Genomic DNA, 57,671 nt, shown 5'->3' with positions numbered 1-57,671 from the left:
GCTCCATAACGCTTCAAAACCGAAAATCCATAAGTTGTTCATTGGATACACCCCCTTCATAATAAAGAAAACGGATACTCTCCTCAGCTTGCATAAAAGGAGATTGATCATGATCAATCTCCTTTTATAGTTACCACCAAATAAGCACTGTAAATGTTAAAATTGTCAATAAGCCGACAGTAATACCACCGTACAGGAACAAAGAAGGCGCCTCATGTCCTTTGTGGCTCATATGCATAAAGTAGTACAGCTGAAAAATCACTTGCACAACAGCAAGTAAAATAATGAATGGTACAGTGAAAATCGGATCAAACGTTTTCGGATACATGACTGCTAAAAATGCAATGAGGGTCAAGAAAATCATCAATGCAAATGAAACGACATGATGCTTCATTTCCTCCGCATTTTTCTTTCTTCTGTATTCAATATTCACTTTTGAATTTGCAATTTCAGGTTGTTTTAACGCCATTGTTTATCCCACCATTCCCATTAAATAAACTACAGTGAAAATAAACACCCAAACGACATCAATAAAGTGCCAGTATAGAGACGCTACATAATACTTCGGTGCGTTATACAAATTTAAACCGCGTCTGGCATTGCGGAGGATAAGAGTCAAAATCCACAGTAAGCCAAAGGTAACGTGCGCACCATGTGTACCAACAAGTGTGTAAAAAGCGGAGCCAAACGCGCTGCTTCTTATCGTATGCTTAAAATGTGTAACATAATGGTGAAACTCATAAATTTCAAGACCTAAGAAGCCTGCACCTAACAAAACTGTAACGATAAGCCACAGCTGCATTTGTTTGAAATTTAGGTTTTTCATATGATAAATGGCATATACACTTGTTAAGCTGCTTGTTAACAAAAGCATGGTCGCCATAAAAACAATCGGGAGCTCGAACAGTTCTTGTGTTGTCGGTCCGCCGTTTGTTGAGTTTCTCAAAGCAAGATACGTTCCGAAGAGAGAGGCAAACAACACCGTCTCTCCTCCAAGGAACAACCAAAAGCCTAAGAATTTATTTTTTCCTTCTAGAGTCGCTTTCTCCGGATCAGCAGGAAGCGTCTCAAGGGTTAATCTTTCATCTGCTCGCATTATGCCGTAACCCCCTTATCATCACCATCTAAATCTTCCTTATGAATGTGATAGCCGTGGTCATCGATAACAGAACGCAGGAGCATCGATCCGAATGTAATGGCTAAGCCAATGAACGCGACAATCAGCCACTGGGTTTCTTTTCCACCCTCCATGTACATCGCCCCAAAAGCAGCAATGAACAATCCTAAAGAGGTTGTAAATGGCAGGAAAGAAGAGTTAGGCATATGAATATCGCCAACTGGCTCTGCAGGTGTTAGTCCCTTGCGCCCTTCCATTTTTTCAATCCACAGTGCATCTAAGCCGCGAACGAACGGCAATTGTTTGAAGTTGTACTCCGGAGTCGGTGCCTCTACCGACCACTCAAGCGTACGTGCATCCCATGGATCGCGTCCAGCAGCTTTTCCAGATACAGCTGTTTTCACAACATTCACCAATAGAACAATCGTCGCTACAGCCATAAAAGCTGCACCAACAGAGCTGATTAAATTGCCTGTTTCCAGCCCCTGCCCTGGTAAATACGTGAAATAACGACGCGGCATCCCCATCAGACCGAGGAAATGCTGGATAAAAAATGTTAAATGGAAACCGATAAAGAACAGCCAGAATGTGATCTTTCCTAGCGTCTCATTTAACATCCGGTTAAACATAAGCGGCCAGTAGTAATGCACCCCTGCAAATAAACCGAAGACAACCCCGCCGACAATTACGTAATGGAAATGCGCCACAACGAAGTAGCTGTCATGGAACTGATAGTCCGCCGGCGCCGAAGCAAGCTGAATCCCTGTTACCCCGCCCATTACGAAGGATGGGATAAAAGCAACTGCATACATCATAGGTGTCGTGAAACGGATGCTTCCTCCCCACATTGTAAATAGCCAGTTGAAAATTTTAATCCCTGTTGGAACAGCAATCGCCATTGTCGCTACAGCGAAAATCGCATTAGCAATAGGCCCCAGACCAACTGTGAACATGTGATGTGCCCATACCATGAAGCCTAAAAAACCAATTAACACTGTCGCAAAGACCATAGAAGAATATCCGAATAAGCGCTTCTTCGAGAAGGTTGCAAACACTTCAGAAAAAATACCGAATGCTGGAAGAATAAGAATATACACTTCAGGATGCCCAAAAATCCAAAATAAGTGTTCCCAAATAATTGTATTCCCGCCAAGAGCCGGATCAAAGAATGCTGTACCAAATAAACGATCGAGCAGTAATAACGCCAGGCCGACCGTTAACGGCGGGAATGCAAACAAAATAAGTGCAGAAACAACAAACGCTGTCCATGTAAACATTGGCATACGCATATACGTCATACCCGGTGCACGCATATTGATGATGGTAACAAGAAAGTTAATTCCCCCAATTAACGTACCTATACCAGCTATCTGTAAACCGAGAATGTAGAAATCGACGCCATGCGTTTGTGCAGCAAGCGTTAAAGATGCATAAGATGTCCACCCAGCATCTGGGGCGCCACCTAAAAACCAGCTGCAGTTTAAGAATACCCCTCCGAAGAAAAACAACCAAAAGCCCAAGGCGTTAACATATGGAAATGCTACGTCACGTGCCCCGATTTGCAGCGGTACTGCCGCATTTAAGAAAGCAAAGATGAGTGGCATGGCTGCCAAGAAAATCATCGTTGTACCATGCATCGTTAATACTTGGTTATATGCATCTCCCACTAGAAAGTCATTGTTCGGCACAGCGAGCTGAAAGCGGATAAACAAAGCTTCGATTCCGCCGGCAACAAAGAATAATCCACCCGCAACTAAATACAAAATGGCGATTTTCTTATGGTCCACCGTCGTTAAGTAATCCCAAAGAACGCTTTTTTTCTTCGCTACAGAACTCACGTTTTTACCTCCCCTTCGTGATTTTTCCCCTTATTTACTGCGTAACCTTGAGGCTCTGTAAATACGCTGTCAAGGCATCAACTTCTTGATCTGTCAAGTTGCCGTATTTTCCGGTCATTTTGTTGCCCGGCTTCATGCTTTCTGGATCCTTTAACCAGTTTTTGATATTTTCATCAGTGTGATCTGCGATACCTGCTACCATATCACGGTCACCAAAGTTAGCCAGGTTCGGTGCAATACGCGCAGCAGCCGGACGAGAGTCATTGCCTGCTACAGCATGACAGCCCACACAACTCTTTTGGAAAATTTCCTCTCCTTGCTGTGCCTGCGCCGTAGCTGCAGTCTCTTTGCCATCCTGCTTTTTCATAGCAGCTATCCAAGCTTTGTACTCGTCTTCTTCAAGCGCTTTCACTTTAAATTGCATCAGTGCATGTGAAGGGCCGCAAAACTCTGTACAAAATCCGTTGTACGTTCCTGCCTTATCAGCTTGAATCCACATCTTATTTGTGTTTTCCGGATTTGTATCCATTTTCCCTGCCAATGATGGAACCCAGAAAGCGTGCTTAATATCCGCTCCCTTTAAGTTTAAGTATACCTTTTTCCCCGTAGGGATGACCAATTCCTGAGACGTGACTACCTTATCCGTCTTATAAGCAAATTCCCACCAATAAAGACGCGCTGTAACATCAACTACAACCGTATCCTTATCAAGCTTTTTCTTTTCTGCCGCGCTTACATCCGCAAGCTTAAATGTGTATGTAACAGTAGGAACAGCTAAAATTAACAGCAAGAGAATTGGAATAACAGTCCAAATAATCTCCAGCTTATGACTCCCCTCCACTTGCTTCGGAATAACGTGCTCTTGCCCCTTTTTCTGACGAAATTTCACAATTACGTAGAAAAAAATAACCGAGACAACCGCCACTACGAAAACCATAATCACGCTGGATAATATCAATAAATCATACTGCATCTTGGCTGCTTCGCCTTGCGGAATCAAAGTAGATTGAAATTCTTTACCGCATCCCCCTAACAGTAAAGACAGCAAGGAAACAAGCGAAACCAATCGCCACTGTTTCTTCATGCACACAAACCCCGCTTTCTTTATTGATTAGATTTTACTTTATAGGAAATTAAAGTAAATCTCAACGTAAAAAATCCCCTTGTCACTTCGCTAAAAAAACGCAATTTTCGGAAAAATCTATGTTTTTTATAAGGCAACCGGAATAACCGATTGCCTTATCTGAAAAACCTAATTTAGAACATCACAACTACAATCATTAAACCAAATAAAATCAATAAGTAATTCAATGAATATACAAACATTTGAACGGACCATTTGATGTCGTCTTTTGTGCGGAAGCCATACAGTCCAAGTGCAAACCAACCAACATTTAAAAGCGTCGCAACTACCATAAATGTAATACCGAGCGAGTGCATATAAAATGGCAGCGGCAGCAAGCACGCGACCCAAATAATGATTTGGCGTTTTGTCATCTCAAAACCATGTACAACAGGCAGCATTGGAATGCCAGCTTTTCGGTATTCCTCTACACGTTTCATCGCCAATGCGAGGAAATGCGGAATTTGCCAAATAAACATAATTAAGAACATCATCCAAGCGATGAAGTCTAAATTCGGATCAAGCGCAGCCCATCCAATAAGCGGTGGCACCGCTCCTGAAACACTTCCAATTACTGTATTAAGCGTGTATGTTCGTTTTGTCCATAATGAATAGAGCACCACATAAGTAAACGTGCCGATGAATCCAATAAATGCAGCCATTGGAGTTGTCAGCAATAAACAGGCAAAGCCAAGTAACAATAATATAATACCGAGAGTTAAAACAAAATTCCCTTTAAACTTCCCAGTAACTGTCGGTCGATGCTTCGTGCGCTCCATTAAATGATCGATATCGCGATCAATATAATTATTTAAACTGCAGGAACCTGCAATAATAAGCGACGAGCCAAGTAATGTAAACACCATTTTGTCGAGCTCATGCAAAAAGCTGAGTCCATTATAATGGAGAGCGAGCCAAAAGCCCGTGAATGTTGTCAAGGCGTTTGAATTGACAATCCCCATTTTCAAAAGCGCAACCATGTCCTGCTTCCACGTTGTTTGCGGTATATCATTCACAGTTGACTGCTCGTGTACCTGTGTTGCTTGACTCACTTTCTTCAACCCCTTTCCGTCCATTTACAAACTGTTTTTCTATCTATACGGCAATATTATTACAGTAGAGATATTGTTTTTATCAGTCTATCTTAAAATGCACAAAACTTGCTCGATTATATTAAAACATATTTCGCGGGAAATTTGTGAAGAAAACATGAACATTATGTGTCTTTTTCAAACAGGCTTTTTTTATCTGTTATAATCATAACATGAATTTGTTTCCATGATAAATATTTTTGTCCAAAATTGCACTGAATTGTTTATAACTGGATATCATTGTTATTTTTTTACAAAACAGGGCACTTTTATACCTCTATGTATATACACCGCGAAACATCATTTCCAACCCTTTACATCTCTTTGCTATTTTCTAGGGTTTTATATATCATAGGACTGGGACAAAGTTGTTATTTATAATGGAAGAATCATTTCATCAAGATATTGTAGCATAATTTCATTTCAGAAAGTAGGTGAACGGGTTGCGACGTTTCCTGAAACTACTAGGAGTTGTAACCAGCTTAAATCTTTTATTTGTTTTGCTCGGAGGAGCTTTAGTGACAAAAACAGGTTCCGGGCTTGGCTGCGGAAGACAATGGCCGCTTTGTCACGGACAAATTATCCCAAACCCGCTCACGCTTGAAACTGTAATTGAACTAAGCCATCGTCTCGTATCTGGCGCAGCAGGGATTTTAGTGACTTTATTATGCATTCTATCGTGGCTGTATTTAGGTCATATACGCGAAACAAAGCCGCTTGCAATTGTCTCCTTTTCATTCTTACTCGCTCAGGCGCTAATCGGCGCAGCTGCAGTTGTGTGGGGACAATCGGGCGCTGTACTGGCGATCCATTTTGGAATTTCTCTTATCTCATTCGCAGCTGTTATTTTGCAGACACTTCTTATTTTTGAAGTAGACAAAAAATTTGATGCACAGTCAGTTGCACTTGATAGCAAAATGAAATTTCATATTTATGGCATAACCATTTACAGCTATATTGTCGTGTACACGGGAGCGCTCGTTCGCCATGAGCATGCAAGCTTAGCTTGTCCCACTTTCCCTTTTTGCAGTAAAAATAGTCCATTCCCTACACAATTTCATGAGTGGGTACAGATGGGACATCGCTTTGCCGCAGTCTTGATTTTCATTTGGATTGGCTATGCATTTCTGCTCGCTGCAAGGGAATATCGGGGACAGCGCGTCATCTATTACGGCTGGCGGACTGCATTCATTCTTGTCTGCCTGCAAGCTATATCGGGCGCACTCATTGTATATACAGAGTTAAACCTATACGTTGCCCTACTGCATGCGCTTTGTATTTCTTGCTTGTTCGCTGTGCTTTGCTACCTTGTCTTGCTCGCGACGCGAAGCAAGACAAACAAACAAGCGAAAAGCGCTGTACCAAACAATGAGCAATCCTTCGGTACAGAACCTCTATCTAAATAAGGTAGAGGTTTTTCTGTAGGCACAGCTGACTAAACTATAACTAGCGCCGACAAGCTAATAATCAGTGCACAAAATACGAGGCTTTAGCAAAGTTAATTCATGGAAAGTCTGTTTCCCTTCTTACAGTATAAGAAAAGCGGACAAAGCCCGCCTTTTGCGGAGGTTCAGCCCGGAATCTGCCATTTTGGCCTTGGGAGTTAGACATCACCCCGAAAAGTTATATTTTCTTATCTCGCAAAAAAGGACGCTCCTGACATATGTAGGAGACGTCCTTTTTTATCATTTATCCAACTCGATGAGCAGGTCGCCCGTTTGAATGGCATCGCCATCCTTCACGTACACTTCCTTAACAGATGCTGAAAACGGAGCTTGTACTGTTGTTTCCATTTTCATCGCTTCTGTAATGGCGATCGTATCGCCTTTTTTCACATGATCGCCCGCCTTTACAAGCACCTTGATTACCGTTCCCGGCATCGTTGCACTAATATGGCTTAGATTATCACGATTTCCTTTTACACGCTGCGCTACTGTAGATTGGATACTTTCATCCTTCACGATTACTTCACGTGGTTGTCCATTTAATTCAAAGTATACAACACGTGTTCCATCCGGCTGCGGTTCAGCAATTGACACAAGTTTTACAATCAGCGTTTTTCCGCGCTCAATTTCTACTTCTACCTCTTCTCCTAAGCGCATGCCGTAGAAGAATGTTGGGGTATCCAAAACAGAAAGCGTTCCGTATCTCTCATGAATGTTTTGATAATCCATAAACACCTTCGGATATAAAGCATACGAAAGCGCATCAAATATCGTTACTTGACGATTCAGCTTATGGAACAGCTCTTCCTTCAGCTTGCTAAAGTCTACGGGCTTAAGCAGCTCACCAGGACGAACGGCAAGAGGCTGTTTCCCCTTTAGAATAATGCGCTGCAGCTCTAATGGGAATCCTCCGTGCGGCTGTCCAAGATAGCCTTCAAACATTTCTACAACAGAATCCGGGAAGTCAAGCGTCGCACCGCGCTCGAAAATATCCTCCTCTGTCAGATTGTTTTGCACCATAAACAATGCCATGTCTCCTACTACCTTCGAGGACGGCGTTACCTTGACGATATCGCCAAACAAATCGTTTACACGGCGGTACATTACTGTTACCTCATCAAAATGCTCACCAAGACCAACAGCTTTTGCTTGCTGCTGCAAGTTGCTATATTGTCCGCCTGGCATTTCATGCATATATACATCCGTATGCGGCGCGTTCATCCCGCTTTCAAAACGGCCATAGTATTTGCGTGTATCCTCCCAATAACGAGAAAGTTGTTCCAGCGCCCCGATGCTTACATCCGGCTGACGCTTATGTCCTTCTAACGCATAGTATAGTCCGTTCACACTCGGCTGAGATGTTAAGCCAGCCATAGAGCTTACGGCTACGTCTACAATATCAACACCCGCTTCAATTGCTTTTGCGTACGTGTAAATACCATTTCCGCTCGTATCATGCGTATGAAGATGGATTGGAAGCGATACAGTATCCTTTAATGCAGATACCAAATCATAAGCAGCCTGCGGCTTTAACAGACCAGCCATGTCTTTGATTCCTAAAATATGAGCACCTGCTGCCTCAAGCTCCTTGGCCATATTTGTATAGTATTTCAGATCATATTTGCTGCGGGATGGGTCATGAATATCTCCTGTGTAGCAAATGGCTGCTTCAGCCAGCTTACCGCTTTGACGAACCGCATCAATCGCAACGCGCATTCCCTCAACCCAGTTTAAGCTGTCAAATACGCGGAATACATCAATCCCCGCTTGCGCAGAACTTTCAACAAACTTTTGGATTACATTGTCTGGGTAGTTCGTATACCCAACTGCATTAGATGCACGCAGCAGCATTTGGAACAAAACGTTCGGAACGCGCTTGCGAAGCTGCAATAATCTTTCCCATGGATCTTCTTTTAAGAAACGGTACGCCACATCAAACGTTGCGCCGCCCCACATTTCCATTGAGAACAAATTCGGCAGCAAATGAGCAGTAGGCTCGGCAATGTTTTTCAAATCCTGCGTACGAACTCTCGTCGCCAATAACGATTGATGCGCATCACGGAATGTTGTATCAGTAAGCAATACTTTCTCTTGCTCCTGCACCCATTTTACTAAACCGTCAGCACCGCGCTCATCCAGGATGTTTTTCGTTCCTGTCAATGATTCTGCATAATCAAATTTCGGCACGCGCGGCTCAACGAAAATTGGCTTTTCGTTTTTACCGATACCCGGGAAGCCGTTAACGGTAATCGATCCGATATATGTTAGCATTTTCGTCCCGCGGTCTTTTCTTTTCGGGAATACGAACAATTCCGGTGTTGTATCAATAAAAGAGGTATTATATTCTCCAGATAAGAAATTTGGATGCTTGACTACATTTTCCAGGAACGGAATATTCGTTTTAATACCACGAATACGGAATTCCTTCAGGTTTCGTCCCATTTTTGCAGCCGCTTGCTCAAATGTAAGTGCCCATGTTGTTACCTTTACAAGTAAAGAATCATAGTACGGCGTAATGAGCGCACCTTGAAAGCTGTTTCCTGTATCTAAACGTACCCCAAAGCCGCCGCCAGAACGATATGCCATAATTCTTCCTGTATCTGGCATAAAATTATTAAGCGGATCCTCGGTAGTTACGCGTGATTGAATTGCGTAGCCGTGCGTTTGAATTTTATCCTGATGCGGAATAGCAATTCTGTCACTATGTAATGCATAGCCATCTGCAATTAAAATTTGCGTCTGAACAATGTCGACTCCCGTAATCATCTCTGTAATTGTATGCTCTACTTGAATACGCGGATTTACTTCGATGAAATAAAATTTATCATCTTTTACAAGAAACTCTACTGTTCCTGCATTGATATAACTCACATTTGCTGATAATTTGACAGCCGCTTCACAGATTTCATTGCGCAAGCCTTCTGAAAGAGAAACGCTCGGTGCTACTTCAACAACCTTCTGATGACGACGCTGTACGGAGCAATCCCTCTCAAACAGATGCACAACATTGCCGCTCTTATCAGCAAGAATTTGTACCTCAATATGCTTTGGATTTTCTACAAACTTCTCTACATATACTTCATCGCTTCCAAAAGCAGCCTTTGCTTCGGATTTTGCACGATCATATGCTTCCTGTAATTCAGAAGGCTCGCGAACAATACGCATTCCGCGGCCACCGCCGCCAAGAGCTGCCTTAATGATAATCGGATAATCATATGTTTTGGCAAAGCTTTCTACTTCTTCTAAGCTTTCTATAGGACCATCACTTCCCGGAATAACAGGTATACCGGCAGCTAGTGCTTGTCCCCTTGCTTTCACCTTATCCCCGAACATATCTAGATGTTCGCTCTTTGGTCCGATAAAAACAATTCCCTCTTCCTCACAGCGTCTTGCAAATTGAATATTTTCAGATAAAAAGCCGTAACCTGGATGAATTGCATCCACACTGTTACGTTTGGCAATTGCAATAATTCCTTCGATATCAAGATATGCATCAATCGGTTTTTTGCCTTCCCCTACTAAATACGCCTCATCCGCTTTATAACGGTGATAGGAACCGGCATCTTCTTTCGAGTAGATCGCAACAGTCCGCAATCCGAGTTCTGTACACGCGCGGAACACACGAATCGCGATTTCACCGCGGTTTGCAACTAATACTTTTTGAATGTTCTGCAGCTTTCTCATACATTCTCCCCTTTTCTTGCTGTTTGTTGGAACACATTTCAATTATCATACACCATTTTTCAGAATTTGATAAGTTTTCTGTATCATTCATTTCACACATGAAGTATAACACACATATCGAAAGGTAACCACAAAAAAGCATATAATTTTCAGAAAATTATGACATACCATTCTTCTAAAAACAACATAAAAAGACAATTAATAACAAGTTTCACAGTATATTTATCATGATAATGCATTGTTTCTTTACATAGGGTTATGTTTTTTAGACAAAGGCATTCATAAAAATAACAATAATTTTTTACATTTTTTTCTTGTTTACGCTATTATCTGTTATAGCATTTTTTATAACCAAAGATGGAACAAGCACAATGACACAGATGAAGTAAGGTTTTCATATATTTTGGTCAAAGAAGGCGATTTAACTGCAAAGAGCTGGTAACAGAAGTAAATCGATATCCGACCAAGCTCGCCAATTGGCGAAGACAGAGGCGTAATTGCATTTACACTGTATTTCTACAATTGCCGGCTCCGTCGAATTGGCTTCTAGCTGGGAATGCACAGTAAAAAAGGCTTTGTATCTTTGTACAAAGCCTTGAGCTATCAAATATGCCTTACTTCACTACCACCAGATGCGGTTTTTGCGGTGCCGGTTGTTTCGTACGCTTTTCCTGTGCCTTCACCTGACTAGCAACATTCGCTAAAATTCCCATCGCCATTAAATTTGCTACCAAGGAACTGCCGCCGCTGCTGACAAATGGAACAGGCACACCCGTGAGTGGCAGCAGCCCTGTCACGCCGCCGACGTTAACAATCGTTTGAATGCCGATCATACTCCCTACACCAATCGCAAGCATACTGCCAAATGGATCTTTACATCGCTGGGCAATCTTGAAAGCTTTAAGTACGATGAGCGCCAAAGACGCAAGGATAACGGTTACACCTAAAAATCCCAGCTCTTCCGATACAATAGCCATAATAAAATCTGTATGCGGCTCTGGCAAATAACCGTATTTTTGTACGCTGTTACCCAGTCCCAAACCTTTGATGCCTCCTGATGCAATTGCAATAAAAGAGTTGATTATATGAAAGCCTTCTCCTTGTGGATCTTGGAATGGATTGAAGAAGGTTTGAATCCGGCTATATTGCTCCTTAGTCAAACCAAACATGACAATGAGACAGATAAGAGGCACCCAAACAATAGATGTAAGAAGCAGCCTCTTTATCCATACATCCACGCGAATACCCGAACAAAAAATCATCATTCCCACGATTGCAGCAATAAGCATGTCTGTTCCTAAATCAGGCTGCATTTTAATAAGAACAAGCACAGTAAACAAAAACCCCCATGTTCCAATCTTGCTTCGTCCTGCTATTCTACCTTGTTCATGCCATTTTGCAAAAAAACGGGCCAACACAATAATGATGCACAGCTTAATCAACTCAGACGGCTGTGTGCCCCATAGCCATGACTTCGCATTGTTCACAACTCTACCAAACACCAACACAAGAAGCAGGACAAATGTCCCTCCTGCATATATTGCAACAGCCACAATTTTCTTTTTCCAAACATGATACGGAACAGACGCAAGCACGACAAACAAAAGAAACCCCATAATTAGCGATCTCAACTGCGAGAGGAAAAACTGGTCGCTCGCATAGCCATACTTCGCAATAGCGACAATGGAACTGGCACTATATACCATAATAATCCCAAGCGTGCAAACTATCAGCAGCGGAAGCAATAAAGTATAATCGAATGACTTCCATGCTCGTTTCATCGAATTCCCCCTTTCTCCAGTCATTTTATATGTTGTATTCCATAAAAAAATCGTGTATTCCTTCCCCCTCCAGAGGACATCCATTCTTCAGCTATGTATAATTTTTTTTAAAAAAACTCGTCGATTGGCGAGCCCTGCCCCCGGGCGAAGACAGAGACGTAGCCCTACTTACACTGTATTCCTACAATCTCCGACTACGTCGAGTTGGCTCTTAGCTGGAAATGTATTCCTACAATCTCCGACTACGTCGAGTTGGCTCCTAGCTGGAAATGTATTCCTTCCTACAGTGACACAAAAGAGCTCGAGCCTTGTTCGGCCGAGCTCCTCATATACATTATGGTTGATTTTTCGTAAATGCCTCATGCAGGGCAGATAACTCACGCTCAAGCTCCCCTAAAATCTCCTTACCTTGTGCTTCTTCAATTAAGCCAAGTCTAACGGCAAAGTCGACTTCGCGGGACAACCCGAACATTTGCGTATCCAGCACCTCCTCGTACAATGGACATTGAGGCATTGTCAGATGATCCATTTGCACATGAATGAGCTTTAAAATTTTTTCTGCATCAGCTTTTAGAAGGGCAAGAGCCTTATCCTGATGATTCGTTACCGTCTCAGACGCCAAATTGGTTCCCTCCGTTTCCGTCCAACTCTCCTATCTCTTAATATTATAGATAGTTTTGGCAAATTGCAATAGAAATCTTTCCTGCGACCTTAGCAGATGACAACTGTTTCTATCCCTATTATACTGAAACATGGGAGTAAAAAACAAATGGGGGCGTTATTATGACGAATGAAATTTTATTAATAAACGGAAACGTTAAGTTTTCGATTACATTGGACCCTAGTGTTTGGATTTTTGATGATCGGAAAGTAGATTTGTGCACATACTTTAACGAGCCAAGATTGGAACAAAACCAACTTGAGCAATATACAAAAAGCGCTGCAGAGCATTGGGATCGTGAAATTCGTGAAGGAGCTGCGTTCCCTCCGATTCAACGCAGCGTCACAAAGTTTGAAAAGGAAAAAATGATTACCGGGACATTTGCAATGCCGCTGCATCCATTTTTACAAAACGCAGAGATCAACGAGGGAGCACACGCAGTCGAGATTCATACAGAAACAAAGGTTTATACCCTCACCTTACAAGATGCAATGCAAGCTATTCTCGGCTTTTCGAAGGACGGTAAACCGCTCCGCGAAGATGGTCCAGTTCACCTATATTTCGGAGACGGCTCTAACGTGAATAACCCCATCGTTCAAGTCCGCCGATTTACTGTGTTGTAAAGAAAAGCGGACAAGGCCCGCCTTTTATGGCAGCGTAGGGGTGAGCCGGAGTAAAAGGCGCTTTTTGCCTTTTGCGAAGGTTCAGCTTGGAGTCTGCCATTTTGGACCTTGGGAGCTGGACATCATCCCGAAAAGTTAGACTTTCTTATCTTAATAAAGAAAACTCGCCGATTGGCGAGCCCTGCCCCCCGGGCGAAGACGATTCAAAGAAGCTTTCCTTGTGTTCTTCCCCACAAAAGTCGCTTTTTGTGGGGAAGGTGATTGGACTGCGAAGGGCTGGGGCTTGATAACACCCAAAAAGTGCGGCTTCTTACAGTAAATCAGCGGCTAACTGCGCAAGGCTAGAGCGTTCACCTTTGACGAACTTCACATGTCCGCTTATTTTTTGCTCCTTAAACTTCTCCACCACGTAGGTAAGACCGTTATTGTATTCATCAAGATACGGATGGTCAATTTGCTGCGGGTCGCCCATCAGCACAATTTTACTTCTTTCTCCAACGCGTGTTAAAATCGTTTTCACTTCATGCTTCGTTAAATTTTGCGCCTCATCAATAATGATAAATTGCTCAGGTATGCTGCGACCGCGAATATACGTTAACGCCTCTACTTCAATGGACCCCATGCCTGCTAGGATAGCATCCAGCTCTCCTGGCTTTTTCGTGTTAAACAAATATTCGAGATTATCGTAAATGGGCTGCATCCACGGACGCAGTTTTTCTTCCTTCTCTCCTGGCAAATAGCCAATGTCTTTTCCTACCGGTACAATCGGGCGGGCTACAAGAAGCTTTTTATATAGGCCTAAATCCTCCGTTTGCATCAAGCCTGCCGCCAATGCAAGCAATGTTTTTCCAGTTCCCGCTTTTCCAATCAGCGTAACAAGCGGGATATCCTCTCGCAGGAGAAGTTCCATCCCCATAATTTGTTGGACGTTGCGCGGGCGAATCCCCCAAATTTGTTCATTAGGAAACACTAGCTTTTTTACCTTTTTGCCCGTATGATCAACAATTCCAATCGCAGATCCTGATCCGCCAAGCGAATCCTTCATAAGCACAAATTGATTTGAATAAAATGGATGATTTGCAATTTCAGAAACAGGAAGCTCCCCTTTTTCATAAAAACGATTGAGCAGCTCTTTTTGTATGTAAAATTCTAAGAAGCCCGTGTATATATTATCGACTTCAATCACGCGGTCGCTTAAATAATCTTCCGCCTGTAATCCGAGGGCATCAGCTTTTACGCGTACGAGCACGTCCTTGCTCACAAGAATGACCGGTCTTCCGTTTTCCTTCGCTTGCTCTTCAAGCGATAAATTCTTTGCCACTGCTAAAATACGGTTGTCGTTCGTTTTTTCCACAAAAATATCTTGCAGCTGAACGAACGAGCGGTGGTTCAACTCGATGCGGAATGTTCCTCCATTTTCGAGTGGGATACTGTCATGCAGCTTACCGATCTCTCGGAATTTGTCAATCAACTTTGAGACGTAGCGTGCATTTCGACCGACCTCATCCATGTAACGTTTCTTAGAATCTACTTCTTCTAGTACGACTGCCGGTATAACAACCTCGTTATTATCGAACGAAAATAGTGACAACGGATCTTGCAAAAGCACATTCGTATCGAGAACATAGATTTTACTCAATCTGTTACCCCCTGACTCCACCATAGTTTGTAGAACAAGGGTTTCATCCATACAGGCTATGGACGAACCGTTGTTATTAATATATGAACCGTACCTACAAGATAGAATGACAAAAACGGAAACTTTCCTCATTTCAGTGACAAAAAAGGACGAACACATCTGCTGTCCGCCCTTATATACACTACAGTGCTTGTATGGCTGATAACACTTGGCTGTCGAGTTTCGCCGCCGCACGCGCATCATATGTTTTTTCATACTTCGGTTCTACAGAAATTTTGGAACCATAAAACATTACGTCCCTTACTTCCTCAATCGCAATCTCAACTAGCGCCAGCTTTAGCGGTACACCTTCCATGCGATCCGCTTGAATGCTTGCTTTGCCGCTGATAGAATAGACGGATTCATTCGCAATCACATTTAACGTAACAGCACCATTGCTGCGCACGTTTTCGACGATACGGGAACGTTGATCAACCGCAAAACGAACAGAAGCTTCATTCATCGCATACACCCAAGAAATCGCGCTCACGTTCGGAGTCCCTTTTTCAAAATCAATGGTCGCAATCGTTACAATGCGTTCTTCCTGAAGAGCTTGAATTAACTCTGCTGTTAGTACAGGTTCTACTATGTTTGCCATGTTTCCACCCCCCATGTTTATTAAGTTCGCTTTCCCCCGCTCATTCCCTCCTGCCTGAGAAGGAATGAATCGGCTGAAATGAGATTATCTATGCCGTTATTGAGAAGTTAACGCTTGCTGTATATTTATCATACCCTGCTTTGTGAATATTGAAAATATTTATTTTATACATCTCGGTATAAACCGCTATCGCTTTCGTGATATACTGAATACAACATCATTTGGTTTTCGAGGTGACAATAATGAGAGTAAAGTGTATTTTATGCGATACAATTGAAGCGCTTCGTGACGAAGACCCGCAGGCAAAACGGCTGCGCAATCGTCCGATTCATACATATATGTGCAAAGGCTGCCATGACCGAATTTCTGAGCGTACAGCCCAACGTATAGAGACAGGAGCTTTCCGTTTATATAGCGGCAAGAAAATGGAAGAGGATTGGTAGAGTAAAGGTGGGGATGTGGACCGGACTTTGGAGCGGAACCATTCCCCACGAACCAAAACAAAGGAACTTCTACAGCACTCGAAGTTCCTCAAATATATGTTAGTAATTTTGAAACTTCTCCGGTTCCCGCTCCATTTGCTCTAAAAAACAATCAATCAGTTCTGTTGGAAAGCGCGTTGACTTGGTCTGCCCTTCCTTCGTATACGTAACAAGGTACATCTCCTCGTCCTTCTCAATTGTAACCTGTTCCACACCATGGTCCTTCTTGAGCACACCATCAAACAGTTCATAGGTTTCCTGTGCAGCCCCGTCGTTTGGTCTTGCCTCTGCAATCATTTTAATCGTAAGCCAGTTATATAATGCATCTTGTAATGATTTCATTCCCTACGCTCCCTTCGCCTGCTCTTTTTTCGCCTGATGTAAGCGGATTTTATAAATACCGAGAATGATCGCAGCAATGACCAACCCTTCTGCAATCGGTAAAAAAACTGCAAAAAAGGTTAATACAGAGCAACCGAGAACGAGTGATATGTAAACAACAACATTTTTAAGCAACGGCAGCTTACGGGCAAAACCGAGATTAAATACGATAATACTTAACACAATTACAGTGGCATATAAAAGCCACATGCCTGTCTCTGGGTTATCCCCCACGTCATACAGCCTTGCGAAAAAAGTCATTCTCTCCAGCATGCTTCGCTTCCTCCCCTTATGTATTCATTCTATTCTTAGAGTACATGGAGGAACCGTCCCTGTCTAGCGAAAACGCATTCTCTTCCAGCCTGACCATGAAAAAAAAAGGATTGGAAAACTCACCATAAATCTTTTCTTGTTAGATAAGAAAAAAAGGAATACACTGTATCTATAGTTGAAACCTACACTGCATATACATCCAAACGTGTTGGTCATAAAGGAGGAGAAGCAAAGATGATTTTTCGCTTTATGCTAACTGGATTTTTTTCACTGACTGCTGTATCGTTAATGGGATATCAACTGATTCAAATTGGGCATGCTTTGGCAGACCTTTTTCATAAAGGATCATAATATAACATAAACAAAGCCTCCAGAAAAATCTGGAGGCTTTGTTTATGTTTTTTCTGCAGTTTCCTGCAAAATCTCCCTTTAGAAATGCTCATAGGGAGGAGCAGGGGCTTCAACGAATACGCTCCGCTGAGCCCCGTCCACTTTTCAGATTAAGCTTGTTCTGCGTATTTCTTCTTCTTCGCTGCTCTTTCACGTTCATTTTTATCAAGAAGTTTTTTGCGCAGACGGATGGATTGCGGTGTAATTTCGCAATATTCATCATCATTCAAATATTCAAGCGATTCTTCCAGCGTCATGATGCGAGGCTTTTTCATTGTTGTTGTTTGATCTTTGTTCGCTGAACGAATGTTTGTCGCTTGTTTTACTTTTACAACGTTTACTGTTAAATCATTCTCACGAGTATGTTCACCAACAATCATACCTTCATACACTTCCGTACCCGGCTCCACAAAAATAGTACCGCGGTCTTCTACTCCCATAATGCCATAAGAGGATGCTTTTCCAGCTTCCATTGACACAAGCACACCTTGACGGCGGCCGCCCACTTGACCTGGCTGCATTGGCTGATAGCTATCGAACGTATGATTTAAAATACCATAGCCGCGCGTTAGTGTCATAAAGTCTGTAGAATAACCAATTAAACCGCGTGCAGGCACCATGAAGACTAGACGCACTTGGCCGCTGCCATTATTGATCATATCGAGCATCTCACCTTTACGCTCTCCCATAGACTCAATAATAGATCCAACATTTTCTTCTGGCACATCGATTTGTACACGCTCTATCGGCTCACAGCGTACGCCATCAATCTCACGGATAATAACTTCAGGTTTAGACACCTGTAGCTCGTATCCTTCACGGCGCATATTTTCAATAAGGATGGATAAATGCAGCTCTCCACGCCCAGAAACAACCCAAGCATCTGGAGAATCCGTATTTTCTACGCGCAAGCTCACATCTGTTTGCAGCTGAGCACGAAGACGCTCTTCAATTTTTCGCGCTGTTACAAACTTTCCTTCCTTACCTGCAAACGGACTGTTGTTGACAAGGAATGTCATTTGCAATGTTGGCTCATCAATGCGCAGTACTGGAAGAGCTTCTTGGTGTTCGAATGGACATACTGTTTCTCCAACGTTAATATCCTCCATACCAGAAACTGCTATTAAATCTCCAGCTTTTGCTTCCTGTACCTCTTCACGCTTTAAGCCGAAGAAACCGAAGATTTTCGTTACGCGGAATTGCTTCACGCTGCCGTCAAGCTTCATTAACGCTACCTGCTGTCCAACCTGCATTGTACCGCGGAATACGCGGCCAATTCCAATACGACCAACATAGTCATTGTAGTCAAGAAGCGCAACTTGGAATTGCAACGGTTCTTCGCTATTGTCGACAGGTGCTGGGATATTCTCAACAATTGTATCAAATAACGACTTCATATTTTCTTCTTGGTCAGCCGGGTCTGAACTTAGGCTCGCTGTACCGTTAATACCAGAAGCAAAGACAACCGGGAACTCCAATTGCTCCTCATTCGCGCCAAGCTCGATAAATAAGTCTAACACTTCATCAACCACTTCTTCTGGTCGTGCAAAGTCACGGTCAATTTTGTTTACAACAACGATTGGTGTTAAATTTTGCTCAAGCGCCTTTTTTAGAACAAAGCGCGTTTGCGGCATGCAGCCTTCATACGCGTCCACAACTAGCAATACGCCGTCAACCATGCGCATAATACGCTCTACCTCGCCGCCGAAGTCCGCATGTCCTGGTGTATCCAAAATATTAATGCGTGTACCATTATAATTAATCGCGGTATTTTTTGCTAAGATTGTAATCCCGCGTTCTCTCTCTAAATCATTGGAGTCCATTGCGCGCTCATCCACATGTTCGTTTGAACGAAACGTCCCCGCTTGGCGTAGCAATTGGTCGACAAGCGTCGTTTTTCCGTGGTCAACGTGGGCGATGATCGCGATATTTCGTAAATCTTCTCGTTTTTTCAATCTGTCCAGCTCCTACTATTCATCTTTTTAACCCTTTCTATTATAAGAGCGAACCCGACTAACTTGCAACCAAGATCATATAAAGAAAACAGATCGAACATGAATCCCTAGCTTTTTTCAAACAAAAAAGATCGTTACTCACTTGCAGCCGGTCCCTCTCATGGCATCTTTAGCCAAAATATACAAGGAAATTTTATATTCGCAGCCTAAAATCCATTGTTTTCTCATAATTGTGTACAGTACAATATACAAGGAGGGTGAAAATATGGAACAACTTCAATATCGCTTTTTAATTCTGGCTGTGATTGCTGTTATCTTTATGACTGGCATCGGCATTATGATTGCCGAACAAAGCACCATTGGTACAATTGCTTGTGTAATCGGCCTACTCGTAACAATGGGATATGGTTTTGCAACAAAACGAAAGCTTCGCAAGGGATAATTTCTGTGAACTCACAGAAATTATCCCTTATGTGAATTGTTTCCGTTTCAATGGGATTGTATAAATAGAATGTGTACCTTTTCAATAAGGTTCTCATACTGTTTAGCTTGTATGAATAAGAATTTCCTTCCAACACCTACCTAAACAGGAAAAGGGAGCATACGATACATTCGCATGCTCCCTTTCCTATCTCACACTTTTAAGAAAATATCAGGACAACTACGCCTCTGGCTTCACCCAAGAGCGGGGCTCACCAATCGGCGAGTTTTCTTTACACTGTAGGAAAATATAAATTTCCAGCTGAAAGTCGATTCGACGTAGGCGGAAATTTTAGGAATACAGTATAAGGGCAACTACGCCTCTGACTTCGCCCAAGAGCAGGGCTCGCCAATCAGCGAGTTTTCTTTATCCTTTTACGTATTCAATTACTTGCTCGTAAACTCCTGGCTTCGCCACTAATACGCTGCTTTGACCCACTAGGCCTAGTGGGTCTCCAGCAAACGTGGTAATGATTCCACCTGCCTCTTGTACAATGACCGCACCGCCGCCAAAATCCCAAGGCGACAAACGAGGGGTTATATAAGCGTCTAGTCTGCCTGTTGCCACATACACAATCTCAAGCGCTGCGCAGCCATAGGAGCGCGTGCCTCTTGCACGGCGCACAAGCTCTGCCATTTTCCTATGATCCAGCCTTCGATTTTCGGTAAGCCACGTCGCGTTCACAGCAACAACACCTTCTGATACCGAGCCTGGCTCAAGCTTTGGAATTTCTATTCCATTGCAATATGCACCTTCTCCTTCTAATGCATGATACAGCTCATCATGAACGGGATCATACACAAGACCGATTTTCCCAACACCGTCATGGTATACACCGATTGAAATGGCGAAATTCCGCTTTTGGTGCACAAAATTCATCGTCCCATCAATTGGATCAATGAGCCATACCGTTCCATCTGAAGAGGTGATATCATCTCCATAGCCTTCCTCTCCCAACACACGATGGTTCGGATACGTGCTTTGGATTTTCTCAATAAAAAACTGTTCAATTTGCCGATCCATATTTGTCACAAGGTCAGAGGCATTCGATTTTGTTTCAATCAAAAGGGAGTCTTTTAAGGAAGAAACGAGCAGGCCTCCTGCTTCCTTCGTCCATTGCTTCGCATGAGCGTCTATCTTTTTCCATATCTCTTGCATGAGTCCACACTCCAGTCTATACTGTTCACAGAAAAAACGAACCTTGTTAAGAGGTTCGCACCAAATGCTGGTTTATACATACGATATTATTATGCTTCTAGGCGGATCATTTCAAGTCGTAATACTTCTAACTTTTTTTTGCATTCTTCCTTTTTTGTTTCGTCATTTTCCATCATTGCATCGTATAACGTTGCTAGCTCGTAATCCAGCTCCAAACGCAATACTGGAATTCTTTTTTCTGCATCAGTTCGTTTTAGTGCATTAATCACCTGTCTCATTTCTATTTGCCTCCTCCCAGTTTTTAGTTTGCCCATGACCTAGAATCTGCTCAATTTTCTGATATTTTGTTTTATATCATATTATGTGGGATAAATCCTCTATGCAACAAATTTGTATTTTTACCTATATTTTTTTTGAGCGTTCCTTTTTATGAATGGTACAAGCTATGCTAGAATAAAAAAGCAACTTTTATTTTGTGGGGGAAAACATATGAAACAAACAAACTTGCAACTACAAGATTTTGCCGCGTTCTCGGTGGATGGACTCGAGGAGCGTATGACAGAAATCATCACACATATACGTCCGAAGCTTGAGGCAATTGGCGAGCATTTTGTCCCGTTCCTTACAAAAGAAACAGGCGAGACGTTCTTCTATCATGTCGCAAAACATGCGCGCCGTACTGTCAATCCTCCGAAGGATACTTGGGTCGCATTTGCTGCAAACAAACGCGGCTATAAGATGATGCCTCATTTTCAAGTAGGCCTTTGGGGAACACATGTTTTTATTTATTTCGGTTTAATCTATGAATGTCCAGAAAAGGCTGATTATGCCGCAGCCTATTTAGAACACCTAGAAGATATTTACACATCTGTACCGGGACAATTTGTCTGGTCTATCGATCATACAAAGCCTGACGTGTCTTTGCACAGTGCTTTAACAAAGGAAGCTTTGCAAATTATGTTAGAACGCCTTGCCAAGGTGAAAAAGGCCGAATTGCTTGTTGGCGTTCATCTTTCAAAAGAAGAAGCTTTGCAGTTAGATAATGAATCCTTTTTACAGCGTATACAAGATACGTTTGCAACACTCCTCCCCCTTTACAAAGTAAGCCGAAGATAGCATAAAACGGACAATGAGTGCATTGTCCGTTTCTTCGATGTTGTATCATTATAGCACTTACTTTATTATATTTCAAAATATTTTTTAAATTCTAACAATTTACGTATCTATTGTTACATTTTCACTACATCGGCATCTTCTATATCCTTCGCCCGTTGCATCACACGATAACAGGAATATGTACTGATCTCTTCAAACTCTCCGCACAGTTTTTTCTCCTCAGCCTTACTTGGTACAATCTCCTTGAAACGACGATATGCATCCATTAATGCTGCACGCTTAATTCCTTTTTCATACGCCTGTTCTACCGCTTCATAAAAGCGGATTGCATCAACGATTTCATCAGTCGACCAATCGTAGGCGAGGGGGTATTGATACTCCATCTTATCACCTCATTTGTTGTTCCATCTTCCTGCTGTTTGTGGCGCCTAAATTTCTCTGCATTCATTTTGTGCAACTTTAGCTTCCATTATTATTCCCATCATATGAATGCCCACACAAATTCCTCATTTGAACCGCCTCTACAAACGCCTCGGATAATCTGCTTGTACCCTCTATCTTACTTGCATTATGCATATAGAGTCAAACAAACAGCTGCGACATACAGCCTTCTACATAGCGCCTATTGCTTTAAAGAAAACTCGCTGATTGGCGAGATCTGCCTTTGGGCGAAGACAGAGGCGTAGCCCTACTAATACTTTATCCCTAAAACTTCCCACTACGTCGAATTGGCTTCTAGCTAGAAATTTATACTTTCTTAAAGTGTAAGAAAAACGGGCCTTGGGAGCTAGACATCACCCCGAAAATTTATGCCTTCTTAAAGTGCGAAAAACGTACAGCTGCCGGGAAGATTTTTTAAAATTTGTTTCACCGTTTTCTTCCTAATATAAAAAAACAAATCGGTTACAGCAATTTGTATATACATCCACTGATATAGGTGATATAATTCATTTGTTTTGTATCGAATGACAAGTATTTGTTCAGATAAAAAGTTGTATAAACCGACTCCCGTTCTCTAATGGACATGAAACAGATCGGGAATAAAACTTTGAAAAAGGGGTGTATAAGTTGTCCCAATATGAAACACCGTTGTTCACTTCTCTAGTTGAACATAGCAAAAAAAATCCTGTTCAATTTCACATTCCAGGGCATAAAAAAGGGCAAGGAATGGATCCGGAATTCCGGGAATTTATTGGGCAAAACGCATTATCGATCGACTTGATCAATATCGCGCCACTTGACGATCTTCATCATCCGAAAGGAATGATTAAGAAAGCGCAGCAGCTTGCTGCCGAAGCATTTGGCGCAGACCATACATTTTTCTCAGTACAAGGAACAAGCGGCGCCATTATGACGATGGTTATGAGCGTTTGCGGACCGGGGGATAAAATCCTCGTACCTCGCAACGTGCATAAATCCGTTATGGCGGCCATTATTTTTTCTGGAGCACGGCCTATTTTCATTCATCCTGAGATTGATCCAACTTTAGGCATTTCTCACGGCATGACGATTGCGTCTGTAAAAAGAGCATTAGAAGAGCACCCGGACGCAAAAGGATTACTTGTTATCAATCCCACATATTTTGGATTCGCAGCGGATTTAAAGCATCTTGTTGAAATTGCTCATTCTCACGGTGTTCCTGTTCTCGTCGATGAAGCGCACGGTGTTCATATTCACTTTCACGAGGATTTGCCGATGTCAGCGATGCAAGCAGGGGCTGACATGGCAGCGACAAGCGTTCATAAGCTTGGGGGCTCATTAACACAAAGCTCGATCCTGAATGTAAAAGAAGGACTCGTAAACGTGAAGCATGTACAAGCTATCATTAGTATGCTTACGACAACATCTACATCATATATTTTACTTGCTTCTTTAGATGCGGCGAGAAAACAGCTTGCAACAGAGGGAAAAAGACTCCTTGCTGAAACAATTCATCTGGCGCAACGCGTGCGAAAACAAGTGAACGAGATCCCTTATTTATATTGTCCGGGCAAAGAGCGCCTTGGGACAGACGCAGCTTTCGATATGGATCCGACAAAGCTCATCGTTTCAGTGAAGGACTTAGGGATTACCGGACATGACGCAGAGCTTTGGCTGCGTGAGAAATATAATATTGAAGTGGAAATGTCAGACTTATATAACATCCTCTGTTTGATTACCATAGGAGACACAGACGAAGAAGCAAATCTTCTTGTACACGCACTCCAAGATTTATCAGATACATGTAAGCATCAAGCAGAAGAAGGAACCGAAATCAATGTAGAAATACCTGACATTCCCGTCTTAGCACTTTCTCCTCGCGATGCATTTTATTCAGAAGCGGAAACTGTTCCATTTGAGGAGGCAGCAGGACGTATTATTGCTGAATTCGTTATGGTCTATCCGCCTGGTATTCCAATTCTTACACCTGGAGAAATTATTACAGCCGAAAACCTGGAATATATTCAAAAGAACCTCAAAGCCGGTCTTCCTGTACAAGGACCGGAAGATATGGAATTAAAAACGCTCCGAGTAATTAAGGAATATAAACCGATTGTATAAAGAAAATTCGCCGAAATGATATTTGAGAGCGCTAGAAACCTCCATATCGGCCGTTTGCAAACTTTTACTATACATTCCCGTTAAAGCGGGGAAAAGCCCTCTGTCAAAGCAGAGGGCTTTCTATTTTGTATTGTAGGAAAGTATAAATTTCCAGCTGGAAGCAGATTCGACGTAATCAGAAATTTTAGGAATACAGTATAAGTAGGACTACATCTCTGTCTTCGCCCAAAGGCGGGGCTCGCGAATCGGCGAGTTTTCTTTACAATATCTAGATCTTGGCTGGCAAGCTATTGCGCGTACTCGAACATATTCCTCACCGTTCTTTCTCCTTTGTCATATTCTATTAAGAAATTTAACAATATGGGGTGGGATTATGTCATGATTGTAATTGGTCGTTCTATTGTACACCCTTATATAGCAGACGATACGGAGCCTTTTTTTAAAACTAAGCAGGAAGTATTAACATTGCTGACGAGCAATCAAGAAGTGTATACGTATCAATCGTTACAAGAGCTTTCATTTGACTTGAATTTCCGCGTTAACCTTATTCTTTCGTGCATCGAGCTATTTAACAGCGGTATACAATTTCGCATCTTTGAAGAATCCTACTGCAATGAGGCATTTTGGCAGCGTACCAGACTGGGAGGCTTTCAGCTTCGATCGGGAGCACTTCCGTCCCTCGCTATTCGTGATATCTTTACAAACGGCAAGAAATATGGAACAGAATGTGCAACCGCCATGATCATCCTTATCTATAAAGCTCTCTTGAGCGTATACAACGAAGAAACATTTAATACGCTGTTTGCAAATCTTCTATTATACACATGGGACTATGACCGCGATTTGCGTCTTATTACGAAAACAAGTGGCAACGTCCTTCCAGGAGACTTAGTTTACTTTAAAAACCCTCAAGTAAATCCAGCTGAAATGCATTGGCAAGGAGAGAATACGATTTACTTAGGCGATACATTGTATTACGGTCACGGCGTAGGAATTCGTACAAAAAAACAAGTGATAGACCACCTAAATGCACACCGCATTCCAAACGCTTTTCTCTCCGCCTATTTAACGGATTTAGTGACAAGACTCGACCATCGGGTTATGAGCCAATATGCTTCGCCAGAGAAGCTTCAGACGAACATTGCGCTTACCCCAATCCGCGACGATGCGGTAATTGCTACAATCGGACACACTACCGCAGTGTATTAAAAGGCTAGCTAAGCTACAACCACAGCCCATGAGACGCGATTTGGGCCTGATTTACTTACAGTTAGATTTTCTATGCTCTTCAGTACGAAAGCTCAGAACTTCTTTGAAAATCACTAACAAAACTATTCAAAAATAAAAAGAAGCTAAGTGGTCATCGCCATCAACTTTAGCACAGTGCACCCGATGCCACAGGCATCGGGTGCACTTTTTTAAAAAAACTTGAGTAAAACTCTATATTTTGGACATACTCAAATACAGCTTCCTTCTGTCACATGTTTTATGCGGCAACAGGGAGTTGAGCCGTTGATTTTTCTATTAAGCCTAGGATTTCAAATGGCGTTGCTTTTTGATACCGCCGTGCTTTCTTCCCATTCTTACTTACATCTTGAAAGAGCCTGCTAAGCACTGAAACAGGATGTTGAAAGGTACAGAATAGTGCGGCGTGTATTCTTACTAGATACACTTGTACCATATAGGCACATTTAAACTCACTCGTTTCCTTCTGGTGCTTCTCCCACAAAAGTCTTCGCATTTGGTATGTGATGCTCGCCACTAGACATAAGCGTAAGAGCTGTCCATACAAATGACATTGAAACCTCTCTAACTTCATAGGTTTTACGGCGTGAATCCGAAAAATAGATTTCCACGTTTTGAAGAGAACTTCAACTTGCCATCGTAAAGAGTAGAAGGGATATACCTCTGTAGCTGGCAACTTTTCCGGAGAAGTGTTTGTAACTAAAAGATTCACCCTGCTTGCAGCCTTTGGCATCTTCTTTTTCATCTTCTTATGGTGTACCAGACGCTTGTCCCACTCGTCCTGTGTGAGACGATACAGAATCAACCTTGTTCGGTGCTTATACTCCAATCCAATATACACCTCTGGTAGTTCCACTGTTTCTCCCTCTTGTAAGTCTTTTGTTAATGCTTCTATGTTCAATAGGATCCAACTTCCGTCTTCGTCTTTTTGATATACTTGCGTGTTCCAACGAATTCTTGATATATAGTAGGCCTCACTTTCAGTGATGTGCTCCAAATCACCAATATAGTGATAACCAAGGTCGCGAAGTGCGAGGTCTCCAGCTTCTAATGTCTTTGTTCGCTTTTGTCCATATTTTGCATCACTGCTGACTCCATGGTCCACCTCAATCTCCATAAATTCTCCAGACAGAAGCTCATATTCTAATTGAATTTTTACTCCTGATTCAGAGCTCCCTCCACCATTCCCTCTATAGTTTGAAGCATAGGAAGCTGGAAGCTGAAAGGACGTTGAATCTAAAATACGGATGCGTGTAAAACGGCTAGATAACGGTGCACTGGGACACACCTTTTGCCGGAAGGCATGAAGAAACAGCTCTTTTAGGAATTGAACAGTCCGCTCATTCCAACGTTTATTGAGTGCTTCGGCTGATATACAGATACCTGTAGCCTCATTTAGTCTTGTACAAAGGTGGACCAAAGATTCGGAGCTAATTGTCTGACCGAGAAACACACAGAGCGATACTAGGTCCTGTGCCCGAAATTTTCGTTTTCGTTGAATCATACCTGTTTGATAGGCAAGTTCCTGTAGATGATTAACAGAGAATTTACTTCGGAATTCTTCACCAAGCATGCGTAATTCTTCAGCTAATGTGTACTTGTCTGTAGACATAAATTGGGACACCCTTCCATGCAGTACTGCATGGAAGGGTGTCCCAATTTCATTATTTTATGCATTTCCTTAAGTTGATGGCAATGAGCTAAGTGGTTAGCTTCTTTTTATTTTTCCGTATCCTCACAATATTTTTGATTACCTTTTACTCACATTAGGAATTTTTTAATCTTTTTATGATGACTTGGTAGATAATTGCTTTATCATCAAAATATGCGGAATTCCATCTTCCATAAATATACTTGAGGAAGTTTCATAACCAAGTTTTTTATAGAAACCTTCTGCCTGTGTTTGCCCGTGTAATTTAACTTTAGCTGTTCCTTTTTCTTCTGCAATTTCTTCTAACGTGTTAATAATTACTTTTCCAAGACCAAATTTACGGTAAGGCTCTAAGATACAAATTCTCTCTAACTTCCCGAAACCATCAACCCATCTGACCCGCCCAGTTCCAACAGGCCGTTCGTTATAATACACCAAAATATGTTCAGAATGTTCATTCAGTATATCAAATCCATCAAACTCATCCTCTAATGGTACGCCTTGTTCTTCAACAAATACTGCTTGTCGGATTTGACAAGCTTTTTTTAAATCTTCATTCAACGTTATTCTTTTTGCATACAACACTCTTCAGCTCTTTTCTAGATTTATTTAATGAGACCAGTCATAATTCCTGTACAGTCTTTTGATAGTATAAGCCATATCGTTTTTGTTGTAAATGCAACAAAATAACTTTGTTAAGGAGTGTTGTAAATGCAAGAAAGTCTTCGTGAAATTGGGATGATCGCCAGGACCTTAGATTCTATAAGCAATATTGAATTCAAGGAACTGGATCTTGGAAAAGAGGATACATAGCTTCTTGCTTTAAAGATGAATGGAATTTTTTTCATTAGTATAACCTAATTCTCTGTTTGCTTTTTCGAATGGTTAGGAAAGAGTGAACAATCTAAAAATCCTCCAGTAGCCTTTTTCTTTTTTTACGAACGATTGCATTCGTTCAAGAAGGAACAAAAACATACTGCGGAAAAATTTTCTGCGCAGCATGAAAAAAAGCCTGCGCTCGCAGGCTTTTAGGCTTCTTTCCGCTCTTCTCTTCCACGGCAATGACCGCAAGAACAACAATTTCCGTACAACACCGTTACCTTTTCATCTTCAAAATGTGCAATTGTTTTATCGCAAACTTGACATACAATTGTTCCCATCCTATATTCCTCCTGTACCATTCAGTTTCAATTTTTTGTAATCGCTTTATTTTATATCTACAGTATATTATGCAACATTCCCCCCGTCAATGACTATTTAGTATAACATAATTATTTTTTTAATCGAAATTATGATGAACATTAATTCCTTTCTTGCATTATATCTCAATCTATCTACATCCCTATTTGGTTCTTTTGAAAAGGGCATTTATTACTTGTGATAAGCGGACATGACGAAGCAGCTGCTTTGCCTTTGTATACCTCATTAGGATCGGAGGGGAAATGAATCATCAATGAGTAAACAAGGCAAATTTATTCATACTCAGTTTCCAAAGATGGATTTGGCAGGTAAAAGTGTAAAATATCCGCTACGTCCTTCGCTTCTTCCTCTGAAGGCAGACGGAACACCTCTCTTAGATGCTGCACATTCTCTAAATCATAAGGTCCAAGCAGACTGGATCGACCCGTTTGCATACAAATGACAAGCGGCTTACCGAAGAACATACTTGTATATACAATGCCGAAGTCATAGCGGATATCATTCGTTGTAAAACCGAGGAATCTTACCCTTCCTTGCTCTGATTCTTCATATAGCCTGTCGAACATTGTAATCCTCTCCTTCCTAAATTCGAGCGTTCTTCCTGTATATATGAACAAAGATAAGAAAATATGAACCCAGAATTGTCAAAAAATTTCAAGCAATGGTACAATAAAGAAAACTCGCCGACTGGCGAACCGTTAGGCGAAGACAGAGGCGTAGCCCTACTTATACTGTATTCCTAAAATTTCCGACTATGTCGAGTGAACTTTCAGCTGGAAATTTATACTTTCCTACAGTGTAGAGAAAAATCTCTTATATTTTCATATTTTTAAAAACAGGGGGAAATGCCATGCAGCATGCATTTATTAAGCTTGTACCAAAATCAGCAAAACAAGCAATCACATTAGAAGATGTGCAACAATTATTTATATATTATAAAAACATTACAGCTCAAACAGGAAAGCAGCTGAACTGGAACTATGAGGAGTCAGCATTCCCTTATGAAATCATCCAAACATCTGAGACAACACTGCATCTGAAATCGATTCATGATCGATACCGTTCTATCTATGTTGGTATCGGTGAAGAAAATGAACATCCTTTCGTGCAAATTACGCTTCCTGAAAGCGCTACATTTGGCGATAAGGGGAAAGCCAATGAATTCTGCCGTTACGTCGCAAAAAAGCTCGAAGCTGAGCTGCAGTTATTTAATGGACGAACCATGTATTTTTATAAACGATAAAACAAAGAAATCACCTGCTGAACGAGAAGAAACAGTGCGCTGTTTCGAAGTGTGAAAATGATTGCCATCTTTCTTCTTTGCAATATATAATGAGCCACCACATAGCAAAAATAAAGAAACATCAAAAATAATGCAATCTTTGCATAGAGCCTGTCCCGCTGTGACAGAGAGAGTACAATAACAAAGCTCATCCAAATGACGGTATGGAAAGCGGTAACGAGTACACCTTTCATTGTTTTAACCCCTTTACATGACTGGTTCTTTTTATGTATATGAGACTGTACTCATTTTAGAAGGAAAAAAGGAACAGACAGATTTGGAGTGCGTGTAAGCTCCAATGCCCTGCTGATCTCTGATCGGCAAACAACCCGCTAACAAAATGCACAGTCCTGGCAGAAGTCTATTCACAATGTTTCCCCTGCATAGGAGGCACCTTTTGCAAAATAATGAGAGCGGCTATTTTGCGGAGAGAGTGCACCGTAAAGGTAAACAAGCCTCCCCAAAGGTTCTACTTTCTTACTTCCAAAATCAAAACCACCCATGAGTGCGAATGGGTGGTTTTGATTTTGAAAAACTAACTCATCAACAAAAATCATCAAAAAGCTTTAGTGAATTCAATATAATTTAGTCCAGATAGTCTGGTTTTTTACAGCAGAAGAGGAAATAAAGCACAATATATTAAGAAAAAAACAAATATATTATACTATTTTTCCAATTGACTAATATAGTATAACACATTAAAATGTAGCTATATCAAGAAAGCGATTACTTGATAAAGATGATTTATAAAACTGGGAGGGGAATAGAAATGGGTACAATCATATGCCAAGTTTGTGAGGGAACAATCGAAAAATTCGAGGATGAAAAGGTGACAGTATTGTACGGAAACTGCTGTTCTCACTGCAATCCCAAAAATAGAAAGAATGCTGAAAAATAAGAGTTTGCATAGCAGACTCACATTTTCGAAAAAATCATTTATCGACCGTGAAGCGATTTTCTGCATAAATTTCATTAGCTGATTCAGATTTCCTAGTACATGGAATCATAGTTGTTGAGAATTCGATCATATAAACTGAAACCATGTGAAAACTTTTTAAAATGCTGGTTTTTTCCATAAAAAAAGAACAGGCAGCGCCTGTTCTTTTTTATTATTTTACAATGTGAATTGGCATGCCAAGAGCTACTTCTGCCGCTTCCATTGTGATTTCACCTAATGTTGGGTGAGCATGGATTGTTTGTGCGATGTCCTCTGCAGTCATACCTGCTTCGATCGCTAAACCAAGCTCGGAGATGATGTCAGATGCACCTGCACCAACAACTTGAGCTCCAATTAACAAACCATCTTCGCTATCAAGCGTTACAAGCTGTACGAAGCCTTCTGTACTGTTCAGAGACAACGCACGACCGTTTGCGCCGAATGGGAATTTGGAAACTGTTACTTTTAATCCTTCGTCTTCTGCTTGCTTTTTCGTGTAGCCAACAGAAGCTAATTCTGGATCTGTGAAGCATACAGCTGGGATTGCAATATAATCAATTTCAGCTGCATGTCCGCTAATCGCTTCAGCCGCAACCTTACCTTCGTAAGATGCTTTATGCGCAAGCGGCGGTCCTGCTACGATATCACCGATTGCATAGATGTTATCTACAGTTGTGCGGCATTGTCTATTGATTTCAACCAAACCGCGCTCTGTCAGCTGCACACCAATTTGCTCTAAGCCGATTTCTTGTGTGTTCGGACGACGTCCTACTGTTACAAGAACATAGTCAGCGTCAACGGATTTCATTTCACCGTTCACTTCAAAGTTTACTGTTACACCGTCTTCACGTTCTTCTACAGATTTACCGAACGCTTTTGTATGAATTTCTACATTGCCTTTTTTCTTCAAGCCGCGTTTTACAACCGCGCTCATAGACTTTTCAAAGCCAGCTAGAATTTCTTCGCCTGCTTCTAAAATTGTAACTTCTGTACCGAAGTTCGCATACGCCGTACCAAGCTCCATTCCAATGTAGCCGCCGCCGATTACAACAAGCTTTTTCGGGATTTCAGTTAATGCCAACGCACCTGTTGAGTTGATTACGCGCTTTGAGAATTTGAAGCCAGGAACTTCGATTGGTGTAGATCCTGTTGCAAGAATTGCGTTTTTAAATGTATATGTTTGTGCTGAATCTTCTGTCATAACACGTAATGTGTTAGCATCTACAAAATACGCTTCACCACGAATGATTTCAACTTTGTTTCCTTTTAATAAGCCTTCTACGCCGCCAGTCAATTTCTTTACAACGCCTGCTTTCCAAGCTTGTACCTTAGAAAAATCAACTGTTACGTTTTCAGCAATGATTCCCATATCATCAGAATGCTTCGCATGCTCATAACGATGACCAGCAGAAATCAATGCTTTTGAAGGAATACATCCAACGTTTAAGCATACACCGCCAAGAGTTGCTTTCTCAATAATTGCTACCTTTTGTCCAAGCTGAGCAGCACGAATTGCCGCAACATAACCTCCTGGACCTGCACCAACTACGACCGTATCTAATTCAATTGCAAAATCCCCTACTACCATTTCGATTACGCCTCCATTACAAGTAATTGTGGATCGTTCAACAAACGTTTAATATGGTTCAATGCGTTTTGAGCTGTAGCGCCGTCAATCAAACGGTGGTCGAAGCTTAAAGATAGCGCCAATACTGGTGCAGCTACGATTTCGCCATTTTTTACAACTGGTTTTTCCGCAATGCGGCCGATTCCAAGGATTGCTACCTCTGGGTGGTTAATAACCGGTGTGAACCATTGTCCGCCCGCAGATCCGATATTTGTAATTGTGCAAGAAGCGCCCTTCATTTCGTTTGGAGACAATTTGCCGTCGCGTGCTTTTCCTGCAAGATCGCTAATATCTCTTGAAAGTGCAAAGATAGATTTGCGGTCTGTATCTTTAATAACCGGTACAAGAAGACCTTTGTCTGTGTCAGCTGCGATACCGATATTGTAGTAATGCTTATGAACCACTTCTTGAGATGCATCATCTAAAGATGTGTTTAACATCGGGTACTCACGTAAAGCAGATGTTAATGCTTTTACAACGTAAGGCAAGAATGTTAGCTTGATTCCTTTTGCTGCTGCAACATCTTTGAATTTTTTGCGGTTTGCAACAAGTTCTGTTACATCCACTTCATCCATTAATGTTACATGTGGAGCTGTATGCTTGGAGTTTACCATCGCTTTTGCGATTGCTTTACGGATACCGCTCATTTTTTCGCGTGTTTCTGGGTATTCACCAACTGGAATTGGCTGTGGCGCAGGCGCTGCTGCTTTTTCCTCTGCTGCTGGTGCCGCTGCTGGAGCCGCTGGTGCTGCAGTAGCTGCCGCTGCTGGAACTGCACCGCCAGCTAAGAATGCTTCGATATCAGATTTTAACACACGGCCATTTTTGCCTGTGCCTTGAACAAGACGAATATTTACGCCTTTTTCACGTGCATATTTGCGTACAGATGGCATTGCGATAACGCGCGCACTCTCTTCTGCTAACGGTGCAGCTGGAGTAACTGCTGCCTCTGCCGCTGGTGCTGCTTCTTCTGCAGGAGCTGGAGCCGCTTCGTCGTCATGACCTTTAAATTTCAAATGCTCGTAGCCAGGCGCATCAAATTTAACAAGAACATCGCCAACAACAGCTACTGTTCCTTCTCCTACAAGGATTTCTACTACTTTTCCTTTTACTGGAGATGGGATTTCTACAACAGCTTTATCGTTTTGTACTTCAAGAAGCACATCATCTTCTTTTACTTCATCGCCAGGCTTTACGAACCATTTTACGATTTCGCCTTCGTGAATACCTTCACCGATATCCGGTAATCTGAATTCAAATGACACAGAGCTCAACCCCTTATGTTTATGTGTAAGTTTATATGGATAGAAGAAAACAGAGCGGACTGTTTTCTTCCTTATTTATTTTTATGTTTAGAAATTGATTACTTGTTGGATTGCTTCTACAACGTCCTTATGGTTTGGAAGCCATACGCCCTCAGCTTGAGAGAACGGGAAGATTGTGTCAGCTGCTGTAACACGAACAATTGGAGCTTCTAAGCTTAACAATGCACGATCGTTAATCTCTGCTACAACAGTTGCTGCTACACCGGCCATTTTTTGTGCCTCTTGTACCACAACAACACGGCCTGTTTTCTCAACAGATGCGATGATTGCTTCAATATCAAGCGGGCTTACAGAAATAAGGTCGATTACTTCTACAGATACGTTTTCTTTTTCTAACTCTTCAGCTGCTTTTAGTGCAGCATGTACCATAGCGCCGTATGCGATGACTGTTACGTCCTTGCCTTCGCGTTTTACGTCTGCTTTATCTAATGGAATTGTGTAGTCGCCTTCTGGTACTTCTTGACGGAAAGAGCGGTATAATTTCATATGCTCTAAGTATACAACTGGGTCGTTGTTGCGGATTGCAGAAATTAACAATCCTTTCGCATCGTATGGAGTAGATGGAATTACTACACGTAATCCTGGATGCTGTGCAACCATACCTTCTAAGCTGTCAGCATGAAGCTCAGGTGTATGTACACCGCCGCCGAACGGAGAGCGAATTGTCACAGGCGCGCTGAAGCGGCCGCCAGAGCGGTAACGCATACGAGCTAGCTGCGCACAGATAGAGTCCATAACTTCAAACACGAAGCCGAAGAATTGGATTTCTGGAACAGGGCGGAAGCCTTCAAGAGAAAGACCAACCGCAAGACCGCCGATACCGGACTCAGCAAGAGGTGTGTCGAATACGCGTTGTTCGCCAAACTCTGCTTGAAGACCTTCAGTTGCACGGAATACACCGCCGTTTACACCTACGTCTTCCCCAAATACGAGAACGTTCGGGTCGTTTTTCATTTCGACGCGTAACGCATCAGTGATAGCTTGAATCAGTGTCATTTGCGCCATGGCTTACTTCGACTCCTTCTCTTTGTAAATTTCCAGCTGCTCCTTCAAGTTGTAAGGAAGCTCTTCGAACATGTTCACAATTAAGTCTGTTACTTTTTGCTTCGGAGCTTGGTCAGCTTTTGCAATTGCTTCTTTAATATCTTCTTTTGCTTGCTCGATTACTTGTTCTTCGATTTCTTGAGACCATAGGCCTTTTGCTTCTAAGAACGTACGGAAGCGAACGATTGGATCTTTCTTTTCCCATTCGTTTTCAACGTCTTTTGTACGGTAACGAGTTGGGTCATCGCCAGCCATTGTATGCGGGCCGTAACGGAATGTTAAAGTTTCGATTAATGTAGGACCTTCGCCGTTCACTGCGCGCTCACGAGCAAAACGAGTAGCCGCGTATACCGCTAACGGATCCATACCGTCTACTTGAATGCCTAAAATACCAGCTGCAGCAGCTTTTTGTGCAATCGTACGTGCAGCAGATTGCTTTTCTACTGGAGTAGAAATTGCGAAACGGTTGTTTTGTACGAAGAAAATCGCTGGTGCTTTGAAAGCTCCTGCAAAGTTTAAGCCTTCATAGAAGTCACCTTGGGATGCACCGCCGTCACCTGTGTACGTTACTGCAACGGATTGTTTACCGCGCAATTTCATACCAAGTGCTACACCAGCAGCTTGAATAATTTGTGCACCGATGATGATTTGCGGTGAAAGTGTGTTCACATCTTCAGGCGATTGGTTGCCTTGGAAATGGCCGCGAGAGAATAAAAATGCTTGGTAAAGCGGTAAGCCATGCCAAATCATTTGTGGAACATCACGGTAACCTGGAAGTAAGAAATCTTCTTTCTCAAGTGCAAAATGGCTTGCTAATTGAGATGCTTCTTGTCCAGCAGTTGGCGCGTAGAAGCCCAAGCGTCCTTGACGGTTTAAAGAAATTGAGCGTTGATCTAAAACGCGTGTATACACCATGCGGCGCATTAACTCTTTTAGTTGCTCATCAGTTAGGTCTGGCATTGCATCTTCGTTAACAACTTGACCTTCTTCATTTAAAATTTGGAATGTTTGAAATTGCTCTTCAATTGCTTGAAATTGTGCTTCAGCATCAAACAGGGCTTTTTTTGCTTTTGCTTGCGTACCCATTCCGTTCACCTCTTCTTCTTTTATGAACTTTCTTTCGAAACGCTTTCAGCAGCACAACAAATATGCTTGCTGTTTGTAAGTATAAGAACCGATCAAACAATCGGTTTTTTCAGTTTTTGTGGGTTTTGTACAATCTGTACTAATTTTTTTTTACAAATCATTAATACAACGTTAACCACATTTTTTAGTTTACAACTATTCTAATCTTTATGTCAATCACTTTCATTTCAAATTTTTTTCAAAAAATAATGGAGCTGTACTAGGATAATTGCTTTGTTTCCCTCTGCTGTATCATTAATTGTAGCACTCCTGTTATATTATCTCCTTTTTTCTCTATTCTCTCTCTTAGAATAATATGTAAGCACTGTCATATTTCCGTTTCTTTATCGAAGCCATTCACCTCCTCTTCTCCTGCTGAATCATCTCCTGATAATATAACAGAGAGTATGGTCTAGAGCCGTTCACGCTTGATATGCAGTCCGGCGCTTTTGTAAAACTTCTCTTTTTTCACGTTATATTGCTCTGTATAGTTGTTGAATAATCGATTCAACTGTAAAACCTGTTCGTATTCTCGATTAATCTCCTCGATTTGCTTTTGAATCTGCCGAAACGAAATCGCATCACTTTGCAGCAAATCGTATAGCTCCCGGTCTTTTTGCAGTGCGCGTTCATATTGTGCGTATAACTGTTCATATACCCCATACCGGGCTTGCATCGTCCTTGTTAATGGGACAGCGCAACCTTTTAAGCTATTCTCCTCTATCTCCTCAAACAAAGGAAGCACCTTCGCAAACGTCTTCTTTGCCTCATACAAGCCGCTGCGCTCACGCATTAAATGCTGCTCACGTTCCTCAAGCGACTCCTCAGCCTTTATAGCGAGCTCCTGACGCTTAGCTGTATCGTGCAGACCGAGGGATAGGATGGTTTCATACAATGCTTTTTCTTTCTTTTCCAGCAAAACAAGCGGCTCTTGCTCTGTCTCAAATGCCCGCTCAGCAGACGCAACCCGCTCTAATCCCTCGTATATACTCGTAACAGCTTCCCTTTGCGAGCAGCAGGCAAGCAATAAACAAGCGACTACTAACGTAAGCCCTTTTTGTATTGACAAGCAACGCACCTCCCTCATCCACCGACCAAAGCAAGCTGTAGGCAAACATATCCCCTATGTTAGCTTTTCTCTTGTGCTGCGGAAAATATACAGCTCTTTCCATCTCTATAGGCAGATAACCACACACTTTTTCTCAAAATTCATACAGTATAGTAACCGCACTACTTGCGGAAACAATACAAGGAGGGCAACTCTAATGTACGGATATACAAATTGCTACTACCCAACCTATACGGCACCAGCTTACGGCTATGGCTATGGCTACGGCGGATATGGCGGCGGATATGGCTGCGGTGGAGGATATGGACGCGGCTTCGCGTTAATTGTAGTATTATTTATTCTTTTAATTATTGTAGGGGCTGCTTGCATCCACTAATGTAAACAGAATAACTATGAAAAAGGAAGGTGCGCCTTCCTTTTTCTTTGTGTCTAGAACATTTCACCTCAGCAACAAACTGGATCATGTCTGCTTTTCTTTACACTGCAAGAACGGATAAATTTCTAGCTGGAAGACCATTCGACGTAGTCGGAAATTTTAAGAATACAGTATAAGGGCAACTACGCCTCTGTCTTCGCCCAAGAGCAGGGCGAGTTTTCTTTACAAGATAAGAAAGGATAACTTTTCGGGGTGATGTCTAGCTCCCAAGTCCCAAAATGGCAGACTCCGGGCTGAACCTCCACAAAAGGCAAAAAGCGCCTTTTACTCCGGCCCACCCCTACGCTGCCATAAAAGGCGGGCCTTGTCCGCTTTTCTTTATCATGACATTTCGGGCAGACTTTGATAGACTGAAAAGAAAAAAGGAGAGACGTTTATGCTTACAATGGAACACATCGTCCGGGAAGGGCATCCCGTCCTACGGCAAGTTGCACAGGAGGTTGCATTGCCGCCAAATGAGGAAGATATTCAAACATTGCACGCCATGTTGCAATTTGTAATTAATAGCCAAAATCCAGAAATAGCAGCGCAATATAATCTTCGGCCAGGAATCGGGCTTGCGGCTCCACAAATTGGCGTCTCAAAGCGAATGATTGCTGTTCATGTTACAGATCGAGACGGAACGCTACATAGCTACGCGTTATTCAATCCAAAAATTATAAGCCATTCAGTTGAGCGCACCTATCTAACAACTGGTGAGGGCTGCTTATCAGTCGACCGGGACGTACCAGGCTATGTGCCTCGTTATTCGCGTATTACAGTCAAAGCATGGAGCGTGGATGGCCAAGAGCTGAAGCTTCGCCTCAAAGGACTTCCAGCTATCGTGTTCCAACACGAAATCGACCATTTAAATGGTGTTATGTTTTATGATCGTATTAGTGAAAGCAATCCATTTGCCCCGCCAGAAAATGCACTGCCGCTAGAAAGATAACAGGGCAATGGAATGATGCTGTTGCCTCTCATAAAGAAAACTCGCTGATTGGCGAGCCCTACTTACTACTGTATTCCTAAAATTTCTCGCTACGTCGAATTGGCTTCCAGCTAGAAATTTATATTTTCTTACAGTGTGAGAAATCCCCTCAACTGAAAGGTTGGGGGGATTTCTTGTGTCGTTCTCAATAACCTCACGGCTATTTACAGGCTGAACAAGGCGATGGTTATCTGGAAAAATACTTTGAAACATCTGAATTTGCTCCTTGGATGCTATTTTTCAATCTTAACTGGTTATAGTTTCTGCCATTACAAGCCATACTACTTCATGACAATCCGACCAATTTTTCTGATATAATTTCCGGTGAAATAAAAAACAGCAAGCATTACACCTGCTGTTTTTCCTCTATCACACTGCAACTGCTCGCACACGATTTATTGATCGCACAAGCAGCACATTTACCTTGTTTACTTTTTTTCACAAATTTTGTAATACTGTATGCCGCATAGCCAAAAATAAGTGCACCAAGGACGACATTAACCATAGTTTAAGCCCTTCTTCCTTATTGAAATCCAAGCAGTTTTCCGCCTGTATATACAAGGAAACTTAGTCCATACGCCAACACAAGAGCGTAACCAATCGAAAATAACGTCCACTTGTGAGAAGCTGTTTCCTTTTGAATCACAGCTACTGTCGCTAAGCATGGAATGTATAATAACACAAACACTAAGAAGCTATAGGCTCCAAGCGGCGTAAAGAATTGCCCCATCGAAGCTTGCAGTGCATCAATATTCGGTGTTTTGTAAATAATCGTCATTGTCGAGACAACAACCTCTTTTGCCAAAAACCCTGTAATTAAAGCCGCTCCCGCCTGCCACGTTGCAAAACCAATGGGCGCAAACAACGGAGCGATCAGCCCTCCTATTAGAGCAAGAAAGCTGTTGTCCATATCTACATTTAAGCCGCTTGGTCCTGCATATGCCAAAAACCAAATCACAACAGAGCCTCCGAAAATAAAGGTACCAGCCTTTCGAATAAACCCTTTTCCTTTATCCCACGTACTGCGCATCAGTGTCTTCCACTGCGGAAAACGATACGGCGGCAGCTCAATAAGAAAATACGACACTTCATTACGGAAAAGCGTAGAAGAAAACAATTTTGCCAGCAACAATGCGGAGACAATGCCAAGTATATATAATGATAACACAATCAAAGCTTGGTGCTTTGGAAAAAAGGCTGCTACAAATAAGCTGTATACGCTAAGGCGTGCTGAGCAGGACATTAGTGGCGTAAGCAAAATCGTTAACAAACGCTCCTTCGGCTGCTCAATAGTCCGTGCCGCCATAATCCCCGGAACGTTACAGCCCAATCCAATAATCATGGGGATAAACGCTTTTCCGTTTAGTCCCACCTTCTCCAATAAGCGATCCATTACTGTCGCGACACGCGCCATATAACCTGAGTCTTCAAGCAACGAAATAAAAAAGAATAAAATAAAAATTTGCGGGACAAATACAAGAACGCCTCCGACACCTGCAATAATTCCATCAAGTACAACAGCTCGTATAAAATCACTTGCCCCCACTCGTCCAAGCAGTGCCCCGGCCATATCGGAAAGCGGCCCGGCCATAAAGCCGTCAAGCTGATCCGAAACAGGGGTGCCAATCCAATCGAAGGTTACCTTAAACAACAGAAACATTGTAAGCAAAAAGATCGGAATCCCAAATATGCGATGCGTAACGATGCTATCAATCCGTACTGTCAATGACGAACGATGCGAATGCTCTTGCGTGACACACTGCGAGAGAATACCGCGAATATATCCAAGCCTTGTTTGGTGTATATACTGCTTCAATGTCTTCGCCTGTCTATTACTCTGAATTGCTGCCTCTGCTTCTTGAATAACACGAGCGAGCACCTGTCCTCCAAGAAGTCTCTCTACCTCTTCCAAGACAACTTCATTTCCCTCTAGACACTGCAAGGCATACCAACGTTTGGCTCCCGGCAAGGAATCTGGTAATTGTACAGTAAGCTGGTGAACAGCTTTCTCTATCGCTTCTCCGTATTCTAGAAGGAGAGGATCTTGCTTATGAATATGTGTTACTTTCTCGAGCAAAGCATCACAGCCTGTACCCTTCCGAGCGACAATTGGGTATACCGGAATACCAAGCGCGCTGCTAAGCAGTGAATGATTGATATTCATTCCTCGCATCAAAGCAACGTCAACCATATTCAATCCAATGATAACTGGTTTCCCAAATTCGAGCAGCTGCACAGTCAAATGAAGATTGCGCTCAAGCTGTGACGCATCAAGAATATTTAAAATCCCAGAAAAGGACTCTTGTAATAAAAAGTTTGTCGCAACGCGCTCATCTTTAGAAATAGGATGAAGGGAATAAATTCCCGGCAAATCTATTAACAACCCTTTATTATGACGCAATGTTCCTACTTTTTTTTCAACCGTTACACCGCTCCAGTTTCCAACGTATTCATACGAACCGGTTAAGGCGTTAAAAAGCGATGTTTTTCCTGTATTCGGATTCCCAAACAAGCCGATGTGTTTCATGACACTTCCTCCAAGGAAACCTGAATACAATCAGCTTCCTTGCGCCGAAGGCTGATGTGCTGTCCAGACACCTCAATTATGCAAGGACCACGAAATGGGAGCAATCCCTTTAAAGAAACAACTGTCCCTTCATCTACCCCTAAATCAAGAAGTCGGCGTTGAATAGCAAAACTAACATGAGATAGATCGCTAATTCTTGCTTGCTTTCCCCGCTCTAACTGTGTTAGTATCATCGATCTTCCTCATTTCCCTCTAAAAATGATTATTATTATCAGTTTATATTATATGTCGTAATTAATAGAGTTAAAAGAACTAAGTTTGTCAATTTTAAAAATTTTCAGTGCAAATGGAGCTTACTGCTTTGCATATGCAAATACATCCAAAAAAAGTAAAGAGTAAACTCAGGCGTAACAGACATTCTTTCTCGTGACATCGAATTGGCATCCAGCTAGAAATTTATGCTTTCTTAAAAAGTGCGAAAAAAACTCCTCTGTACCAGATATATGCTGGTGCAAAAATACATAAATCCCTTTCTCATACATGAATTTCGCTGTTTCATCTCATACTACTAAAAAACGGGCGCATGTTTGAAATACGGAAAGGAAGGCTAAGATAATGTTTAAAAAATTAAAAGAAAAATTAAAAGTTTACTTAAATGACCTGCTTCATAAAAAGAAAATCGCGTAGGATGAGCTTTTTTCCCACCCCTGCTGAAAAAAACATGAAAAACAAATGTGTTTCCTTTATAATAGTTAGAAGGCAGACTCACAATCGAAACAAGGAGAGGTTTTATTATGATTTTTAAAGTGTTTTATCAAGAGAAAATTACGGAGGTACCTGTGCGAGAGAAAACGCAGGTTCTATACGTAGAAGCGGACTCACAACGGGACGTACGCAAAAAGCTAGCGCCGTTCCATTATAATATTGAATTTGTTCAACAGCTTGCCGGCGCGCATCTCGCGTATGAACAACAAAGCGAAAACTTCAAGCTTGCGGAGAACGTATAATGAAATTTTTAAAACATGACCAAACCGCAGTCTTCGCTCTCGGAGGACTTGGAGAAATCGGAAAAAATACATATGCGGTGCAATATCAAGACGAGATTATCGTTATTGACGCAGGCATTAAATTCCCGGAAGACGAGTTGCTCGGCATCGACTACGTAATTCCGGATTACACGTATTTAGTACGAAACGAAGAAAAAATCAAAGGTTTATTTATTACGCACGGTCACGAAGATCACATCGGTGGTATCCCATATTTATTACGCCAAGTAAATATCCCTATTTACGGTGGAAAGCTAGCGCTCGGTTTAATTAAAAATAAATTGGAAGAGCACGGATTGCTTCGAAAAGCGCGTTTGTATGAAATCAAGGAAGACGACGTGATTCAATTCAAAAATACATCGGTTTCCTTTTACCGCACAACGCACAGCATTCCAGACGCTTACGGAATTGTTGTTAAAACACCGCAAGGACAAATTGTTCATACAGGCGATTTTAAATTTGACTTTACGCCGGTTGGCGAGCCTGCGAACCTAACAAAGATGGCAGAAATCGGAAAAGAAGGCGTGCTTTGCTTATTGTCTGACAGCACAAATGCAGAGGTGCCTAACTTCACATTGTCTGAGCGCAGAGTTGGCGACAGCATCCATGAAATTTTCCGCAAAGTAGAAGGGCGCATTATTTTTGCAACCTTTGCATCTAACATTCACCGCTTGCAGCAGGTTGTAGAAGCAGCAGTCGCGAACGGCAGAAAAGTGGCGGTATTTGGCCGGAGCATGGAAGCAGCAATTGAAATTGGACAAGACCTCGGCTATATCCATTGTCCAAAGGATACATTTATTGAGCCTTCTCAAGTCAATCGGATGCCTGCTGACCGTACTGTTATTCTTTGTACAGGAAGCCAAGGCGAGCCTATGGCCGCATTATCACGCATTGCGAATGGGACGCACCGTCAAATTCAAATTATCCCTGGCGATACAGTTATTTTCTCCTCTTCACCAATTCCAGGCAACACAGTGAGTGTAAGCCGTACAATTAACATGCTGTACCGCGCTGGGGCAGAGGTTATATACGGACCTTTAACTGATATTCATACGAGCGGGCATGGTGGACAGCAGGAGCAGAAGCTTATGCTTCGTCTTATGAAACCAAAGTTCTTCATGCCGATTCACGGCGAATATCGGATGCAGCGCATGCACGCGAAGCTTGCGATTGATTGCGGCGTTGCAGAGGAAAACTGCTTTATCCTCGACAATGGTGATGTATTAGCCTTAACAGAGGATGAAGGAACAGTAGGGGGAAAAGTGCCATCCGGGTCAGTCTATATTGACGGAAATGGCATTGGTGATATCGGGAACATTGTCTTGCGCGACCGCCGTATTTTATCGGAGGAAGGTCTGGTTATCGTAGTCGTTAGCATTGACATGAAGGAATTCAAAATTGCAGCTGGACCAGATATCATCTCCCGCGGCTTTGTCTATATGCGTGAAAGCAGTGATCTAATCAGCGATGCGCAAGCCTTAATTGCTACTCATCTGAGTAAAGTAATGGAACGTAAAACAACACAATGGTCTGAAATCAAAAATGAAATTACCGACACACTAGCGCCGTTCCTATATGAAAAAACAAAACGAAAACCAATGATACTTCCAATTATTATGGAAGTATAAGCAAGAAGGACAACGATCACGTTGTCCTTTTTCTATTGCACGCTTTCACTCACCAATCGATACCCTACCTAACAAATGAATATTATTTTTCTAAATATGCTTCAAAACGATCAATCTCATCGTCAGCACCAATCATAATTAAAATATCACCTTCATAAATTGCCTCCGTCGCACGCGGCGAAACAAATATCTCCTTTCCTCGCTTAATAGCTACAATATTTAAGCCGAACCGCGCTCGAATATTTAAATCCTGCAGCGTTTGTCCATGAATGCGCTTATTCGCCATGAGCTCGACAACACTATGCTCATCTGACAGCTCCAAATAATCAAGCACGCTTGTTGATGCAATCGTATTTGCAATTCGCTTGCCCATATCACGCTCTGGATGAACAACCTGATCTGCACCGATTTTACGCAGTACCTTTTCATGATAATCATTCGTAGCTTTTACTGTAATATTCTCTACACCTAATTCTTTTAGCATTAGCGTTGTTAAAATACTCGCTTGAATGTTATCGCCAATGGCTACAACAACATGATCAAAGTTACGAATACCTAAGCTTTTTAATACCATTTCATCTGTTGAATCTGCAATTACCGCATGGGAGGCAATATTAGAAAACTCATTTACACGATCTTCATCCACATCAATCGCCATTACCTCCATGCCAAGCTGGGACAATTCACGGCAAATACTGCCCCCGAATCGGCCAAGCCCGATCACTGCAAATTCCTTTTTGCTTCCGCTCACATACATTCCCCCAATAATGAATTCCATCCTAAAGTTCTTATATCGAACTACCCCCATCTACTCGCTAACGCTCCTTTCTCACAAGGGAACTTCCGTTGGTCGAAGGTGGGAGATTCCGTATCCTCTTCCCAGGAAGCGAAATACAGAGCCATTCAACAGGCTGCTCATAAAGCAAATAGGGAGAGCTCACACTTCCTTGTAAGGGACAAACGTCACCGCGTTGACTTTGTCCCTTACAAGGAGTGATAGCTGCTTCTCTTTTTTTCAACCTACTAGTTAAGTTGAAAATGTTCGCTAATCTTAATTATACTACGAAAAAAGACCTAACATCTCTGTTAGATCTTTCTCTGAAACGTATTATATATGTAATGTTGCTTGACCTGGCCTCCAGTTCGCAGGGCAAAGTCCGCCAGTTTGCAACGCTTGAAGAACGCGCAATACTTCGTTCACTTCGCGTCCAATATTATTGTGATGTACTACTTGGTACATTAATTCGCCTTCAGGGCTGATGATGAACAAACCGCGAAGCGCGATTCCTTCTTCTTCGATTAAGACACCGTAGTCGCGAGACACAACATGGTTTGTGTCAGCTGCCAACGGATAGCGAAGCTCGCCTAAGCCGTTTTTCGTACGCTCTGTGTTAATCCAAGCTAAGTGAGTGTGGATTGTATCAGTAGAAACACCGATTACTTCTGCATCTAAATCTTCAAACTCATCGTAACGATCAGAAAGCGCAATGATTTCTGTCGGGCATACAAATGTGAAGTCCATTGGATAGAAATAAAGTACTGTCCATTTTCCGGCGTTCATGTTGTCTTCTAAGCTTATTTTTCCAAATTCTTTGTTTGCTAAAACAGCTTCCATTTCAAATCTGGGAGCTTGTTTACCTACTAAACGCTCTGCCATATGTATTAGCCTCCATTTTTTTATTTACACGTGTAATTATGTAAGAGGAAGTCAATTAGGACCAATGTTACACAAGAAAAATTATCAGTAATTAACATTTCCTTCAAAAATTTCCTTTTAACTACATTATAAAGTATTGTGTAGAAATTACAAAAAATATACAAAAAGCAGATAGGCGTTTCGCCTATCTGCTTCCCTTCCATTTCATATAGCTTGTAAGAAATGATATTGCACGTTCAATGGCATCTTCACTTGGTCGCAGCTTTGCATGATGCAGGCCGAATTCCGACTGAACCCCCAACCAAAACATGAGGCCGGGAATCTCCGCAAGCATATAACCAAAGTCTTCGCCGGTCATTGCTTCGCGGCACTCGATCACTTCCATATGACCGCTCTCTCTTGCAAAGTTCATAAACTCTCGTGTCACTTCTTCATGGTTATACACCTGATGATACATTGCTCCGTAGTCAATCACTGCTTCACATTGAAAGGAGGCTTCGATTCCTGCAACAATTGCTTCAATCCGCTCTTTTACCTTGTTCATAGACTCAACAGATAACGTACGAATCGTCCCCTCTAGACGCGCTGTTTCTGCAATGATGTTCTGAACAGTGCCGCCTGTAATTTTTCCGATGGTAATGACGGCAGAATCAAGCGGATCCACGTTACGGCTAATAACAGACTGCAGCTGCGTAACAAGATGGCTCGCTGCTACAACCATATCGTTTGCATGATGCGGATAAGCTGCGTGACCGCCCTTGCCCTTTAAATCAATAAACAGCTCTGATGTATTGGCAAACAAAAGCCCTTCCCTTGTGGCAATCGTACCGACTGGATATTCTGGCGCAATATGAAGCGCAACGATGATATCAGGCTTCCATGCTTGGAATTCCTCGCTTTCCATCATCGGTTGTGCACCGCCTGGTCCTTCTTCAGCAGGCTGGAAGAAAAAGACCGCATCATCGTCAATCGGCTGCTCTACAAGCACTGTTACCACTCCAAGGGCAATGCTTGTATGCATATCATGACCGCATGCGTGCATCAATCCTTCATGCGTAGAAGAAAATTCATAGCCCGTTTGTTCTGAAATAGGCAATCCGTCAATATCAGCACGATACCCGATTGTTTGTCTTGGATTCCTTCCTTTCACCTTTACAAGGACACCTGTTCTCCATGTACGAATCTCTAACCGCTCTGGAGGCAGCGTTTCTAAATAGCTTAAAATATATGCTTGCGTTTTAAATTCTTGAAAACCGAGCTCGGGGATTTGATGCAGGTCCCGACGAATTTGCACGAATCGATTCATAATCTCACCCTATTCTTTGATAAAAAGCGTAAGAACTCTAGGCCCTTACGCTTTCGTTTGCTGTATTCGGATTATTCTTCTGGATTCAACTGACGAAGTTCTTGTTTAATCTCAATTTTAGACTTTGTTTTTTCGTCAATCTCTTTAATCACACGAGCTGGTACACCTGCTACAACTGTGTAAGGAGGAACATCTTCTGTAACGATTGCGCCAGCAGCAACTACCGCACCTTTTCCAATACGTACACCTTCTAATACTACGGCGTTAGCTCCTACTAATACATCATCTTCTACGATAACAGGAAGAGCAGAAGGCGGTTCGATTACGCCTGCTAATACAGCGCCCGCACCAATATGACAATTTTTTCCTACTGTTGCACGTCCGCCTAATACAGCGCCCATGTCAATCATTGTGCCTTCGCCGATAGAAGCGCCGATATTAATCAGCGCGCCCATCATAATAACAGCGTTATCGCCGATTTCTACTTGATCACGAATGATTGCGCCTGGCTCAATACGAGCTTTAATTCCTTTTAGGTCAAGAAGCGGGATCGCAGAGTTACGGCGATCGTTTTCCACTACATAGTCTGCAATACGAGCGCTGTTTTCATCAAGTACAGCTTTTACTTGCGTCCACTCACCAAATAATACACCTGTTTTTTTATTTACAAATGCTTGTACTGTTTCTGGAAAATCGATTTCCTTAAGATCTCCCTTTATGTATACCTTTACTGGTGTTTTCTTTTCGCTTTTTTGAATAAAAGCAATAATTTCATTTGCATCCATCATGTTCATAATATGAGGTTCCTCCTAATTCGATATGCTACTTGTTACTGTACCAAAGAGAACGTCCGGTAGCAAGGATGAAAGGTTATTTTTTTACAATAAAATTCTTTACGAGATCAGCAAACGCTCCCACCTGCTTTAATTCAAGAGCAGCTTCATTCATTAAAAGCCATGTTTCGCGCGTTAGGCCCTTGCCGTCTACTGCCATTGGCAACTTATAAACCCCTTCTGCAGTGTGTAGTACACTTGACGGCAAAACCGCGTAGCCAATACCGTGCATAACCATTTGCTTGCATGTTTCGATTTGGTCTACAACAATGGTGCGCTTCGGTGGATGCGAAAACATCGCATACCACCAGCTTTGAATTTGCGAATAGTAGGTCGAATCGCTCTTAAACTGGATAAACGGTTTATTCGTATCCCGAAGCATCGCCATGTCGGAGATTTCTGTATCCACTAGGTACAGTTCATCTGTCAGTAAATGATATTTCTTCCCTGGATAATCCTGTGAGCCGCGCACAATCGCCAGATGTACATCTCCTTCGTAAAAATGCTTTTGTACTTCGCTGCTCCAACCGGTAAACAGCGAGATTTGTACGAGTGGATACTGCTCTACAAAGGTTTTTAAAATGCCCGGCAGCCAATATTGACCAATAATGGAAGCAACTGCAATCTTCAGTGTACCATGCGTTTTCACCTGCAGAGCAGCAAGCTCATTTTTCACATTTTCCTCCTGCCGCAGCATCTCAATTGCGTATAACGTCACTTTTTCTCCCTCAGGCGTAATCGTCAGGCCCTTTTGTGAGCGAAGAAAAAATTTCATCCCCCATTGCTTTTCCATCGACTGAAGCCGTTGACTCAGCGCAGGCTGCGACACAAACAATCGTTCCGCCGCTTTTCTCATATTTAACTCCTGCGCCAATACGACCATCATGCGGAAATCATCTAGCTGCATATGGTAAGCTCCTTTCCTAATATAAAGAAAACTCGCCGATTGGCGAGCCCTGCCCTTGGGCGAAGACAGAGGCGTAGTTGCACTTATACTGTATTCCTAAAATTTCTTACTACGTCGAATTGTCTTCCTGCTAGAAATTTATACTTTCTTACAGTGTAAAAAAGTGCAACCTTTGGCAGAAAGTTGCACTTTCACTGCTATTTATTGTAGCGGCGCACCTTTTTACCTAATAGCTTCAAGATGGCACGGCGCGTTAAAATACCCTCGAAACAGCCGTCTTCATTTTCTACGCACACAAACGGATGATTAATGACCATATCAAGCCCTTGCGCAAATGTATCATGTAAGCCCAATCTTGGGATATTCACATTCATTACATCTGCCACCTTCATTTTCTCAAGACGTTCAAACTCAATGCGCTCCATCCCTAAAGTACGATCTAAAATCATAGCGGTACTAATCAATCCTTGCAGCTTGTAAGACGTATCGAGAACAGGAATGGCGGAATACCCGGACTTCACCAAAACAAGCATGGCATGTTCCAAACTGTTGGCAGCTTGCACATGTGCCACTTTTTCTGACGAGATTAATAAATCCTTCACGAAAATTTGCTTAAAGTCCTCTGTTGGAAGACTAATCATTGCACTTCCCCCTTTCTTGTATAGCACTATGTCTTTTTTTACCATTGATAGCGTTTCCACTTTATTAGCGTACTCAGCTCCTTTTAGTTGGTTCATATTGACATTCTCTATTTTACCATACACGCGAAAAAAATGACTACCAATTCTGGTAGTCACATATCAGCATTCCGTAAGCGGTCAAATAATCTTGCCACCTGCAAGTAGTGTACATGATCCGAATCCTTCAAGTCACTCTCTATATCTGCTAATTCACAGGAAAGAAGCTCGCTTGCGTATCTTTGTTTAAATAGTATCTTAAGCAAAAGGCTTTGATCTTCCTCCGTTAACCGCATCTTTTCCTTTTCCATCTCCCGACTCCCCCTTAAACAAAGTTCATCTTCTGTTATTATATAAAAATTTCACTTTGTTTAATAGAGGAGGAAAACCCTAAATGTTCGCCATCTTTCGACCGTTCCTAACATATAAGGGAAGATAAGGAAGGGGATATTTCAGTATTTCCTGATTCCCCCGATTTGCAAGCACAGAAATTGTAGGAATAGCACTTATTTTGTATAACGATTTGCGTAACTAGACGCAGCGTATGCATCCGGCTTAATTTTTGCTGTCAGCCCCATAGCCCTTATACGCTCTGTCATGTCTAAAATAAATTCCTTCGTCAGCCCATGGTTTCCGATATCAAGATGAATCTCCATTATCAAATGAGCGCCTTCATTCCGGTACGGATATATGAGTTCGAGCAAATCACTCATATGCCCTGGTGTAAACAAACAAGCAATCTCTTGACTTAAGTGTGTTTCTAAAGATATCTTTTCACGCAGGCTGTCTAACCTTCTATGTATAACCTCATTGCGCAAGCAGCCCCATGCTCCCTTCCCCACTCGGTGCAAATGGACAGCTGTAATAAAACGCGTATCGTCTCCGTGCGCCTGAGAATCCGTACCTATTGAAAGGCGATAGACGTTTCGCGGGTCTGCTTTCATAAAATTGCAGATGCGCGCAAATACATCATCAAACCTCATATGGCGCTCCGACAAGTTGTAAAAGAAATAGTCTCTCATATAACATTGTCCCCTCTCATGACAACTCCGGCATTCTCACTATATGATGCATAGGAGGTAAATATGCTGCCTTTTTTGTCAGAGAGAGCACTTCGTTAGCCTTTACTTGTTTTGATACTGCGTATGATATAACCGCAAGATGGACATGTGTAAATTACATCTTGGTTAGATTGTGCGGTTAACACATCCTCCATTCGCGCAGCCCGTTTGCACGCGGGACAAATCACATTAGGCATATACACTAGGAAACACCCCTTTCCTTCTCAGTTTGAACAAGGGCAGAAGGAATCATACAAAAAAACAGCAACTCATGATGAGATGCTGTTTTTTTATGTATGAATTAGGAAATCATATCGTAAATCTCGATTGCTACCATATCGATATTGTCAAATTGATATGTTTGCGGTTTTTCTCCCGGCTGATACACTTCCAACTCGTACGTATCACTTTTATCAAAGTATTTCACACTGCATTTACGCTCGCCATTTACTTCAAAATAGCGCTGTGCCACTTCTCCGTTTGCAGCTTGCTCTTTCAAGCTAACAAGACGAGTAATAATTCCTTGGAGCAGAGACATAAAATCTCCCCTTTCTCTAATTTTCCTGCGCATAGTGTTTGCAACCGCACTTTTTCTATCCGCAACAACAGAAAATTTGTCTCATTCAATAGGATAACGGTTGAGAGCCAGAAACTCAATAAATTTGTCGAAAAAAGTTATACAGAAAAGCGAACATGGTTCATTTCTCTCCCAAAGTAAAACAGCACTCGTATAAAAGGCATGGTGCAGTTCCACTTATTGTCAGCGTGTAAAAAGCTAGTTTGCGGAAAGAAACTGCCAGCAGGAACTAGACCTTATACAAGCAAGCCGCACCCGAACGCAACACCAACAACAAGCCACGATGGCAGCCTCCAAACGCTAAGCAATGCAAAATATAGAAGCACAAGCACCGCATCGACCATTGTCATAACTGCTGATTTGAAAATAGGATCATATAAAGCAGCAAGCAAAATCCCGACTACACCAGCATTAATACCGAGAAGCGCTGATCGCATGCTTGAATGCCCCCGCAGTGCATTCCAAAACGGCAACCCTCCTAGGATAAGCAAAAAGGCGGGCAGAAATATGCCGATTGTCGCAACAATCGCTCCCATTACTCCGTACAAACTTGCACCAATATAACTTGAAAAGGTAAATAACGGTCCGGGGACAGCTTGTGTTACACCATATCCAGCTAAAAACAACTCCTTCTTCATCATACCGCTATCCACAATTTCTGTTTCTAAAAGCGGGAGCACAACATGACCGCCGCCAAATACAAATGCCCCTGAGCGATACATCGTATCAAACAGCACAAGCAGCGGCGAGGACACAAATGTACACAAAAAAGGCAACCCAAAAAGCAAGGTGAAAAACAGGATAAGGGAGAATATACCCGTTTTTCTTGAAACAAAAAATGCTGTTATGTTCGTTATACCCGCTTCTTCTTCTCTATATACGAGATACCCAACAATACCGCTTACACCAATTACTATCAGTTGCATATACGATGATGGGAATAAAAAAAGACTCGCAGCGGCCGCAAGAACTATCGTTTGCCGCACAGCATCAGGAGCAAGCTTTTTCCCCATCTCAAATACCGCTTGTGCCACAACAGCTACGGCAAGGAGCTTCAAGCTATGAATCCAGCCGGCTTGCGCCGTTTGCTCGTGCACAAAAAGCGCAAAGCTTGTCAATATCAAAACCGATGGTAGCGTAAATCCAAGCCATGCCAGCAAACCGCCTAAAAAACCGCCTCGCACCATACCAATAGCAATCCCAACTTGGCTGCTTGCAGGCCCCGGCAAAAAGTTTGCCAGCGCAACGATATCAGCATAGCTTTTTTCATCTAACCATTTCTGTCTCTCAACGTACTCTCTGCGAAAATAACCAATATGCGCAGCAGGACCGCCAAATGATGTGCAGCCTAGACGAAGCGCCGTCCAAAATATATTTGTATATTGCTTCATTTTACCAACCCCAAACTATAAAAATGCGAAACACCCTTCATCCATTGTCCGCACCCATCTTTCATTATAGTTTGTAACGGGATGCCTGTCCCTACCTTTTTTGACTCTTTTCCCCCTTCTTGCCGCTTTGCTACGCCCTAATACGCTTAAGGAGGAGGTCTTCTCTCGGAATATGATACAATATGTAACAACGATATAAGAAACGAGGTAATGAAATGAAAAAAGTAGAGCTATACACACAGCCAGACTGCCCGCCATGTCAAATTATCAAAGAATTTTTCAAGCATTATGAAATTTCCTACGTAGAGTACAATATTAAGCAGGACGGTGCCGCCCGCAAGCGTCTTCTGCATGATTATAACTCATATTCTACACCGACTGTTGTCGTAGACGGAGAAGCAGTGACGGGATTCAATATTGAAAGACTGCAAAATCTTCTTGGAATTGAAGCGTAAAGAAAACTCGCCGATTAGCGAAGACAGAGGCGTAGTTGCACTGATACTGTATTCCTAAAGTTCCCCACTACGTCATAAAAGCGGACACAGCAGTGTCCGCTTTTATGAATAAAATCTAGTTATACTCAGCCATTCTCTTTCTGTTCCTTCTCAAGTGCCTGAATTTCTGCTAACAATATCTTGTTACTATGATAGCCTGCCAGCTTCCACGTTCCCTCCATTTGTTGAAGCGATACAACTTCATAGATTGCTTTATCCTTAAGATGCTCGTACACATACAAGAGACCGTGCTCCTGATCATAAATCGTTTTCGTTTCAGATGTAAAGGAAAACGGTGCTGTGTTAGTAAGTAAATATGTGCCAGGTCCTTTTGCATCATCGCTGTTTTCGTCAATGAAGACCTGCAGGAAATTATCTGTAAAATACGGAGACAGTTTCTGATACATCGTCTCCGATGACAGCTTCTTGCCCCGAATCGCAAATTGTGCTTCGTATCCTTTTCGAATTGTGTCAAACACAGCAGTTCTATGTATTTTCACATTTCCCTTGTCGGTGGCAATCGCCACGCTTTGCCCGACAATAATCGCAAGAAGCAGCAAAAATGCAATCCACGCTCCGTATCGTTTCAACATGTTTCCCCCTCCATTTTATCCTGTCTCCATTGTAGCAAGTCACAACACGGCATAGACAATCTTTCGTTCGCAAAATCGCTACAGCAATAGACAGCGTTTTTTGCTGATATGTAGCAGGATTTCCATAAAGGGAAAGAACAAAACAAAAAATACGCGAAAAAATAAAGAAAAGCGGACAAGGCCCGCCTTTTATGGCAGCGTAGGGATAGGCCAGAGTAAAAGGCGCTTTTTGCCCTTTGCAGAGGTTCAGCCTGGAGTCTGCCATTTTGGGCCTCGGGAGCTAGACATCACCCCGAAAGGTTATCCTTTCTTGTAAAGAAAACTCGCCGATTGGTGAGCCGTTGGGCGAAGACAGAGGCGTAGCCCTACTTATACTGTATTTCTAAAATTTCTCACTACGTCGAATTGGCATCTAGCTAGAAATTTATAATTTATACTTTCTTAAAGTGTAAAGAAAAACCGTGAGCGCGAAACAAATAGAACGCGCTCACGGCCTGTATTCTTCTCAAAATAACGCATCCTGCTCATATAAAAACTCATGCGACAAGTCAATAAACAAGTAATGCTGATCATCATCAATCGGGAACGAAAATGTACGAACCATCTCACCTGTGTCAATATCCGTATACAAGTCGGATAAACGCCCTTTCTTTTCAAAACGCATTTGCATGATATTTGCCAAAAAATACGGACGCCAGCTCCAGTTCTTTTGCTCATATTCCGGCACAAGCTCCCATTGGCCATTTTCCTTTACTAGGTTGCCAGACTTCTGAAAGCCGTCCTCATCACAGACGTACAGCCTAAAGCTGCAATCAGTAACTTCCTCACTAAGCGTCATGAGCCATTTATTAAAGCTCTCAATTTTCTTTTGCTTGGCCATCGCCGTGCTAATACGACTGCGCAGCCTTTCCGTTAGCGCATATATGTTTTCCAGCTTTCGTTTTTCATGAACGATAAATTCATGACATTCTTGTCTCAGCCGATCCTTTAAAATATCAGCATGCAAAAAGGATGGCATAAATCGCTGTAAATAGTCCCCTTGATAATACCGTCCCCCATTACGCCAGGCATATTGAAGCTGATAAAACGCATCAATATCTTCATAAAGAAGAGTTGCTCCAATTCTCCTTGCTAACAGAGAGATCGAATACAGCACATCTTGATAAGACTGCAGCATTGCAGTTTGCCGTAAGCTGCTCAAGTCCACCTTTAAAATGTCTGGTGACAACAGACTGATACGCTCAAGATTGCTCATACCTGCTCCAACCTTGTTAATGGCCAGCTGTACACCGTACGTCCGATAATAGGTGAGCAAATGTAACAATTGATTAAGATCACCTGTAAAATCCTGCTCTCGAATTTCCAACACAATATTTTTCAAGTCCAGCCCTTGCTTTTCATAAGCAAGCAGCTGATTCAAAAAGCTATCTTCCTCATCCTGCATGAGCAAATTGGCATTGCGATTAATGAATAACAGTGCTGACGGATCCGTTTCCAGATGCATTTGCAGCGCTTTTGTTAAAATCAAATTGTCGACCTCGATCCGATACTCTTCCGGAACAGATTCATCACGAAAAAACGACGCAAGACCTTGGATGCCTTGCTCTGTCTGAATGCGCCCGACCGCTTCATATCCAATTACCGTGTGCTCATCCGCACTGAAAATTGCTTGATAATAAGGAAGGACTTGATCTAAATTAGACATAACATCTAATGCGTCCACTAGTAGTACCCCTCCCTTCTTCCTTCTCTCCATCGCTCGTACGACACCCCTTGCCGTAATCTTCTTTTACTGCTGCATGATCCGCAGGGTCTTTCCTTTCGGCACTAACGGACTGCTTTCAGACAAAATATCCTCAAACATAGATAGTAATAGTGTAACATTCATTTGCTTTATAGACCATAAGGCCAATCCATCAAAAATTCATAATTTATTTGGAATATGTACTGCAGCAAATTCTTCATATTTGTGGGCGTAAAACCACGCTACCTCTAGGTTCGTGGTAGCTCACCTTACTCACCATATGTAAACACGTAGAGCCCAAGGTCCTAAGCCCTCGATCGCCAGCATGCACAGATGTCCATACTCATACCCGTCTCCCACCTTCTATTATAGGACTAATAGAAGATGGGAGACCACAAAATTTCCGACTACGTCGAGGTAGCTTCCGGCTAGCAATTTATGCTTTCTTAAAGAAAACTCGCCGATTGGCGAGCCCTGCCCTTGGGCGAAGACAGAGGCGTAGTTGCACTTATACTTTATCTCTAAAATTTCTCACTACGTCGAATTGTCTTCTAGCTAGAAATTTATACTTTCTTAAAGTGTAAATTAAAATGGATGCTGATGCAGATGCTGACCACCATCCATCGTCATCACCGCACCGTTTATATAAGAGGCCTCATCTGAAAGTAAATAACAGGCAAGGCCTGCGATTTCCTCTGGTGTTCCAAGACGACCAAGAGGTACGCTTTCTAGCGTACGCTTCGCAGCCTCTTCTGACACCCAAAGACGTTCTGCTCCTCCTGTACGTTCAATCGGCCCCGGCGCAATGGCGTTTACACGGATCCCATATTTTCTCCCCCACTCCACCGCAAGCGTACGAGTCATAGCCAATACGCCCGCTTTTGCCGATGCAGAATGAATAACACCAGGACCAGCATCCCAAGCATACGTAGCAATCATATTCACAATCCGTCCAGCAATCCCCCTTTCAATCCAATACTTTCCAACTGCGCTGCTGCAATAAAAGGTTCCGTTCAACACAATGTTGATAACAGCATTCCAACCGTTTACAGACAGCTGCTCCGCTGGACAAACAAAATTTCCTGCAGCGTTATTCACTAGATAATCAATACGCCCAAAAGCAGCATCCACCGATTGCACCATTTGCTGTGCTTGCTTTGGTTCACGCACATCCATTTGCACAACGAGTACCTGGTTCTCAAATTGCTCAATCTCTCGCTTCGCTTGCTCTAATGCTTCTAACGTACGACCTGTGATTACAACATACGCACCCTCGCAAGCAAAGCGAAAAGCCATCGCTTTCCCCATCCCGCTCGATCCGCCTGTTACAACAACAACTTTTCCCTTCATACGTCCCACCATCCCCTAAAATGGATACTTATTCATTTTATCATTGCTATTCTATGAATTATGCTTCATTCTTCAAAATAGCCTTCGATACGGAAAATTATTACAGCTTGAAAGAATATCTTTTCTTTGCTTACTGTCATACATACGAATAGAAAGCGATATAATAAAACAGATTTCTATAGATAGGTGAGAGACTATGACAAAGATTACTAGAAGGGCCTTTTTGAAAAAAAGTTTTTGTTTCTCGCTATATACACTACTAACATCAGGGATAGGGTATTATTACGCCAGACACATTGAACCTTCCTTACTTGTAGTTACCCGTCATTCCATCCGGTCTCCACTCATACCCAAAAGCTTTCACGGCATGAAAATCGTACAGTTCAGCGATTTGCATCTGGGCTACTATTATTCATTGCCTCGGCTTGCTAAAGTTGTGAATCGAATTAATCAAGAAAAAGCAGATATTGTCTTTTTCACTGGAGATTTAATTGACGATCAACGATCCTGTCCGTTCACCTCTCAGATTGCACCCATTCTGCAACGTATTCATGCTCCTTTTGGCAAGTATTGCATTTATGGCAACCATGATCACGGTGGGTATGGTACCGAATTGTACAAAGTGATTATGAATGAATCAGGCTTTATTCTGCTGCAAAACAGCGAACAGCGTATCCGTCTTGTTGATGGGAGTGAAATTGCTATTTTAGGTATCGATGATATGATGTTAGGGAATCCAAAGCTAGAACAGACACTGCGGCTCGCACGTCAGGAATTATATACAATTGTTCTCGTGCATGAGCCTGATGCCGCTCCAGTCATTGCACAGTACCCAGTAAACCTGCAGCTCTCCGGCCACAGCCACGGCGGACAAGTACAACTGCCTATCATTGGTCCTGTTATTACGCCTCCTCTTGCAAAGAAGTATATAGAAGGCTTTTATACCGTTTCTAATTTGACTGTATATGTAAATAGGGGACTCGGAATGACACGCGTACCGTTCCGCTTTTTCGCCCAACCAGAAATTACAGTTTTCACCCTCCAGCACGGCGAATAGTCGTGCTTTGCCTATTTTCTACAAGTTCTCCACGCGTACTGGCTCCTTTATTCTCTCAATTCCATAGTATATCGTAAGTTTAATAAAGGAGGTGAAAACTGGTTTCATAGAATTTCCAAAAGCAGGTAAATAGTTCAATTCTGAATTGTAGCTTTTGGTAATTTTTATAAACCAGGTTAAAGATGTATCCTCACTTGCAGCCTATTCCGTTTCGTTCTGCTCCTATCAACCCGGGAGACACACGCATTCTACCGTTTTTTGGCTTTCCGTTTTTAGCAGGTATCGCCGGCGGCCTGCTTGGCGGCGCCGCGATATCACTTTGGCGACCTTGGTTTGGCGGCTTTGGTGGCCCCGGCTTTGGCGGCGGCTTTGGTTACGGTTATGGTTTTGGCGGCCCTGGCTTTGGCGGCGGTGGTGGCGGCTTTGGTGGCCCTGGCTTTGGCGGCGGCTTTGGTGGCCCTGGCTTTGGCGGCGGCTTTGGAGAACGGATGAGGAC

The 57,671-nt window shown here is 42.4% G+C and carries 60 protein-coding genes and 1 pseudogene (1 of these 61 running past the window's edge); 17 read left to right on the top strand and 44 right to left on the bottom strand.

Features of this window, described 5'->3' with window-relative positions:
• The 6 genes from ctaG to cyoE all read right to left on the bottom strand — a co-directional run.
• Positions 1-42: the 5' portion of a cytochrome c oxidase assembly factor CtaG gene (gene ctaG, locus AAHB12_RS02825; RefSeq protein ID WP_342044232.1), read on the bottom strand. Its footprint begins 867 nt before the window's first position; only the first 42 of its 909 coding nucleotides appear in the window; its start codon is at positions 40-42; its stop codon lies beyond the left edge, outside the window.
• An 88-nt stretch (positions 43-130) separates the two neighbouring features.
• On the bottom strand, positions 131-469 hold the full coding sequence (gene ctaF / locus AAHB12_RS02820; protein WP_129726910.1) for a cytochrome c oxidase subunit IVB: 339 nt from the start codon (positions 467-469) through the stop codon (positions 131-133).
• A gap of 3 nt (positions 470-472) precedes the next feature.
• On the bottom strand, positions 473-1,096 hold the full coding sequence (locus AAHB12_RS02815; RefSeq protein ID WP_129726911.1) for a cytochrome (ubi)quinol oxidase subunit III: 624 nt from the start codon (positions 1,094-1,096) through the stop codon (positions 473-475).
• Positions 1,096-2,955: a cytochrome c oxidase subunit I gene (ctaD, locus tag AAHB12_RS02810; protein ID WP_129726912.1), complete on the bottom strand. Its 1,860-nt coding sequence runs from the start codon at positions 2,953-2,955 to the stop codon at positions 1,096-1,098. The genes AAHB12_RS02815 and ctaD overlap by 1 nt, the downstream gene beginning before the upstream one ends.
• 34 nt (positions 2,956-2,989) lie before the next feature.
• Positions 2,990-4,039, bottom strand: coding sequence for a cytochrome c oxidase subunit II (gene coxB / locus AAHB12_RS02805; protein WP_342044231.1), 1,050 nt, complete (start codon positions 4,037-4,039; stop codon positions 2,990-2,992).
• A gap of 173 nt (positions 4,040-4,212) precedes the next feature.
• On the bottom strand, positions 4,213-5,058 hold the full coding sequence (gene cyoE / locus AAHB12_RS02800) for a heme o synthase (RefSeq protein ID WP_379952329.1): 846 nt from the start codon (positions 5,056-5,058) through the stop codon (positions 4,213-4,215).
• Between the two features lie 554 nt (positions 5,059-5,612).
• Between cyoE and AAHB12_RS02795 the strand changes: the two genes are divergently transcribed.
• The gene (locus AAHB12_RS02795) at positions 5,613-6,575 is read left to right on the top strand and encodes a COX15/CtaA family protein (protein WP_342044230.1); all 963 of its coding nucleotides are present in this window, start codon (positions 5,613-5,615) and stop codon (positions 6,573-6,575) included.
• 279 nt (positions 6,576-6,854) lie between these two features.
• Here the strand turns inward: AAHB12_RS02795 and pyc are convergent, their stop codons facing one another.
• The 3 genes from pyc to AAHB12_RS02780 form a co-directional block, all read right to left on the bottom strand.
• On the bottom strand, positions 6,855-10,298 hold the full coding sequence (gene pyc / locus AAHB12_RS02790) for a pyruvate carboxylase (RefSeq protein ID WP_342044228.1): 3,444 nt from the start codon (positions 10,296-10,298) through the stop codon (positions 6,855-6,857).
• A gap of 614 nt (positions 10,299-10,912) precedes the next feature.
• A complete protein-coding gene (locus AAHB12_RS02785; RefSeq protein WP_342044227.1) occupies positions 10,913-12,079 on the bottom strand; it encodes an FtsW/RodA/SpoVE family cell cycle protein in 1,167 nt (388 codons plus the stop codon).
• A gap of 334 nt (positions 12,080-12,413) precedes the next feature.
• Positions 12,414-12,701, bottom strand: coding sequence for a YlaN family protein (locus AAHB12_RS02780; protein ID WP_129726918.1), 288 nt, complete (start codon positions 12,699-12,701; stop codon positions 12,414-12,416).
• Positions 12,702-12,862: 161 nt separating this feature from the next.
• On the opposite strand from AAHB12_RS02780, the gene AAHB12_RS02775 reads away from it, so the two are divergent.
• Positions 12,863-13,363, top strand: coding sequence for a peptidyl-prolyl cis-trans isomerase (locus tag AAHB12_RS02775; protein WP_129726919.1), 501 nt, complete (start codon positions 12,863-12,865; stop codon positions 13,361-13,363).
• 310 nt (positions 13,364-13,673) lie between these two features.
• Here AAHB12_RS02775 and AAHB12_RS02770 read toward each other — a convergent pair whose 3' ends face one another.
• Both AAHB12_RS02770 and AAHB12_RS02765 read right to left on the bottom strand, forming a co-directional pair.
• Complete coding sequence (locus AAHB12_RS02770; RefSeq protein WP_129726920.1) at positions 13,674-15,002, bottom strand: PhoH family protein; 1,329 nt, start codon at positions 15,000-15,002, stop codon at positions 13,674-13,676.
• Between the two features lie 181 nt (positions 15,003-15,183).
• The gene (locus AAHB12_RS02765) at positions 15,184-15,639 is read right to left on the bottom strand and encodes a pyridoxamine 5'-phosphate oxidase family protein (protein WP_129726921.1); all 456 of its coding nucleotides are present in this window, start codon (positions 15,637-15,639) and stop codon (positions 15,184-15,186) included.
• Between the two features lie 242 nt (positions 15,640-15,881).
• Here AAHB12_RS02765 and AAHB12_RS02760 point away from each other — a divergent pair, with 242 nt between their 5' ends.
• Positions 15,882-16,082 carry a YlaI family protein gene (locus AAHB12_RS02760; RefSeq protein ID WP_129726922.1) on the top strand — a complete coding sequence of 67 codons (201 nt, stop codon included), beginning with the start codon at positions 15,882-15,884 and terminating at the stop codon, positions 16,080-16,082.
• 99 nt (positions 16,083-16,181) lie between these two features.
• Here AAHB12_RS02760 and AAHB12_RS02755 read toward each other — a convergent pair whose 3' ends face one another.
• From AAHB12_RS02755 to typA, 3 genes are all read right to left on the bottom strand, one after another.
• Positions 16,182-16,463, bottom strand: coding sequence for a hypothetical protein (locus tag AAHB12_RS02755; RefSeq protein WP_129726923.1), 282 nt, complete (start codon positions 16,461-16,463; stop codon positions 16,182-16,184).
• Between the two features lie 3 nt (positions 16,464-16,466).
• Positions 16,467-16,775 carry a YlaH-like family protein gene (locus AAHB12_RS02750; RefSeq protein ID WP_129726924.1) on the bottom strand — a complete coding sequence of 103 codons (309 nt, stop codon included), beginning with the start codon at positions 16,773-16,775 and terminating at the stop codon, positions 16,467-16,469.
• A gap of 500 nt (positions 16,776-17,275) precedes the next feature.
• Positions 17,276-19,120 (bottom strand): translational GTPase TypA, encoded by a 1,845-nt coding sequence (gene typA, locus AAHB12_RS02745; protein WP_129726925.1) that lies wholly within the window; start codon positions 19,118-19,120, stop codon positions 17,276-17,278.
• Positions 19,121-19,385: 265 nt separating this feature from the next.
• Between typA and AAHB12_RS02740 the strand changes: the two genes are divergently transcribed.
• A complete protein-coding gene (locus AAHB12_RS02740) occupies positions 19,386-19,562 on the top strand; it encodes a DUF5325 family protein (protein ID WP_165350700.1) in 177 nt (58 codons plus the stop codon).
• Between the two features lie 405 nt (positions 19,563-19,967).
• Here AAHB12_RS02740 and AAHB12_RS02735 read toward each other — a convergent pair whose 3' ends face one another.
• Both AAHB12_RS02735 and AAHB12_RS02730 read right to left on the bottom strand, forming a co-directional pair.
• Positions 19,968-20,759, bottom strand: coding sequence for an inositol monophosphatase family protein (locus tag AAHB12_RS02735; protein ID WP_342044226.1), 792 nt, complete (start codon positions 20,757-20,759; stop codon positions 19,968-19,970).
• Positions 20,760-20,848: 89 nt separating this feature from the next.
• Positions 20,849-21,037 carry a hypothetical protein gene (locus AAHB12_RS02730; protein ID WP_129726927.1) on the bottom strand — a complete coding sequence of 63 codons (189 nt, stop codon included), beginning with the start codon at positions 21,035-21,037 and terminating at the stop codon, positions 20,849-20,851.
• A 211-nt stretch (positions 21,038-21,248) separates the two neighbouring features.
• On the opposite strand from AAHB12_RS02730, the gene AAHB12_RS02725 reads away from it, so the two are divergent.
• Entirely contained in the window at positions 21,249-21,875 is a 627-nt protein-coding gene (locus AAHB12_RS02725) for a YktB family protein (protein ID WP_246040183.1), read from the top strand.
• A gap of 113 nt (positions 21,876-21,988) precedes the next feature.
• Here AAHB12_RS02725 and AAHB12_RS02720 read toward each other — a convergent pair whose 3' ends face one another.
• Positions 21,989-22,258, bottom strand: coding sequence for a UPF0223 family protein (locus tag AAHB12_RS02720; RefSeq protein WP_342044225.1), 270 nt, complete (start codon positions 22,256-22,258; stop codon positions 21,989-21,991).
• Positions 22,259-22,943: 685 nt separating this feature from the next.
• Here AAHB12_RS02720 and AAHB12_RS02715 point away from each other — a divergent pair.
• Together AAHB12_RS02715 and AAHB12_RS02710 are read left to right on the top strand one after the other, a co-directional pair.
• The gene (locus AAHB12_RS02715; protein ID WP_446715505.1) at positions 22,944-24,416 is read left to right on the top strand and encodes an aminotransferase class I/II-fold pyridoxal phosphate-dependent enzyme; all 1,473 of its coding nucleotides are present in this window, start codon (positions 22,944-22,946) and stop codon (positions 24,414-24,416) included.
• A 378-nt stretch (positions 24,417-24,794) separates the two neighbouring features.
• Positions 24,795-25,625 (top strand): protein-glutamine gamma-glutamyltransferase, encoded by an 831-nt coding sequence (locus AAHB12_RS02710; RefSeq protein ID WP_129726931.1) that lies wholly within the window; start codon positions 24,795-24,797, stop codon positions 25,623-25,625.
• Between the two features lie 277 nt (positions 25,626-25,902).
• On the opposite strand, the gene AAHB12_RS02705 is transcribed toward AAHB12_RS02710, so the two are convergent.
• Together AAHB12_RS02705 and AAHB12_RS02700 are read right to left on the bottom strand one after the other, a co-directional pair.
• Positions 25,903-27,273 carry an IS4 family transposase gene (locus AAHB12_RS02705; protein WP_342044223.1) on the bottom strand — a complete coding sequence of 457 codons (1,371 nt, stop codon included), beginning with the start codon at positions 27,271-27,273 and terminating at the stop codon, positions 25,903-25,905.
• 174 nt (positions 27,274-27,447) lie between these two features.
• Entirely contained in the window at positions 27,448-27,894 is a 447-nt protein-coding gene (locus AAHB12_RS02700) for a GNAT family N-acetyltransferase (protein WP_342044222.1), read from the bottom strand.
• Between the two features lie 129 nt (positions 27,895-28,023).
• Here AAHB12_RS02700 and AAHB12_RS02695 point away from each other — a divergent pair.
• Positions 28,024-28,107, top strand: a pseudogene (locus AAHB12_RS02695) (MarR family transcriptional regulator); the annotation flags it as partial.
• A gap of 233 nt (positions 28,108-28,340) precedes the next feature.
• Here AAHB12_RS02695 and AAHB12_RS02690 read toward each other — a convergent pair.
• Positions 28,341-28,472 (bottom strand): GapA-binding peptide SR1P, encoded by a 132-nt coding sequence (locus tag AAHB12_RS02690; protein ID WP_129726932.1) that lies wholly within the window; start codon positions 28,470-28,472, stop codon positions 28,341-28,343.
• A 312-nt stretch (positions 28,473-28,784) separates the two neighbouring features.
• Positions 28,785-29,078 carry a DUF3055 domain-containing protein gene (locus AAHB12_RS02685; RefSeq protein WP_129726933.1) on the bottom strand — a complete coding sequence of 98 codons (294 nt, stop codon included), beginning with the start codon at positions 29,076-29,078 and terminating at the stop codon, positions 28,785-28,787.
• 284 nt (positions 29,079-29,362) lie between these two features.
• Between AAHB12_RS02685 and AAHB12_RS02680 the strand changes: the two genes are divergently transcribed.
• The gene (locus AAHB12_RS02680) at positions 29,363-29,755 is read left to right on the top strand and encodes a DUF1885 family protein (protein WP_129726934.1); all 393 of its coding nucleotides are present in this window, start codon (positions 29,363-29,365) and stop codon (positions 29,753-29,755) included.
• Here AAHB12_RS02680 and AAHB12_RS02675 read toward each other — a convergent pair.
• Together AAHB12_RS02675 and AAHB12_RS02670 are read right to left on the bottom strand one after the other, a co-directional pair.
• A complete protein-coding gene (locus AAHB12_RS02675; RefSeq protein ID WP_129726935.1) occupies positions 29,743-29,988 on the bottom strand; it encodes a hypothetical protein in 246 nt (81 codons plus the stop codon). The genes AAHB12_RS02680 and AAHB12_RS02675 overlap by 13 nt on opposite strands.
• 171 nt (positions 29,989-30,159) lie before the next feature.
• A complete protein-coding gene (locus AAHB12_RS02670) occupies positions 30,160-30,351 on the bottom strand; it encodes a hypothetical protein (RefSeq protein WP_342044221.1) in 192 nt (63 codons plus the stop codon).
• Between the two features lie 212 nt (positions 30,352-30,563).
• On the opposite strand from AAHB12_RS02670, the gene AAHB12_RS02665 reads away from it, so the two are divergent.
• The gene (locus AAHB12_RS02665) at positions 30,564-30,692 is read left to right on the top strand and encodes a GapA-binding peptide SR1P (protein ID WP_129726936.1); all 129 of its coding nucleotides are present in this window, start codon (positions 30,564-30,566) and stop codon (positions 30,690-30,692) included.
• Positions 30,693-30,903: 211 nt separating this feature from the next.
• Here the strand turns inward: AAHB12_RS02665 and lpdA are convergent, their stop codons facing one another.
• The 5 genes from lpdA to AAHB12_RS02640 form a co-directional block, all read right to left on the bottom strand.
• Entirely contained in the window at positions 30,904-32,319 is a 1,416-nt protein-coding gene (gene lpdA / locus AAHB12_RS02660) for a dihydrolipoyl dehydrogenase (RefSeq protein WP_342044220.1), read from the bottom strand.
• Positions 32,320-32,324: 5 nt separating this feature from the next.
• Positions 32,325-33,623, bottom strand: coding sequence for a dihydrolipoamide acetyltransferase family protein (locus tag AAHB12_RS02655; RefSeq protein WP_342044219.1), 1,299 nt, complete (start codon positions 33,621-33,623; stop codon positions 32,325-32,327).
• Between the two features lie 87 nt (positions 33,624-33,710).
• Complete coding sequence (locus tag AAHB12_RS02650; RefSeq protein ID WP_129726939.1) at positions 33,711-34,688, bottom strand: alpha-ketoacid dehydrogenase subunit beta; 978 nt, start codon at positions 34,686-34,688, stop codon at positions 33,711-33,713.
• A 3-nt stretch (positions 34,689-34,691) separates the two neighbouring features.
• Positions 34,692-35,813, bottom strand: a complete 1,122-nt coding sequence (gene pdhA, locus AAHB12_RS02645; protein ID WP_342044218.1) for a pyruvate dehydrogenase (acetyl-transferring) E1 component subunit alpha — start codon at positions 35,811-35,813, stop codon at positions 34,692-34,694.
• 451 nt (positions 35,814-36,264) lie between these two features.
• Entirely contained in the window at positions 36,265-36,921 is a 657-nt protein-coding gene (locus tag AAHB12_RS02640) for a YkyA family protein (RefSeq protein WP_342044217.1), read from the bottom strand.
• A gap of 196 nt (positions 36,922-37,117) precedes the next feature.
• Between AAHB12_RS02640 and AAHB12_RS02635 the strand changes: the two genes are divergently transcribed.
• Both AAHB12_RS02635 and def read left to right on the top strand, forming a co-directional pair.
• Positions 37,118-37,297 (top strand): YjcZ family sporulation protein, encoded by a 180-nt coding sequence (locus AAHB12_RS02635; protein WP_129726942.1) that lies wholly within the window; start codon positions 37,118-37,120, stop codon positions 37,295-37,297.
• Positions 37,298-37,733: 436 nt separating this feature from the next.
• Complete coding sequence (def, locus tag AAHB12_RS02630) at positions 37,734-38,288, top strand: peptide deformylase (RefSeq protein WP_129726943.1); 555 nt, start codon at positions 37,734-37,736, stop codon at positions 38,286-38,288.
• Between the two features lie 385 nt (positions 38,289-38,673).
• On the opposite strand, the gene AAHB12_RS02625 is transcribed toward def, so the two are convergent.
• Genes AAHB12_RS02625 through AAHB12_RS02615 form a run of 3 tightly spaced genes read right to left on the bottom strand, consistent with a single transcriptional unit; the run spans position 38,674 to position 41,087 of the window.
• Positions 38,674-38,832 (bottom strand): FeoB-associated Cys-rich membrane protein, encoded by a 159-nt coding sequence (locus AAHB12_RS02625; protein ID WP_129726944.1) that lies wholly within the window; start codon positions 38,830-38,832, stop codon positions 38,674-38,676.
• A gap of 18 nt (positions 38,833-38,850) precedes the next feature.
• Entirely contained in the window at positions 38,851-40,854 is a 2,004-nt protein-coding gene (feoB, locus tag AAHB12_RS02620) for a ferrous iron transport protein B (RefSeq protein ID WP_342044216.1), read from the bottom strand.
• Positions 40,851-41,087 (bottom strand): FeoA family protein, encoded by a 237-nt coding sequence (locus AAHB12_RS02615; protein WP_129726946.1) that lies wholly within the window; start codon positions 41,085-41,087, stop codon positions 40,851-40,853. Before AAHB12_RS02615 ends, feoB begins: the two co-directional genes overlap by 4 nt.
• 561 nt (positions 41,088-41,648) lie before the next feature.
• On the opposite strand from AAHB12_RS02615, the gene AAHB12_RS02610 reads away from it, so the two are divergent.
• A complete protein-coding gene (locus AAHB12_RS02610; protein ID WP_129726947.1) occupies positions 41,649-41,861 on the top strand; it encodes a DNA-dependent RNA polymerase subunit epsilon in 213 nt (70 codons plus the stop codon).
• Positions 41,861-43,528, top strand: coding sequence for a ribonuclease J1 (gene rnjA, locus AAHB12_RS02605; RefSeq protein WP_129726948.1), 1,668 nt, complete (start codon positions 41,861-41,863; stop codon positions 43,526-43,528). The genes AAHB12_RS02610 and rnjA overlap by 1 nt, the downstream gene beginning before the upstream one ends.
• A gap of 82 nt (positions 43,529-43,610) precedes the next feature.
• Here rnjA and AAHB12_RS02600 read toward each other — a convergent pair whose 3' ends face one another.
• The 10 genes from AAHB12_RS02600 to chrA all read right to left on the bottom strand — a co-directional run bounded on the left by AAHB12_RS02600 (position 43,611) and on the right by chrA (position 51,937).
• A complete protein-coding gene (locus tag AAHB12_RS02600; RefSeq protein ID WP_446715511.1) occupies positions 43,611-44,285 on the bottom strand; it encodes a potassium channel family protein in 675 nt (224 codons plus the stop codon).
• A 351-nt stretch (positions 44,286-44,636) separates the two neighbouring features.
• Positions 44,637-45,185 (bottom strand): peroxiredoxin, encoded by a 549-nt coding sequence (locus tag AAHB12_RS02595; RefSeq protein ID WP_129726950.1) that lies wholly within the window; start codon positions 45,183-45,185, stop codon positions 44,637-44,639.
• Positions 45,186-45,369: 184 nt separating this feature from the next.
• On the bottom strand, positions 45,370-46,491 hold the full coding sequence (locus AAHB12_RS02590) for an N-acetyldiaminopimelate deacetylase (protein ID WP_129726951.1): 1,122 nt from the start codon (positions 46,489-46,491) through the stop codon (positions 45,370-45,372).
• Between the two features lie 71 nt (positions 46,492-46,562).
• Positions 46,563-47,285 carry a 2,3,4,5-tetrahydropyridine-2,6-dicarboxylate N-acetyltransferase gene (gene dapD, locus AAHB12_RS02585; RefSeq protein WP_129726952.1) on the bottom strand — a complete coding sequence of 241 codons (723 nt, stop codon included), beginning with the start codon at positions 47,283-47,285 and terminating at the stop codon, positions 46,563-46,565.
• Between the two features lie 76 nt (positions 47,286-47,361).
• The gene (locus tag AAHB12_RS02580) at positions 47,362-48,231 is read right to left on the bottom strand and encodes a LysR family transcriptional regulator (RefSeq protein ID WP_342044215.1); all 870 of its coding nucleotides are present in this window, start codon (positions 48,229-48,231) and stop codon (positions 47,362-47,364) included.
• A 197-nt stretch (positions 48,232-48,428) separates the two neighbouring features.
• Positions 48,429-48,872, bottom strand: a complete 444-nt coding sequence (cbpB, locus tag AAHB12_RS02575) for a cyclic-di-AMP-binding protein CbpB (RefSeq protein WP_129726954.1) — start codon at positions 48,870-48,872, stop codon at positions 48,429-48,431.
• 152 nt (positions 48,873-49,024) lie between these two features.
• On the bottom strand, positions 49,025-49,219 hold the full coding sequence (abbA, locus tag AAHB12_RS02570; protein ID WP_129726955.1) for an antirepressor AbbA: 195 nt from the start codon (positions 49,217-49,219) through the stop codon (positions 49,025-49,027).
• A 195-nt stretch (positions 49,220-49,414) separates the two neighbouring features.
• Positions 49,415-49,930 carry a ribonuclease H-like YkuK family protein gene (locus AAHB12_RS02565; protein WP_129726956.1) on the bottom strand — a complete coding sequence of 172 codons (516 nt, stop codon included), beginning with the start codon at positions 49,928-49,930 and terminating at the stop codon, positions 49,415-49,417.
• Between the two features lie 340 nt (positions 49,931-50,270).
• Positions 50,271-50,507, bottom strand: coding sequence for a YkuJ family protein (locus AAHB12_RS02560; RefSeq protein ID WP_129726957.1), 237 nt, complete (start codon positions 50,505-50,507; stop codon positions 50,271-50,273).
• A gap of 275 nt (positions 50,508-50,782) precedes the next feature.
• Positions 50,783-51,937 (bottom strand): chromate efflux transporter, encoded by a 1,155-nt coding sequence (gene chrA / locus AAHB12_RS02555; RefSeq protein WP_342044214.1) that lies wholly within the window; start codon positions 51,935-51,937, stop codon positions 50,783-50,785.
• A gap of 215 nt (positions 51,938-52,152) precedes the next feature.
• Here chrA and AAHB12_RS02550 point away from each other — a divergent pair, with 215 nt between their 5' ends.
• The gene (locus AAHB12_RS02550; protein WP_129726959.1) at positions 52,153-52,392 is read left to right on the top strand and encodes a glutaredoxin domain-containing protein; all 240 of its coding nucleotides are present in this window, start codon (positions 52,153-52,155) and stop codon (positions 52,390-52,392) included.
• A 125-nt stretch (positions 52,393-52,517) separates the two neighbouring features.
• Here the strand turns inward: AAHB12_RS02550 and AAHB12_RS02545 are convergent, their stop codons facing one another.
• The 3 genes from AAHB12_RS02545 to fadH form a co-directional block, all read right to left on the bottom strand.
• The gene (locus AAHB12_RS02545) at positions 52,518-53,021 is read right to left on the bottom strand and encodes a DUF3993 domain-containing protein (RefSeq protein ID WP_129727064.1); all 504 of its coding nucleotides are present in this window, start codon (positions 53,019-53,021) and stop codon (positions 52,518-52,520) included.
• Between the two features lie 508 nt (positions 53,022-53,529).
• Positions 53,530-54,780 (bottom strand): EAL domain-containing protein, encoded by a 1,251-nt coding sequence (locus AAHB12_RS02540; RefSeq protein ID WP_246040184.1) that lies wholly within the window; start codon positions 54,778-54,780, stop codon positions 53,530-53,532.
• Between the two features lie 573 nt (positions 54,781-55,353).
• Positions 55,354-56,118 carry a 2,4-dienoyl-CoA reductase gene (fadH, locus tag AAHB12_RS02535; protein WP_342044213.1) on the bottom strand — a complete coding sequence of 255 codons (765 nt, stop codon included), beginning with the start codon at positions 56,116-56,118 and terminating at the stop codon, positions 55,354-55,356.
• A gap of 196 nt (positions 56,119-56,314) precedes the next feature.
• On the opposite strand from fadH, the gene AAHB12_RS02530 reads away from it, so the two are divergent.
• Both AAHB12_RS02530 and AAHB12_RS02525 read left to right on the top strand, forming a co-directional pair.
• The gene (locus AAHB12_RS02530) at positions 56,315-57,175 is read left to right on the top strand and encodes a metallophosphoesterase (RefSeq protein WP_342044212.1); all 861 of its coding nucleotides are present in this window, start codon (positions 56,315-56,317) and stop codon (positions 57,173-57,175) included.
• Between the two features lie 182 nt (positions 57,176-57,357).
• Positions 57,358-57,671 (top strand): hypothetical protein (locus tag AAHB12_RS02525; protein WP_342044333.1); only part of this gene is annotated, 314 nt, incomplete at its 3' end.

This window comes from Bacillus sp. OTU530 (assembly GCF_038440375.1).
This window is presented reverse-complemented; position numbering and strand designations above follow the sequence as displayed.

Bases quoted from the DNA above. Each gene is read 5' to 3' on its own strand.
- AAHB12_RS02815 (WP_129726911.1), bottom strand. From the start codon at position 1,096: ATGCGAGCAGATGAAAGATTAACCCTTGAGACGCTTCCTGCTGATCCG.
- cyoE (WP_379952329.1), bottom strand. From the start codon at position 5,058: ATGGTTGCGCTTTTGAAAATGGGGATTGTCAATTCAAACGCCTTGACA.
- fadH (WP_342044213.1), bottom strand. From the start codon at position 56,118: ATGAAGGGAAAAGTTGTTGTTGTAACAGGCGGATCGAGCGGGATGGGG.
- pdhA (WP_342044218.1), bottom strand. From the start codon at position 35,813: ATGGGTACGCAAGCAAAAGCAAAAAAAGCCCTGTTTGATGCTGAAGCA.
- AAHB12_RS02720 (WP_342044225.1), bottom strand. From the start codon at position 22,258: ATGGAGTATCAATACCCCCTCGCCTACGATTGGTCGACTGATGAAATC.
- AAHB12_RS02540 (WP_246040184.1), bottom strand. From the start codon at position 54,780: ATGGAGAGAAGGAAGAAGGGAGGGGTACTACTAGTGGACGCATTAGAT.
- ctaF (WP_129726910.1), bottom strand. From the start codon at position 469: ATGGCGTTAAAACAACCTGAAATTGCAAATTCAAAAGTGAATATTGAA.
- AAHB12_RS02560 (WP_129726957.1), bottom strand. From the start codon at position 50,507: ATGTCTCTGCTCCAAGGAATTATTACTCGTCTTGTTAGCTTGAAAGAG.
- AAHB12_RS02530 (WP_342044212.1), top strand. From the start codon at position 56,315: ATGACAAAGATTACTAGAAGGGCCTTTTTGAAAAAAAGTTTTTGTTTC.
- chrA (WP_342044214.1), bottom strand. From the start codon at position 51,937: ATGAAGCAATATACAAATATATTTTGGACGGCGCTTCGTCTAGGCTGC.
- AAHB12_RS02670 (WP_342044221.1), bottom strand. From the start codon at position 30,351: ATGATTTTTGTTGATGAGTTAGTTTTTCAAAATCAAAACCACCCATTC.
- AAHB12_RS02705 (WP_342044223.1), bottom strand. From the start codon at position 27,273: ATGTCTACAGACAAGTACACATTAGCTGAAGAATTACGCATGCTTGGT.
- AAHB12_RS02580 (WP_342044215.1), bottom strand. From the start codon at position 48,231: ATGCAGCTAGATGATTTCCGCATGATGGTCGTATTGGCGCAGGAGTTA.
- coxB (WP_342044231.1), bottom strand. From the start codon at position 4,039: ATGAAGAAACAGTGGCGATTGGTTTCGCTTGTTTCCTTGCTGTCTTTA.
- AAHB12_RS02680 (WP_129726934.1), top strand. From the start codon at position 29,363: ATGCAGCATGCATTTATTAAGCTTGTACCAAAATCAGCAAAACAAGCA.
- AAHB12_RS02685 (WP_129726933.1), bottom strand. From the start codon at position 29,078: ATGTTCGACAGGCTATATGAAGAATCAGAGCAAGGAAGGGTAAGATTC.
- AAHB12_RS02765 (WP_129726921.1), bottom strand. From the start codon at position 15,639: ATGGCAAACATAGTAGAACCTGTACTAACAGCAGAGTTAATTCAAGCT.
- AAHB12_RS02595 (WP_129726950.1), bottom strand. From the start codon at position 45,185: ATGGCAGAGCGTTTAGTAGGTAAACAAGCTCCCAGATTTGAAATGGAA.
- AAHB12_RS02690 (WP_129726932.1), bottom strand. From the start codon at position 28,472: ATGGGAACAATTGTATGTCAAGTTTGCGATAAAACAATTGCACATTTT.
- AAHB12_RS02615 (WP_129726946.1), bottom strand. From the start codon at position 41,087: ATGATACTAACACAGTTAGAGCGGGGAAAGCAAGCAAGAATTAGCGAT.
- rnjA (WP_129726948.1), top strand. From the start codon at position 41,861: ATGAAATTTTTAAAACATGACCAAACCGCAGTCTTCGCTCTCGGAGGA.
- AAHB12_RS02725 (WP_246040183.1), top strand. From the start codon at position 21,249: ATGAAACAAACAAACTTGCAACTACAAGATTTTGCCGCGTTCTCGGTG.
- AAHB12_RS02675 (WP_129726935.1), bottom strand. From the start codon at position 29,988: ATGAAAGGTGTACTCGTTACCGCTTTCCATACCGTCATTTGGATGAGC.
- AAHB12_RS02730 (WP_129726927.1), bottom strand. From the start codon at position 21,037: ATGAGACAGGTGATTAATGCACTAAAACGAACTGATGCAGAAAAAAGA.
- AAHB12_RS02665 (WP_129726936.1), top strand. From the start codon at position 30,564: ATGGGTACAATCATATGCCAAGTTTGTGAGGGAACAATCGAAAAATTC.
- AAHB12_RS02750 (WP_129726924.1), bottom strand. From the start codon at position 16,775: ATGCTGGAGAGAATGACTTTTTTCGCAAGGCTGTATGACGTGGGGGAT.
- AAHB12_RS02760 (WP_129726922.1), top strand. From the start codon at position 15,882: ATGAGAGTAAAGTGTATTTTATGCGATACAATTGAAGCGCTTCGTGAC.
- AAHB12_RS02610 (WP_129726947.1), top strand. From the start codon at position 41,649: ATGATTTTTAAAGTGTTTTATCAAGAGAAAATTACGGAGGTACCTGTG.
- lpdA (WP_342044220.1), bottom strand. From the start codon at position 32,319: ATGGTAGTAGGGGATTTTGCAATTGAATTAGATACGGTCGTAGTTGGT.
- dapD (WP_129726952.1), bottom strand. From the start codon at position 47,285: ATGAACATGATGGATGCAAATGAAATTATTGCTTTTATTCAAAAAAGC.
- AAHB12_RS02735 (WP_342044226.1), bottom strand. From the start codon at position 20,759: ATGCAAGAGATATGGAAAAAGATAGACGCTCATGCGAAGCAATGGACG.
- AAHB12_RS02565 (WP_129726956.1), bottom strand. From the start codon at position 49,930: ATGAGAGACTATTTCTTTTACAACTTGTCGGAGCGCCATATGAGGTTT.
- def (WP_129726943.1), top strand. From the start codon at position 37,734: ATGCTTACAATGGAACACATCGTCCGGGAAGGGCATCCCGTCCTACGG.
- abbA (WP_129726955.1), bottom strand. From the start codon at position 49,219: ATGGAAAAGGAAAAGATGCGGTTAACGGAGGAAGATCAAAGCCTTTTG.
- AAHB12_RS02785 (WP_342044227.1), bottom strand. From the start codon at position 12,079: ATGAAACGAGCATGGAAGTCATTCGATTATACTTTATTGCTTCCGCTG.
- AAHB12_RS02635 (WP_129726942.1), top strand. From the start codon at position 37,118: ATGTACGGATATACAAATTGCTACTACCCAACCTATACGGCACCAGCT.
- AAHB12_RS02710 (WP_129726931.1), top strand. From the start codon at position 24,795: ATGATTGTAATTGGTCGTTCTATTGTACACCCTTATATAGCAGACGAT.
- AAHB12_RS02550 (WP_129726959.1), top strand. From the start codon at position 52,153: ATGAAAAAAGTAGAGCTATACACACAGCCAGACTGCCCGCCATGTCAA.
- pyc (WP_342044228.1), bottom strand. From the start codon at position 10,298: ATGAGAAAGCTGCAGAACATTCAAAAAGTATTAGTTGCAAACCGCGGT.
- AAHB12_RS02590 (WP_129726951.1), bottom strand. From the start codon at position 46,491: ATGAATCGATTCGTGCAAATTCGTCGGGACCTGCATCAAATCCCCGAG.
- AAHB12_RS02625 (WP_129726944.1), bottom strand. From the start codon at position 38,832: ATGGTTAATGTCGTCCTTGGTGCACTTATTTTTGGCTATGCGGCATAC.
- AAHB12_RS02600 (WP_446715511.1), bottom strand. From the start codon at position 44,285: ATGTATGTGAGCGGAAGCAAAAAGGAATTTGCAGTGATCGGGCTTGGC.
- feoB (WP_342044216.1), bottom strand. From the start codon at position 40,854: ATGAAACACATCGGCTTGTTTGGGAATCCGAATACAGGAAAAACATCG.
- AAHB12_RS02775 (WP_129726919.1), top strand. From the start codon at position 12,863: ATGACGAATGAAATTTTATTAATAAACGGAAACGTTAAGTTTTCGATT.
- AAHB12_RS02740 (WP_165350700.1), top strand. From the start codon at position 19,386: ATGGAACAACTTCAATATCGCTTTTTAATTCTGGCTGTGATTGCTGTT.
- AAHB12_RS02650 (WP_129726939.1), bottom strand. From the start codon at position 34,688: ATGGCGCAAATGACACTGATTCAAGCTATCACTGATGCGTTACGCGTC.
- AAHB12_RS02755 (WP_129726923.1), bottom strand. From the start codon at position 16,463: ATGAAATCATTACAAGATGCATTATATAACTGGCTTACGATTAAAATG.
- cbpB (WP_129726954.1), bottom strand. From the start codon at position 48,872: ATGATTAGTCTTCCAACAGAGGACTTTAAGCAAATTTTCGTGAAGGAT.